Annotated in this window: 50 protein-coding genes and 1 pseudogene (1 of these 51 cut by a window edge); 36 read left to right on the top strand and 15 right to left on the bottom strand. The window is 47.1% G+C overall.

The genetic code is table 11. The annotated features are described in order from the left end of the window. From AC50YG_RS09240 to AC50YG_RS09225, 4 genes are all read right to left on the bottom strand, one after another. Positions 1–326, bottom strand: partial view of a hypothetical protein gene (locus tag AC50YG_RS09240; RefSeq protein ID WP_494826295.1) — the 5' portion only. 151 nt of this gene lie to the left of the window's left edge; only the first 326 of its 477 coding nucleotides appear in the window; it begins with the start codon at positions 324–326; the stop codon falls past the left edge of the window. A gap of 279 nt (positions 327–605) precedes the next feature. Next, on the bottom strand, positions 606–1,175 hold the full coding sequence (locus tag AC50YG_RS09235) for a nitroreductase family protein (protein WP_494826294.1): 570 nt from the start codon (positions 1,173–1,175) through the stop codon (positions 606–608). Continuing rightward, a complete protein-coding gene (locus tag AC50YG_RS09230) occupies positions 1,175–2,101 on the bottom strand; it encodes an ABC transporter substrate-binding protein (RefSeq protein ID WP_494826292.1) in 927 nt (308 codons plus the stop codon). The genes AC50YG_RS09235 and AC50YG_RS09230 overlap by 1 nt, the downstream gene beginning before the upstream one ends. Before the next feature lie 113 nt (positions 2,102–2,214). Further along, positions 2,215–3,822, bottom strand: a complete 1,608-nt coding sequence (locus tag AC50YG_RS09225; RefSeq protein ID WP_494826290.1) for a helix-turn-helix domain-containing protein — start codon at positions 3,820–3,822, stop codon at positions 2,215–2,217. A gap of 395 nt (positions 3,823–4,217) precedes the next feature. Here AC50YG_RS09225 and AC50YG_RS09220 point away from each other — a divergent pair, with 395 nt between their 5' ends. The 3 genes from AC50YG_RS09220 to AC50YG_RS09210 are packed head-to-tail and all read left to right on the top strand — an operon-like array spanning position 4,218 to position 5,552. After that, on the top strand, positions 4,218–4,619 hold the full coding sequence (locus AC50YG_RS09220) for a ribosomal-processing cysteine protease Prp (RefSeq protein WP_494826289.1): 402 nt from the start codon (positions 4,218–4,220) through the stop codon (positions 4,617–4,619). Beyond that, positions 4,616–4,996, top strand: a complete 381-nt coding sequence (locus AC50YG_RS09215; protein WP_494826288.1) for a hypothetical protein — start codon at positions 4,616–4,618, stop codon at positions 4,994–4,996. Before AC50YG_RS09220 ends, AC50YG_RS09215 begins: the two co-directional genes overlap by 4 nt. A 22-nt stretch (positions 4,997–5,018) precedes the next feature. Further along, positions 5,019–5,552 carry an isochorismatase family protein gene (locus AC50YG_RS09210; protein WP_494826286.1) on the top strand — a complete coding sequence of 178 codons (534 nt, stop codon included), beginning with the start codon at positions 5,019–5,021 and terminating at the stop codon, positions 5,550–5,552. Between the two features lie 295 nt (positions 5,553–5,847). On the opposite strand, the gene AC50YG_RS09205 is transcribed toward AC50YG_RS09210, so the two are convergent. The 7 genes from AC50YG_RS09205 to AC50YG_RS09175 form a co-directional block, all read right to left on the bottom strand. Continuing rightward, the gene (locus AC50YG_RS09205) at positions 5,848–6,246 is read right to left on the bottom strand and encodes a hypothetical protein (RefSeq protein WP_494826284.1); all 399 of its coding nucleotides are present in this window, start codon (positions 6,244–6,246) and stop codon (positions 5,848–5,850) included. A gap of 185 nt (positions 6,247–6,431) precedes the next feature. Continuing rightward, positions 6,432–6,824, bottom strand: a complete 393-nt coding sequence (locus AC50YG_RS09200) for a hypothetical protein (RefSeq protein WP_494826282.1) — start codon at positions 6,822–6,824, stop codon at positions 6,432–6,434. Between the two features lie 43 nt (positions 6,825–6,867). Then, positions 6,868–7,497, bottom strand: a complete 630-nt coding sequence (locus AC50YG_RS09195) for a hypothetical protein (protein WP_494826280.1) — start codon at positions 7,495–7,497, stop codon at positions 6,868–6,870. 115 nt (positions 7,498–7,612) lie between these two features. Then, positions 7,613–8,386 (bottom strand): MBL fold metallo-hydrolase, encoded by a 774-nt coding sequence (locus tag AC50YG_RS09190; protein ID WP_494826279.1) that lies wholly within the window; start codon positions 8,384–8,386, stop codon positions 7,613–7,615. A gap of 255 nt (positions 8,387–8,641) precedes the next feature. Next, positions 8,642–9,988, bottom strand: coding sequence for an Ig-like domain-containing protein (locus AC50YG_RS09185; protein ID WP_494826278.1), 1,347 nt, complete (start codon positions 9,986–9,988; stop codon positions 8,642–8,644). A gap of 204 nt (positions 9,989–10,192) precedes the next feature. Continuing rightward, positions 10,193–10,501, bottom strand: coding sequence for a hypothetical protein (locus AC50YG_RS09180; RefSeq protein ID WP_473761310.1), 309 nt, complete (start codon positions 10,499–10,501; stop codon positions 10,193–10,195). A 15-nt stretch (positions 10,502–10,516) separates the two neighbouring features. Continuing rightward, complete coding sequence (locus AC50YG_RS09175; RefSeq protein ID WP_494826385.1) at positions 10,517–10,660, bottom strand: hypothetical protein; 144 nt, start codon at positions 10,658–10,660, stop codon at positions 10,517–10,519. A gap of 165 nt (positions 10,661–10,825) precedes the next feature. On the opposite strand from AC50YG_RS09175, the gene AC50YG_RS09170 reads away from it, so the two are divergent. Both AC50YG_RS09170 and AC50YG_RS09165 read left to right on the top strand, forming a co-directional pair. Beyond that, positions 10,826–12,796, top strand: coding sequence for an ABC transporter substrate-binding protein (locus tag AC50YG_RS09170; protein ID WP_494826276.1), 1,971 nt, complete (start codon positions 10,826–10,828; stop codon positions 12,794–12,796). A 30-nt stretch (positions 12,797–12,826) separates the two neighbouring features. After that, a complete protein-coding gene (locus AC50YG_RS09165) occupies positions 12,827–13,396 on the top strand; it encodes a nitroreductase family protein (protein WP_494826274.1) in 570 nt (189 codons plus the stop codon). Positions 13,397–13,456: 60 nt separating this feature from the next. Here the strand turns inward: AC50YG_RS09165 and AC50YG_RS09160 are convergent, their stop codons facing one another. After that, a complete protein-coding gene (locus AC50YG_RS09160) occupies positions 13,457–14,026 on the bottom strand; it encodes a hypothetical protein (protein ID WP_494826272.1) in 570 nt (189 codons plus the stop codon). A 535-nt stretch (positions 14,027–14,561) separates the two neighbouring features. Between AC50YG_RS09160 and AC50YG_RS09155 the strand changes: the two genes are divergently transcribed. The 3 genes from AC50YG_RS09155 (at position 14,562) to AC50YG_RS09145 (ending at position 18,103) form a co-directional block, all read left to right on the top strand. Beyond that, positions 14,562–16,208 (top strand): helix-turn-helix domain-containing protein, encoded by a 1,647-nt coding sequence (locus AC50YG_RS09155; RefSeq protein ID WP_494826270.1) that lies wholly within the window; start codon positions 14,562–14,564, stop codon positions 16,206–16,208. A gap of 124 nt (positions 16,209–16,332) precedes the next feature. Next, positions 16,333–17,352 (top strand): ABC transporter substrate-binding protein, encoded by a 1,020-nt coding sequence (locus AC50YG_RS09150; RefSeq protein WP_494826268.1) that lies wholly within the window; start codon positions 16,333–16,335, stop codon positions 17,350–17,352. 4 nt (positions 17,353–17,356) lie between these two features. After that, the gene (locus AC50YG_RS09145) at positions 17,357–18,103 is read left to right on the top strand and encodes a (2Fe-2S)-binding protein (RefSeq protein WP_494826267.1); all 747 of its coding nucleotides are present in this window, start codon (positions 17,357–17,359) and stop codon (positions 18,101–18,103) included. Positions 18,104–18,247: 144 nt separating this feature from the next. Here the strand turns inward: AC50YG_RS09145 and AC50YG_RS09140 are convergent, their stop codons facing one another. After that, positions 18,248–20,236 carry an AraC family transcriptional regulator gene (locus tag AC50YG_RS09140; protein ID WP_494826265.1) on the bottom strand — a complete coding sequence of 663 codons (1,989 nt, stop codon included), beginning with the start codon at positions 20,234–20,236 and terminating at the stop codon, positions 18,248–18,250. A gap of 188 nt (positions 20,237–20,424) precedes the next feature. Between AC50YG_RS09140 and AC50YG_RS09135 the strand changes: the two are divergent. The 16 genes and pseudogenes from AC50YG_RS09135 to AC50YG_RS09060 form a co-directional block, all read left to right on the top strand. After that, a pseudogene (locus tag AC50YG_RS09135) lies at positions 20,425–21,030 on the top strand (LamG-like jellyroll fold domain-containing protein); the annotation flags it as partial. Between the two features lie 12 nt (positions 21,031–21,042). Next, positions 21,043–22,497 (top strand): pectate lyase family protein, encoded by a 1,455-nt coding sequence (locus AC50YG_RS09130; RefSeq protein WP_494826383.1) that lies wholly within the window; start codon positions 21,043–21,045, stop codon positions 22,495–22,497. Positions 22,498–22,652: 155 nt separating this feature from the next. Then, entirely contained in the window at positions 22,653–23,225 is a 573-nt protein-coding gene (locus tag AC50YG_RS09125; RefSeq protein ID WP_494826263.1) for a TetR/AcrR family transcriptional regulator, read from the top strand. Positions 23,226–23,550: 325 nt separating this feature from the next. Beyond that, on the top strand, positions 23,551–24,303 hold the full coding sequence (locus AC50YG_RS09120; protein WP_473761293.1) for an SDR family NAD(P)-dependent oxidoreductase: 753 nt from the start codon (positions 23,551–23,553) through the stop codon (positions 24,301–24,303). 48 nt (positions 24,304–24,351) lie between these two features. After that, entirely contained in the window at positions 24,352–25,437 is a 1,086-nt protein-coding gene (locus tag AC50YG_RS09115; protein WP_494826261.1) for an alkene reductase, read from the top strand. Positions 25,438–25,509: 72 nt separating this feature from the next. Beyond that, entirely contained in the window at positions 25,510–26,508 is a 999-nt protein-coding gene (locus tag AC50YG_RS09110) for an NADP-dependent oxidoreductase (protein WP_494826259.1), read from the top strand. A 53-nt stretch (positions 26,509–26,561) separates the two neighbouring features. Next, a complete protein-coding gene (locus tag AC50YG_RS09105; RefSeq protein ID WP_494826257.1) occupies positions 26,562–27,140 on the top strand; it encodes a TetR/AcrR family transcriptional regulator in 579 nt (192 codons plus the stop codon). 681 nt (positions 27,141–27,821) lie between these two features. Further along, positions 27,822–28,604 (top strand): SDR family NAD(P)-dependent oxidoreductase, encoded by a 783-nt coding sequence (locus tag AC50YG_RS09100; RefSeq protein ID WP_494826255.1) that lies wholly within the window; start codon positions 27,822–27,824, stop codon positions 28,602–28,604. Positions 28,605–28,810: 206 nt separating this feature from the next. Then, a complete protein-coding gene (locus AC50YG_RS09095; protein ID WP_494826253.1) occupies positions 28,811–29,803 on the top strand; it encodes an S-layer homology domain-containing protein in 993 nt (330 codons plus the stop codon). Positions 29,804–30,049: 246 nt separating this feature from the next. Next, complete coding sequence (locus tag AC50YG_RS09090) at positions 30,050–31,597, top strand: response regulator transcription factor (protein ID WP_494826251.1); 1,548 nt, start codon at positions 30,050–30,052, stop codon at positions 31,595–31,597. Between the two features lie 201 nt (positions 31,598–31,798). Then, positions 31,799–32,773, top strand: a complete 975-nt coding sequence (locus AC50YG_RS09085; protein ID WP_341280818.1) for an ABC transporter permease — start codon at positions 31,799–31,801, stop codon at positions 32,771–32,773. Between the two features lie 17 nt (positions 32,774–32,790). Further along, positions 32,791–33,660, top strand: a complete 870-nt coding sequence (locus AC50YG_RS09080; RefSeq protein WP_473761283.1) for a carbohydrate ABC transporter permease — start codon at positions 32,791–32,793, stop codon at positions 33,658–33,660. 29 nt (positions 33,661–33,689) lie between these two features. Further along, complete coding sequence (locus AC50YG_RS09075; RefSeq protein WP_494826248.1) at positions 33,690–35,363, top strand: type 2 periplasmic-binding domain-containing protein; 1,674 nt, start codon at positions 33,690–33,692, stop codon at positions 35,361–35,363. Between the two features lie 170 nt (positions 35,364–35,533). Further along, positions 35,534–37,306: a sensor histidine kinase gene (locus AC50YG_RS09070; RefSeq protein WP_494826247.1), complete on the top strand. Its 1,773-nt coding sequence runs from the start codon at positions 35,534–35,536 to the stop codon at positions 37,304–37,306. Continuing rightward, positions 37,272–38,576: an ABC transporter substrate-binding protein gene (locus AC50YG_RS09065; protein WP_494826246.1), complete on the top strand. Its 1,305-nt coding sequence runs from the start codon at positions 37,272–37,274 to the stop codon at positions 38,574–38,576. Before AC50YG_RS09070 ends, AC50YG_RS09065 begins: the two co-directional genes overlap by 35 nt. Positions 38,577–38,631: 55 nt before the next feature. After that, the gene (locus AC50YG_RS09060; protein WP_494826245.1) at positions 38,632–40,203 is read left to right on the top strand and encodes an ABC-F family ATP-binding cassette domain-containing protein; all 1,572 of its coding nucleotides are present in this window, start codon (positions 38,632–38,634) and stop codon (positions 40,201–40,203) included. Positions 40,204–40,348: 145 nt separating this feature from the next. Here AC50YG_RS09060 and AC50YG_RS09055 read toward each other — a convergent pair whose 3' ends face one another. After that, on the bottom strand, positions 40,349–41,002 hold the full coding sequence (locus AC50YG_RS09055) for a YfbR-like 5'-deoxynucleotidase (protein WP_494826244.1): 654 nt from the start codon (positions 41,000–41,002) through the stop codon (positions 40,349–40,351). A 201-nt stretch (positions 41,003–41,203) separates the two neighbouring features. Here AC50YG_RS09055 and AC50YG_RS09050 point away from each other — a divergent pair, with 201 nt between their 5' ends. The 11 genes from AC50YG_RS09050 to AC50YG_RS09000 all read left to right on the top strand — a co-directional run bounded on the left by AC50YG_RS09050 (position 41,204) and on the right by AC50YG_RS09000 (position 54,658). Then, positions 41,204–42,379: a helix-turn-helix domain-containing protein gene (locus AC50YG_RS09050; protein ID WP_494826243.1), complete on the top strand. Its 1,176-nt coding sequence runs from the start codon at positions 41,204–41,206 to the stop codon at positions 42,377–42,379. A gap of 41 nt (positions 42,380–42,420) precedes the next feature. After that, a complete protein-coding gene (locus AC50YG_RS09045) occupies positions 42,421–43,461 on the top strand; it encodes an ABC transporter substrate-binding protein (RefSeq protein ID WP_494826241.1) in 1,041 nt (346 codons plus the stop codon). Between the two features lie 47 nt (positions 43,462–43,508). After that, positions 43,509–44,267 (top strand): alpha/beta hydrolase, encoded by a 759-nt coding sequence (locus AC50YG_RS09040; RefSeq protein ID WP_494826239.1) that lies wholly within the window; start codon positions 43,509–43,511, stop codon positions 44,265–44,267. Positions 44,268–44,968: 701 nt separating this feature from the next. Then, the gene (locus AC50YG_RS09035; protein WP_494826381.1) at positions 44,969–45,934 is read left to right on the top strand and encodes an ABC transporter permease; all 966 of its coding nucleotides are present in this window, start codon (positions 44,969–44,971) and stop codon (positions 45,932–45,934) included. A gap of 80 nt (positions 45,935–46,014) precedes the next feature. After that, on the top strand, positions 46,015–46,839 hold the full coding sequence (locus tag AC50YG_RS09030; RefSeq protein WP_473757313.1) for a carbohydrate ABC transporter permease: 825 nt from the start codon (positions 46,015–46,017) through the stop codon (positions 46,837–46,839). A 37-nt stretch (positions 46,840–46,876) separates the two neighbouring features. Further along, the gene (locus AC50YG_RS09025) at positions 46,877–48,547 is read left to right on the top strand and encodes an extracellular solute-binding protein (protein WP_494826238.1); all 1,671 of its coding nucleotides are present in this window, start codon (positions 46,877–46,879) and stop codon (positions 48,545–48,547) included. 51 nt (positions 48,548–48,598) lie between these two features. Next, positions 48,599–50,569, top strand: a complete 1,971-nt coding sequence (locus AC50YG_RS09020) for a sensor histidine kinase (RefSeq protein WP_494826237.1) — start codon at positions 48,599–48,601, stop codon at positions 50,567–50,569. Next, positions 50,559–52,151, top strand: a complete 1,593-nt coding sequence (locus tag AC50YG_RS09015) for a response regulator (RefSeq protein WP_494826235.1) — start codon at positions 50,559–50,561, stop codon at positions 52,149–52,151. The genes AC50YG_RS09020 and AC50YG_RS09015 overlap by 11 nt, the downstream gene beginning before the upstream one ends. A 122-nt stretch (positions 52,152–52,273) precedes the next feature. Then, positions 52,274–52,561 carry a HesB/YadR/YfhF family protein gene (locus tag AC50YG_RS09010; protein ID WP_473757303.1) on the top strand — a complete coding sequence of 96 codons (288 nt, stop codon included), beginning with the start codon at positions 52,274–52,276 and terminating at the stop codon, positions 52,559–52,561. A 147-nt stretch (positions 52,562–52,708) separates the two neighbouring features. Further along, entirely contained in the window at positions 52,709–53,710 is a 1,002-nt protein-coding gene (locus AC50YG_RS09005) for an ABC transporter substrate-binding protein (RefSeq protein WP_494826234.1), read from the top strand. Positions 53,711–53,767: 57 nt separating this feature from the next. After that, positions 53,768–54,658, top strand: coding sequence for a YwqG family protein (locus AC50YG_RS09000; protein ID WP_494826232.1), 891 nt, complete (start codon positions 53,768–53,770; stop codon positions 54,656–54,658). A gap of 131 nt (positions 54,659–54,789) precedes the next feature. Here AC50YG_RS09000 and AC50YG_RS08995 read toward each other — a convergent pair whose 3' ends face one another. Further along, on the bottom strand, positions 54,790–56,775 hold the full coding sequence (locus AC50YG_RS08995) for an AraC family transcriptional regulator (protein ID WP_494826231.1): 1,986 nt from the start codon (positions 56,773–56,775) through the stop codon (positions 54,790–54,792). A gap of 173 nt (positions 56,776–56,948) precedes the next feature. Here AC50YG_RS08995 and AC50YG_RS08990 point away from each other — a divergent pair, with 173 nt between their 5' ends. Beyond that, positions 56,949–57,305, top strand: coding sequence for a nucleotide excision repair endonuclease (locus AC50YG_RS08990; protein ID WP_473757297.1), 357 nt, complete (start codon positions 56,949–56,951; stop codon positions 57,303–57,305). Positions 57,306–57,671: the final 366 nt, after the last annotated feature.

Genomic DNA, 57,671 nt, shown 5'->3' with positions numbered 1-57,671 from the left:
TTCACCTCATCGTAGGTCATGCCAATCTCAATCTGCTGATACTGATCAAAGGTAATTCGAACATCATCCCCTTTGTCAGCGGGGCCATTATCGCTTGGCGCAGAGGCATCGACGCTGCTGCCAGATTGATTAAGAGCTACAACCGTAACTTGCAGCTCTTTAAGCTCTTGTTCCTTAGCTTCGAGCTGCCGCTCCAGTCCCGCAACCCGCTCCTGCAGGCTGTCAAAATCCGTCTGAGTCGGTCCCGAAGAGCCACACGCTGATAGAGTGAACAGGGACAATATAAGGGCCACTCCGCCTAACCATCGTCTATCGATCTTTTTCATAGAGACATCCCCCTTTTTTTAGATGAACTTGTTTTTATACAGCAACCAACGGTTTCTGGAAAGAAAAAACAATACCGCCATCCAGTTTACCATAGCAAACACCTGCTGTAACTGAGGCTTTGGCTCTGGTCCTAATTTCTTAGTAGGGTACGAGCTGCTGTTAACAAAGGCGGACCAAGCTGCAGCCTATAAAAAATGCCGCGAGCTGCAGAGAGGATCTAGCGATCCTTTCTGCAGCTCGCGGCTGCTGGCGAATTACAAATCGGTGTATAGATTTCTCTAATCTGAACCTTCATGCCAGGTGATGAGGTCCTCTGCCGATTTTCTTCTTCTTGCTTTAGGGATTTTATCCTCGTTGATATAGCCCATATGCAGGGTGCCAACAAGCTTCTCATCCGTCTGAATGCCAACGCTGCGGTGAAAATCGACTTCCCGATTGTATTCATTCGTCTTCCACACAAAGCCAATTCGCTGCTCCCAGGCAAGCAGCTGCAAATTTTGAATCAAGGTGGCGGCTGCAAGCAGCGCCTCTTCCCGTCTGACCTCGGATTTATCCTGTTTAATAACGACGAGCAGATGGACAGGGGTTTCCAAGCAATATTCCTTCATCACGCCTTCGCCAAAACGCGCCAGCTCATCCTCTGTGTAAGTAGCTAGGACAGCATCGGCAAACTGGCGACGATCCTCATTCATAAAAATAATAAACCGCCAAGGCTCCACACTTGAATGGTAGGGCGCCCATACTGCTGCATTTAGCAATCCCAACAATGTCTGTTTCGACAAGGGCTGATCCGTAAACGACTTAATCGTTCGACGTTCCCGAATGACACGATCGATAGAATGGCTCATTATTCATTTCCATTATGCTGTTTAATCGTCTCGTCAATTTCATTCACGGCGTTCAATGTAGCTACGGGGGAGAAGCTGAAGTTCATCCAGTCTTTATCTCCGACAAGATAGACATGGTTTTCCTTCACAGCTTTAAGGCCCATCCATACCGCATTGGTTTTCATATCTTCATATATTTTTTGTGCGCTCGCCGCATCATCTCCAGCTTCTACCTGAAGGATAATATGATCAGGATTAAACTCTGGCAGCATTTCGAGCGAAATGGCGATGCTCTCCTCGTCCTTAGGGAAAGTGGCTACTGCATTCAGTCCCAATTCGCCATGTATCACTTTGCCGCGGCTCGCTAGAGGTCCCATGACATAGCTGTCTTTGCCAATAATTCGCATATACATGAACGTTTCTGATCCGACTAGGGGCTTTAGGCTTTCATTTGCTTTTTTGATTTGATCCTCATAATCCGCAATAACCTGCTCAGCCTGCTCCTTCTTATCAAGTGCATCGCCCATATCGCGCAATTCGTCACGCCAATTGTCACGATCAGGGAGTAAAATCGTTTTTGCGATTTTATTCAATTGATCCACATTTTTCGCGTCCCGCCAATTTGCTCCGATAATTAGATCAGGCTCTGCCGCCAAAATACCCTCCAGGTTAAGAACGCCGCCCAGCTTTGGCACAGCATCGAATGCCCCGTTTAAATAGCTTGGAAATTCGGCATTTGCATTTTCAGCAGCTACTGGAATGACACCTAGCGAATATAAAAAATCTGGATATGTTACCGTAGTCGCCACTACCCGAAGCGTTTTCTCGGCTGCATCGGTCTGTGTAACTGGACTATTTAATGTATTATTCTCCTTACCTCCACAAGCAGCTACAAACAGCAGTGATAACGCGATAGCTGCAAAACCCCATTTTCGTGCGCGATTCATTTCTCCATCCCTCTCAAACGTAATAATAATTCTCATTCTCATTATAGGATGTGTCAGCCAAATGGGAATGGAGAAAAGGGAAGCGGACGTGGACTTTCGCGCATTTCCCTATGTCAGCGAACTACGCCGCGCTCGAACATTTGCAGCATATGCTGCATGGCAAATCCAGTAGACAGGGGAGAGAAGGAGAAGTTATACCATTCTCGATGCCCCACGGTATATATCCGACTTGTAGGGGATTTCATTAATTTTCTCCATCCTGGCTGCTGCAATAAAGCTTCCCGGCTGCTGTCAGCATGCTCACCTATTTGCAAAATGATGTGATCAGCTCCTAGCCCAGCTAACTGTTCGACCGACAGAATTTTTCCATCGATATGCAGCATCGACTTTTCAGGTGGAATCAAACCAAGCTCGTTATACAGTATTTTTCCTCTCGATGACTGATTGCCAAACACGATGAGGCCCTCTTGGGTCATACGCGCATAAGCAACCGTTTCATTAGCTGTCAGCAGCTTAAGCTGTTCACGAACCTCATCGCGCTTGTCATCATACCAGCGAATAAAACGATGGGCCTGCTTCTTTTTATCCAAAATCTCGCCCACATCTGTCAGCTCATCCCGCCAATCATTATGGCTTGGCAGCAGGAAGGTGGGGGCAATTCGGCTTAGGGCATCATAGTTTTCATAATCCTTCCACTCCGCAGCCAATATGACATCGGGCTTGAACGGTTTGAAATATTCAGGATCGAAGTGATGGCTGTTATTCAGCTTTGGTACTTGCTTGAATGCCTCTAGCAAATAACTGGGGAATTCCTGATCCGGAGAAAAGGCAGCAATCGGTATGGTTCCCAGCAGGTACATCAATTCGGGATGAGTGACCGTCGTCCCCAGAATACGCCGATTATGCAAATAAAAACGGGGAGATACACCAACCTTTTGCTTAAACCTTCTACTAAAATAATGCTCATCCTCAAAGCCGACTTTACGGGCGATGGCGTACAAGCTTTCTTTGGACATTGTGAGCAATTCCTTGGCTTTATCGATACGCAGTCTGATTAAATAATCGCTCGGATTTTCACCGGTTATTTCCTTAAACAACGTTGTATACCAACGTCTGCTGAGCTGCGCGATGCCCGCCAAATCTTCAATTGTAATGGCTTCATCGTAATGAAGCTTTAAATATTCAATCGTGCTCTCGACGGCATGGCGAGGGTCAGCATCGGTTAGCGAAGCATAGGATTCCATCAACAGATAGATAAGCTTCTGAAATAGAAACTGATTTTCAAGCTGGTGCTGCATATCTATGAAAGTGGAAGGCTCTTGAAGCTTCTGCACCATAGCCCGGAGTGAACGAGGAGTATGCGACACGGTCTCATATTGAAAATAAGCAAATGTTTTGACGGAAGCCGCTGACAGTTTATGATCCGCTCGGCTGAGCTGAACAACTTCACATGCAATGATGCTGATGTCCAATAAATGACTGCCTTGATTCGTTATCTGCAACGACTGCCCCGGCTTTATTATGAAATGAGTATCGGCTGCCAAAATAGGCTGACTGTGCTTATGATCTACTTGGACCTTCGCTGTGCCGCCTAGCACAAATAACAGCTGATGCTCGTTTTTCGGTGGAATAAGGACTAGCCCCTCTATAGGGACGGCATGCTTTGCTACTTTTGTCATCGTCACGAACAGATCCTGGAACGGAACATTTTTGCCGGACATGCAGGCGCCTCCTTGCTAGTAATAAAAGCTTAATATTCATAAGCTCCTCCATAGGTACGGGTATGCCCATTGTATATTTCGGCTGCTGCGTTGTAAATATAATTGCACAATAGGTTAGTAGATGCGCATGTTGTGTAATTGAATGTCCCTGCCCTTCTAAATTATGCTGAATATATCAAATTCAACGTTCAGCGTGACGTGGCAAAGAGAGGGATAATGATGAAAATCAATATAACAAATCAATGTGGAAATGGGCTTAACGTCTGTCTTAGCTTCAAATCAGCTATACGTAGGTTGAATAGCATGCTATAGTCAAATTAAAGCAGCAGCAGGGGGATTATCCCATTTTCAATAGCGGACTTAGCATTTTTGAACCGACCGAGGAGATGGATTTCATGGAGCATGATGATATTAACATAAGAATGGATAGACAAAGGGACATGTTAGCAGAGGAACATAGAGATCCTTTCGTAATAACCTTTTTCACCTTCGCCAATCAGGATATTTATGGTTTTATAGCTAAGGGCAGCACGGGATTTTCCAAATATGGCTTAGATATTATTGCCGCAGCCGTGTCCACGCTTACCATTAATGCCGTTAATTCTATCAATGAGTTTACAGATGACAGTCCTGAGGTAGACATGGGCAGGAACTATATGAAGTGTATCATTCATGAAAAAGTCAGCCGAGATTCGCAAATTTTATTGCGATCACTCCGGCTTGGCATGGAAGACATTCAGCGTTCATATGGCGAGCAGTATTTAGTAATTGAGGAAATAAGGGTGGGGAAGAGTTGAGTTATGATCTTCATATTACAAAGGCAGACCATTGGGTAAACAGCGACAGTAACCCGATAACAGAGGAGGATCTAGCCCAAATTGCTCATTTTCTTGATGCTAACGAGCAAATTCCTTTCTTATTTCAAAGGGGGAGGCTTACCCTGTGTGGTGCAAATGGCAATATAATCAACTTAATGATCGCAATGGCTTCCCCAATAAACGCTGTTGTCCAAGGAGACGATGGTGAAATTTATACAGCATCAGATTCAAATTTGAATTCATCAGCATACAGAGATATACCACAACATAAACTACCTTCTCTAAAAATAGATACGCTAGAAGCTCTGGATCTAGGTGATCAAATCTGGCATCGTAAATTTATTCGTGAGTACTAAATTATAAAATGGAGGAAACCAGATGAAACAAGCATTAATCGTTATTGATATGCAGGAGGTTTTTTTTAACTTGCCAGAAAATTACCTATATCAAAAAGAGGACTTGGTGCTCCGCATTAACAAATGGATTGCGGCTGCTCGCAGTGCAGAGGTTCCAGTGATTTTTATCCAGCATACGGTATATGACAACGTAAATAGCGCACTTTACGTAGATTCACCGGATTGGAAGCTCTACCACGAGCTGGATATTAAGCCAGGGGATGCCGTCATCCGAAAAACAACATGGGATTCGTTCCACAACACCGAATTGCCCGTTTTATTAGAGGGTAAATCAATTGAACAGCTTATTTTTGCTGGAGCACAAACCGAATTTTGTTTGGATACAACGATTCGAGCTGCATACAGCCGTGGCTATAAGTCTAATATTTTGGCGAAAAATAGCCACAGCACCCTTGCGAATGCGGTTCTTACTGCACCTCAAATCATTGAGCATCACGAGCATATATGGAATGGAAGGTTTGTCACGATTCGTGGATTGGATGAGCATGTATTTTAACCCTACACCTAGTCCTAGACCTGTCTTGAACTAGTCCTGAACTATTCCCGAACTAGACCTGAATTAGTCCTGAACTAGTCCCAGCAGTTTTGGAAGCTCGATCCTTTTTTGGAGGACTGAGCTTCCGCTATTGGGGATTTTTCTGCGATTTCAGGCCGTAAGCGGACAGGAGAGCCGTTATCGCCCTCATTATCCCTTCAAAATGTCCATTTCTAGGGCATTAGCGGCTCCTGTGTCCGCAGGTAGTGCCTTAACTCGTGATTCTATTAAATAGCGGCTTCTGTGTCCGCCAGCTCTAACTTTGTGTAGAAGCACTAAATTGTATTCGCTCTATTTCATATCCCATTTCCTCCATAGCGGCAAGTCCGTCCTCGATAACAACCGTCTTTGATCCGTCCCACCAGCCCCTGCTTAAACTATATAAGATCCACTCCCGAACCCGCCTTGGATGATTGAGATTGTAAACCTCATCAGGCATGTTGTTACGATTATTAGCTAATATGAAACCCGAATTCAGTAGACACCCGGCGATAGGGTCATCCCATGTGCGGATGCGAATATGCAAAGGGTTGATTTTTGATTCCTTCAGAAAAACTTTCAGTTCATGAACACAGGTCTGACCTTCCATGCGCATCAACAGCGTATATTTATAGTCTACCCCTTCAATTGCTATACCGCGCAGCTTATTCGACAATTTGATCACCTGCTGATGAGAATTTGATGAACTACTATATCCATATTCAAACAGGCCTCGCAGCCAAAATTTCTGATAGTCGCCATTTGGCAGTCAGCTTCAAGCAGAAGGAACAGAGACTGTGCGACGAATCTGCCTCGGCTAATTGAGGTCAATTCGAATGAATGGCCCTCCATGTAGGCAGTTTACAAATTGCCGTAAATCACAATTTCGTCAGCCTGCTCCAGCACCTCGCGAACCCAGGTGGTGAACGAATGGATGAAGGCAAGCTGGCCAGAGTCTACTACAGACAGGGCATCGAGCTCTTGCACAACCTGCTCCCAGACCGCTTTCGGAATGGGGTTATCCCAGCAAGGATCGAAAGCGGCATAAATCTCGCCTGTGCGTATATCGGCAAACGGGTATTTTTGCTGAATAAATGGCAGCATATCGCTGAAATCTTCATCATAAATAAAAATTCGATTATTTGCTGCTGCTTCGTCATAACGAACGGGGCTAAAGGAATAGCCGATGCCATTTTTAGGTCCGCTGTAACGATATTTCATGGTGCGGATCGCTTCCGCCTTCTTTTTGTTCATGGCTTCTTCGGCCCCCATATCCTAGATTTTATAGATTTCTCGCTTAGTTGCCGCTCACTTCATTTAAAGCATTCGGATATATAATCGTGTCAAAAATAGTTCCCGTACCCTCATCCTGAATGTTAATAGTAACCTTGAGTTCTTCGGTAGAAACGCCAGCAATTGCTTGATATGACATTGCCGCTATTCCAATACTTAAATTTTCCGCAGCATTGAATCCGCTTTCGTAAGCTTTTTGATCCACAATGAACGTGAACTCTGAGAAAGCTTTGTTATGATTGACATCCTTTATAAATGCCGAATAGTTCCTGCTTTTTAGATCCTCTATCCCTTGCAGCATGCCTTTTCCTGCTTTTTTCATTAATTTCTTATGAGCATCTTTCGGCATTCTAAAAGTAACGGAACCATCCGTATTTGCGGTAATTTCGTCAATCCCACTCTTTTTCGCATCAGCCGTTATACTGTCCATATCCTGGTCTTTGAGTATGTAAGCTGGCATCGTAAATTCGGTCTGTAGCAGCCTGTTATCGGCTTCAATGGATTTAGTTTGCTGTTTGGTGTCCTCGACTCGCACAGCTTCAGCTTGTTGATTAGTTGTAGATACCTGAGAACATCCGGTAAGTGATAAACATAGGATGAGTGCAACTGTTCCCCATATGTTTATTTTCTTCAAAAAAAGCACCCCTCACTTTTATTTGAATTATGTAAATTATTGGTAGTATACCATAAAGCTGAAGTGGAGAGAGGGTTTACTGAATTTATGCAGGTTGCGTAAAGCGAAAGCAGAGCTAGAAGGCAATGACCTCTCCATCCTCAGGAATGATCGCAGCATTTTCCAACCCTTGCTCCTTCAGGAAGATTCTAAGCTGCTGGCGCTTGAGTGTACAATGGCTAATCGCATCCATGTGAACAGCGACGAGCTTCGTAGCTGGCGAAACCTTGCGAATACGCAGAATATCTCCCGCCGTCATCGTAATAGTTGTTCCCAATAGCAGCTGTGCGCGAGCGGTATGTAAAATCGCAATATCGGGCTGCTTCTCTCTGAATGTCTCTTCAATCGCAGGCGTATAGACGCAATCACTGACCAAATATATAGAACCCTCTGCCGTTGTGCTTAGAATGAACCCGGATACAGGGCCAAGCAGCTTGGTGAAAACACCGTGGGCGTGCTGCCCTTTAACTCGATTCAGCTGTATACCGCCCCATTCCAACGAGCTGCCAATGACTTGTACGTTGAGGAAGCCAGCGTTCTGCAAGAAGGTCTGATCTTCAGGCTGACAAAATACGGGGAGTTGCTTGTGTAACACCGAGATTGCTTTTTTATCCATATGATCAAAATGTCGATGGGTTAACAATACAGCATCTATGTCCTCAAAAAAAGAAAGCGGAACGGGCAGAGGGGTTAGTGGGTTTCTGCGCAAAGTCCGAGTGAAAGGAACGGGCGGAAGCTCGCCAATGTCGCTTAACATCGGATCAATAAGTATTTTTTTGCCGTTTATTGTGATTAGTAATGTGGCGTGGCGAATATGTTGAATTGAAATTGCGATGAGAGGCACCTCCATTTAGTACCGATTGGTCTGTTTTTAAATTAACATATTTTTGGGGTGCTGTAATGTCCGCAAGGGCGCTATTTATAACTATTTTGAAAACAAAATGAAATTACGCTGGCAGCTTTTGATTATGGGTCTGCCCTGTGAAGGCTCAGCGCGACAAATGAATTAGGAAGCAGTTTTTAAAACAAAAGCCAACGCCGCGATAGATCGCGAGCATTGGCTTTTGTTTCGTTATGCATTTAATATGCTTTTAGCGTCTAATATTTAATGAGGTCGATAAATCTGATAAGCAAAGTGGTAAAGCGTCGTTTCACTTGAACTCAAAACAGCATTATTGGAGCTGAACTGGATCGGAATAATATCAAAGTAGTGGTAGGAAACCCAGTTATCATAGACATAAAGTCCAACACCAGGCTGTATGCCGGAGATGGAGGCAGTGAATCCTCCGCTGGAATTAGTAGTAGTAGTGGCCGTATAAAGCAGATTGTTTAGAACCGTTCTGATGCTCACGGTAATAGGGACATTAGCAGCTGCATTGCCGCTTGAATCTCTGGCTGATCCCGTCACGGTTATATAGTTTTGAATACGATATTTATTCCCATATCCATAGGTCATATAACCTGAAACGTTAGGATCGGAGGTGATGCTTGATACCGTGACAGCCGCAGCAGCATTGCTTACACTAAAGGTGTAAGGCTGTGAAGCATTGAACGAAGAAGTGCTTAATACTCTAAAATAATAGGTGCCGGCACTCATGTTATAGGTTCCACTTGAATTTTGGTTAATGGTAGCAAGCTGGTTTAAGTTCTGATTATAAATATTAACCTGATAGGTGGTGCCAGCCGCCGGATTGTTGAATGAAATCGTATATTGCTTAGCAGTGCTTACGGTAAATTTAATCCAGTCCTCGTCAAAAGCGTTGTCGATTGTCTGGCTGACGGTGAAGGCGCTTGTTTTTGCCTTGGCATAGACATAATTGTCATCAGGCTCGGCGCTGTCATAGACAGAGGATTGAACGACTGTGAAATAGAATGGATTGCTTGCATCAAAGCCTGACACCGTATTTACAGCCAAATAATAGATGCCTGCTGGAGCAATCCGGCTTACCTGCTCATCCATTTGTGGTCCATAAACCGAATAATATTCCTCTACCAATTGCAAGGTATCTAAATCTAAGCGGAATAAGTGCAAATCATAATCGACGGATGCGGATTGCACCGTTTGTAAAAAAGCAGTCAGCTTGCTAGGGGCAGTTGTTTGAAAATTAAACCACTTCTGCCCACCAGCTTGGTCAATATAATCAAAGTAGACTTGGCCCGTATTGATCGTATAGGCGTTGCCAGGGTCGGTATTGTATACCGCCTGAGTGACGGAGTCGAGGGAGCGCTGCTGTAGGCTTTGTGTCGAACTAGAGATGACTGAAGGTGCAGGCAAGGCTTCATTAAGGTCAAGCTTGCTGCTTTCAGGAATGTCGAAGGATGGCAATTGTGTGCTGCTGGTTGTCAGACTTACCTCGGGAATGGCCTGGGCATTCGCGCTAGGCGTGAAGGAAAACCCGCCAAATACCGACGTGACTAGTAGCGAAACCGCCAATAAAATACGCTTGAACATGGTAAACTCTCCTTTTTATTCTAGTAGACTACGAGAATAATCATTACATATTTATCTATTTTTTACAATTTCATTTTTGTGAACTTTTTGTCAATATTTATACAATTTAAGAAGAGAAACGCGAAAAATAGCCCCCGCATCCACGTTGTTGTGGAGGTGGGGGCTGCTTGTGCTTGAGATAATCGTTTAGATTGGTCTCGAAAACTACTCGTTCACGACATCAGCGACGAGCTCGCTTGCAACCTCAATGACTTTAGGAATGACCACATCGTTCGTACCGGAAACGTATATATCCCCTTGATAATGCCGGAAGGGAATCGCAGCATCGCCAATGCTCCACATGAAGAAATCTCCCTCAATGGACATAGTGGTAGCCCCTGTTACGGTAAATACCGATGTATACGAAAAATCGGGCTTGGACGCAAAATATTGTTTGCATTCTTCCAAAGAAATCGTCAGTGCCGACGAGTTGTTATTCTGCAAGGCTCTTGTAATGCGATAGCGTTTGCTCATTGAAAACCCTCCAATTTAAGATGTGGAATGACGACTACGAATCGTAAAAGTTAAGATAACGGCATAGCTCGGCGCAAAAACGGAAATGACATTGCCGAGAATGAATAAAATCATCAGCAGACATAGCAGTCGCTTCTGCGGGATTTGTTGCGTGAGCATGGAATATGTATCCAAGCAATTAGACCTATTTCATCATTATTTAGGTTTTCGAGTGTAATATCAAGCTATTTATAAATGGCGTTAAACAAATTTAAGTTGTAGCTGAGAATTATTCTCGATAAAATAGAGAGGCATACAGATCAGGACTTTGCGGAAGGTGAAACGATGGATGTAGATCAGCATGTTAAGCTTTGGAATCAGGCTTCTATTAAAATATTAGATATTCGGCATCTGGTTATGCGCGCTGGGGAGCAAGTGAAGGGCTACCGGCTGCTAGCCAGCGGTTTTATGTACACAACAAGAGGCGGTGCACGGGTTGCGCTGGACGGAAATTCCTATGAGGTGAACAAGCTGCAGGTGCTGCACGGCGGCAAGGGCATAGGTCTGGATATTTCTGATGTCGAGGACTGCTTCGAATATTATATGATTTATTATCGGGCCAGCCTTCCGCTGCCCAGCAGCAGAGAGCTTCAAGCGCTGCTGGAGCGGCAGCTGCCTTTTCACATTCAGTACGCCTTCGTTCCCAATTATCCGATTGCTTTATACAACTATGTTACAAGCCTTGATCCATTATGGAGACAAGCGGATGCACTCTCTAAATTTCAAGTCAAAACCTTATTTTATCAATTTGTCCACGAGCTGTTGCGGCAGCTGGATACACAGGGCATTCCAACGATTAAGCCTAATATCGTAGCGCAAGCTGTCCGTTATCTTAACGAGCGATATGCAGAGCCGATAATGGTGGATGGGCTGGCGGAGCTGCTGGATTGCAGTTCGGGGCATTTATCAAGAATGTTTAAAAAAGAGACAGGAAGCAGCCTCATTGAATATTTGACCCGCATTCGAATCAATAAAGCGAGAGAGCTTCTTCTGCATACCGACGCGTCCCTTCAGACGATTGCGGAAAGCGTAGGTATCCCAGACGCGATGTACTTCAATCGTATTTTCAAAAAATATGCAGGTATTTCGCCGGGACGCTTCAAAACGAACTACGTTCATTTGCCATTCGATCAGTATAATGCTACGGGCAAGTCAGAATCCTCCATTGTCAGGCGTACCTTTCGCCGTTATATTCATAATGGTGATAATCATTATCAATATAAACAAAAAGGGGATTCACGCATACCAATGAAACCGAAACAGTCGATTATGCTACTTCTTATGCTTAGCCTTACTCTATTACTGTCAGCATGCTCTGGCGCAACAAACACAACTGCTGCGAGTGGCAATAGTCAAAGCAGCAGTGCAGCGCAGCAAACCACTAGCGAGCAAGCCACTCAGCCGCCATCCACGCAGGAAAAAGTCATTAAGCATGCATGGGGAGAAACGGTTATTAAAGGGGAGCCAAAAAATATTATCTCCTTATTTCCCGCCGCTACCGATTATTTGCTGGCGCTTGGCATCGTGCCGCAGGCGGCATCAAGCAATGAAGAAGGCAGCGATCAATTTCCGACCTATCTTGCTGATCGCCTGCAAGGGCAGAAAAATTTAGGCTGGCAGGTGGAGCCGAATTTTGAGAGCATTTTAGCTTTGGAGCCAGACCTGATTATTGGTCAAGATTTTATGGGCGAAGCTTTCGCTAACTTAAATAAAATTGCCCCTACGTTGTTCGCGGAAAAAGTGAAGGATGAGCAGGGCATCATTCGAATGAAAACGAGTCTCCTTAAACTCGGTGACATGCTCGGAAGAACGGAGCAGGCGAATCAGGTCATTGCAGCATACGAGAAGCTGGCCGCAGAGAGCAAGGAGAAAATCAAGCAAGCCATCGGTGATGAAACCGTTATGTTTTTGCGCTTGTCCGATAAGGAAGTGCGCTACTATAGCAAGCGGAACTATGAAGTTCTTTATGACGATTTAGGCTTGCAAGCGCCAGCGTCTATACCGGACCCAGCCGAATCGATGCAGGTGATCTCGCTAGAGAAGCTGCCGTCTATTAACCCTGATCACATCTTTTTATTGTCGTCCGATCCTACAGAAACGACTGAAATGCAAAAGACTGAAGTGTGGAAAAGCTTGAAGGCCGTTCAAAATAATCATGTTCATTTGGTGGATTATGGCCTATGGTTTCAAGGTCCCGGCGGCCCCATCGGCCAAACGAAAATTATCGAAGAAACGGTTCAGTTTCTTACCCAATAAGGGAAGGCGAGAAGAGGAGGTTGGTGCGAAATGGCCATATCGGCAATTGAGCAGCTAATTCGCGAAAGAAGAACGATACGTCAATTTAACGGGCAGACATTGGCGAAAGAAACCGTCATCAACCTGTTGGATGCGGCAGTATGGGCGCCGGTTCATTCGCGCAAGGAGCCTTGGCGATTCATTTTGTTCATGGGCGCAGGAAGGCAGCAGTTTTCAGATGCGGTGCTGCATACGTTTTCGGAGGACGAGCGGGAAAAATGGGGACAGAAGCTGCAGCTTGATTATTGCGAACGCATGCAGGCCCATTTGCTCATCGTCATAGAGGCCGACGCTAGGCAGCGCGTGTGGGAGGATGCTGTTGGGGCAGGCTCTGCGCTGATTCAAAATATCCAACTGCTGGCGTGGGAGCAGGGAATCGGCGTCGTATGGAAGACGAATGAATACAATTTTGACCCGGATTTTTGCAGGCTTACGGGCGTGAAGCCAGGCGAACGCATTATTGGCACGCTGCATCTTGGTTATTTTGATCCCGATAAGACACCTAAGCCTAGACCTCGTACACCGGTGGGGGAACTGCTAACCTGTGTTACGGGGGAATAAAAGATCATTTCATTCCGTTTATGAAAAAATAAGGGATCCCGAATTCTTCCGGGATCCCTTTTATGCCGTGCGGAACGAGCTTGCCGCGGCTATGCTGTTCTGACAGCCCACATAGGAATTCAGATATCCATGATACACCAATTCCAGCTTTGGCGTATGCTGCAGATCGCCAGGCGTTACGAGCAGTGGCGACTTGTCGATCAGGATCATTCCGCTTCGCTGGAACATCGTCGCTACGAATTGCGAGCAGAAGTACGAATGCTTGCGCTCCCATTCAATATTGAATACAACGCCTAACATCCCGACCAAATTATAGCTGTACAGATCTTGATTTTGCTCAAAATGCTGTACTTGATTTCTTAGATTGTCATAAACGACGGGGCTTACCGTGCAGCGATAAAGGGCGCACATCGACTCACCGAAAAAGGTGCTCGTTACATCCTCGCGCACGAATCCTCCGAAGAATGGATTGTTCGGATTTTTCCTGCCGAAGCTGTATACTTCGCGCAGGTCCGAATCGAAAGCGAGCGAAGCGTGATTCAGCGGATCCTTCGTGAACGATCGGATAATCTTGGTGAAGACGGTTCCCGTGTCCGTTAGAAGCACGTAAATTTCTTTTTCTATACTCATTCCATATGACCTCCACATTCAAGAACGTACGTCTACTCTTAACTTTAATACAGGACTGAATGCTGTGGAACCTTCTAAGGTAATAGATGTTCCCCGACCATGGTCTAGTTTCATGGGTGACATCATTCCACACTTCATTGTATTCAGGCAAAGGAATATGGAAAAAGGCGACTGACGGCAGTGGAAGCCCATTATTTGCCCAGTTAGTCGCTCGGATTGTTGTTGATACCAACTAATTTGAAATGCTTCATGTTTTGTTAAAGGTTATATCTTCGCGATATCCCTTGATTTTCCTGCTATAACCGATAAAGAGAATAGACTTTAGGGAGAACTTATGCGCAAAACGACAATAGCGGCTTGGTCAGAGAATTGGAATGAGGCATACGCTGCGGATAGGCTGCTCAGTGGGATAGTGGGACAACGCTCAATCGTTAGCTCTCGAATAGCTGACGCAGAGAATCGTTGTATTTCTTATCGTGGCTTATTCCTATAAAATGATAAGCATAAAGCGGATGAGAAGAAGGTGGCGAGCAAAATGTCTGATCATGAATACGGCTTGCAAGCGGGCGAATATGAGCTGCTGGACAACATGTGGTTCAAGCTTAGAGGAGTCGAGAAAAATAATAGCGACTCTGGGAGCTGGTCGTTTCGGCTGCAATTCATTGAATCGCATATGCTGCTGCTAATAGCATCCGGCAAGGGCTGGATTACCGTGGACGGCCGGTATTTGGAGCTAAGGGCAGGCAGTGCCTTTGTTTGTACGCCTGGCCAATTAATCGAGGCCTTTCTTGAGGTTCCGGGCGAGCACGGACTATACGTTGTGCGCTTTGATGTATTTGCACAGCCTGAAACGTCGGAGCGGCAGACACAGAACGAGCCACAACTCCGAAATCTGCGCTTTCCCATCGAAGGAGAAATCGTGGCATCCTCCATGCTTGAATGGAGTGCACTTTGCGAGGCAATAGGCAATTCTATGAAAAGCGAGGATCGTTTACAGCGAATGCACGGCCAAATTCAGTTTTATGAGCTGCTGTACAGTCTGCTGCGAGATGGCCAGCGCGTATGGGACACAGATTCCGAGGCTGCCATGGAACGTGCCAAGCTATATATGGAGCAGCATTACCGCGAGGAGCTGACCATTGAGCTATTGGCGCGGGAGGCTGGCATTAGCTCGCGGCATTTTATCCGGCTGTTTAAACAAACCTATGGCTGGAGTGCCATTGAATATTTGGCGAGATATCGCATTAGGCAAGCCCAGGAGCTGATGAAGCCCGATTCGGAATACCAGCTTAAGGATATCGCGAGCTACGTCGGTTATCCGGATGAGCTGTATTTTCGGCGCAAATTTAAAAAAATAACAGGCACGCCGCCGGCTGCCTATATGAAAAATGCTAAAAAAAGGATCGTGGCTTATCATGCCAACATGATCGGGCATTTGCTGGCGCTGCATATTACGCCTTATGCGGCTCCAGCCGACCATCCATGGACCGAATATTATCGCCGAAAATACGACATCGATTCGGTTCTTCCCCTAGCGCAGGAGGATGATGTGAGAATCGAGCAGATTCGCAAGTCAAACCCGGACTACATCGTCGGGCTTAAAGAATTCACGAGCGCGGAAGCACAGAAGAAGCTGGAAGAGCTGGCGTCCACTTATTTGATACCGTGGCTGGAGCATGATTGGCGAATGCAGCTAAGATTGCTTGCGGAGTGGCTGGACAAATCCTCAGAAGCGGAAGCTTGGCTTGATCAGTACGACAGAAAAACACGTGCTGTGCGGGAGCAGGTGAAAAAGATATGGGGTAAGGATCGTTTGCTCATTGCCCGAATATCAGGGCAGGCGATTCACATTTTGGGCAGCAGAAGCTTGGGCGAGGTGTTTTATGACGATCTCAAAATTACGCCAGCGGTGGGCATTGTTCCAGATCAGCCCGAGCAGCAATGGACACGGGATGAGCTGCTGCATACGGATGCAGATAGGCTGCTGCTCATTGTAGATGACGATGCATGGGCACAAGCGGCCTGGCAGGAGCTGCGGCAGGCAGAGGCATGGGGACTGCTGAAGGCGGTTAGAAACAGGCGAGTCGACTATCTGCCTTCTTACCCATGGACCGAATATACAGCGTTCACGCAAGATTTGGTTTTGGACGAGGTGTTAAAGCTTTGGCGTAATCGTGCATAAAATGTTGGCGAGATCGTCGATAGGCGAGGAGGAAAGTATCCGTTATACTCCTAACAGTGATATTGATTCTCATTTTTAAAAGAGAAATTAGACCTATCGACGGCTCAGGAGGGTTCAGAAAAAAATGAAACAATCGAAGACAGGATTACTGCTAGTCATGATCGCGCTGCTGGCGCTAGTGATGGCCGCTTGCTCAGGCAGCAATGGACAAGGAAATACGACCGCAACAGCATCGCCATCCGCATCGCCAGAGGCGGCCCAATCATCGAGCCAGCCAAGTGCGGCGGCAGAGGACGGCGTTCGTACTGTAGCAAGCGAGAAAGGCGAAATCACGATTCCGGCAAATCCTAGCAAAGTGATTGGGCTTTCCGTTGTGTATCCGGAATTTCTGCAAGCTTTGGGCGTTACGCCAATTGCCGTGCAAAATTTTCATCCGGAGTTCCCGGTTTATTTGGAGGAGCCATTCAAAAATACAACTAAAATGGGCATCGCCACGACGCCTGATTTTGAAAAAATATTAGCCGCTGAGCCTGATCTGATTATTGCTCCGACATGGTGGTCAGACAAAGATTACGATCAGCTTACGAAGATTGCACCAACTGTATTGCTGCCGCAGCGCGATGACTGGCGTGATGAGCTGAAGGATATTGCCGGCGTATTAGGCAAGCCAGAGGCTGCGGATAAGGTCATTCAAGATTTAGTTGATCAGGAACTGGCAGCCAAAGAGAAGCTCGATACGATCGTTGGCGACGAAACGGTCATGTATATGATGATTATGCCGGATGGCATTGTTCTTTATGGCGAAAATATTGATCGCGGCAGCTTTGTTCATAAGACGCTGGGGCTAAAAGCGGTTGAGAATTTCCCGCAGAGTGAGCTTTCCATTACGATATCGCTCGAGAAACTGCCGGAATACAACCCGGATCATATTATTTTGCAGATGAATGATGATAGCAATGAAACCATCCAGCAATATTACAAGGAAATCCAAAGCAGCTCCTTATGGAAAAACATGACGGCCGTGAAGAAAAATCAGGTTTACCTGGTAGGCGGAGAGGAATGGTTTAATCTGGGCATGTCCCCTCTGGCGAACAGCTATGCGATAGATGCCATTCTTCAGATTTTTGAAAATAAAGGCCAATAGCGGAATGTCTTTATCGGAGAAATTTTTTGTTACTTCGGTGGCAGCAGAAAACACGGTATTGAGCTTTACGCTGGTGGAGCTGAGCGAGCCGAAAAATGCTGAGCTGCTGCTCCGAGCATACGCCCCGATGCTTGGAACCGAGGACATGCGCGCAGCAGCAGCTTTTTTTTGCAGCTGGTATACGGGCGTTTGTGGAGCCATGCACAGCATGCTCGCCGCCTCAGATAGTAAAGCAGCAGCTTTACAGAATACGAATATGTCGGTTCAGCTCAGCCGAATGGATGGCATGCCGCTGTTTTCCTTTCGTATTCATGAGGGCTGGAGTGAGGCTATTCCCGCCGAGATTTCTGCCGAGGCGCCTGCTGGAAATGCGCAAGCCGCGCTAGCTATTTTTTACCGGGATGAAGTGAGGCCGATTATTGCTGCGCTTTCGCAGGCATCAAAAACCCCTGCTGCTTTGCTGTGGAAGCAGATTTATAATTCGCTCTATGGCTATATGGAGGATGAAGCTATGGAGGCAGTGAATGAGGAGAGTCAGGCAGCAGTCCGCGAGCGTTTCAGGCGCTGGACCTGGGACATGGAGCCGGAAGCTTTCGGGCTGCGCCGCAATCCTTTTCGCATGACGCCCAAATTTATGGCACATCCGACTGCTCCCGATCAGCTGATGTTTGTGAAGGCGACCTGCTGCCTTGCCTATCGGCTCGCAGCGTTTCGTGGCTATTGCGTCAATTGCCCAATTGTGCAGAGATAGATTGTCCGGCTATATTGCTTAAATTGCGCGGTATTCAATAGAGAAGAAGGTCTGCACCCCTGCATGAATGGGAGGGCGCAGACCTTCTTTTATTAAAATATAGGAAAGGATAGTGATCGAATTATGCTTGCAATACCTTCGAATTTATTGAGCCAATAGCTTAGGTAACTCGCCTAGCAGCATATCACTGGTCAGCATATCTTCGTAATTCCACTTTGTCTCGACAAAGGTGACTTTTCCACTTTTGACGGCAGGGAGCGATTTCCAAAGGGATGTTTCCAAGAGCTCAGCAAAGGATGCTTCTGCATCTTCATTGTGTGGATACAAGATGAAGAGGCGGTCTCCAATGAGCATGTCGTGCATGAGTTCTTTTGAAACCTCAATATAAGGGGAGCCCGCTGCCGGTTCAAGTTCCTTTACATGCTCCGACATTTGGTAGCCTGCTTGCTGATACAACAAAGAGGAAAGCCCGCCGGTTTTCATCAAATACATATCTTTACTCCAATAATAAATTAACACGACGGCTGTCTCGCCTTCAGTAAGCTTTCCTGTCTTACGCAGCTCACTCCACATGTTCTCCGCTTTAACCTTATAGTCAGCAAGCAATTGCTCAGCCTCGGCTTTTTTGCCGACGATTTCCCCAATGATGGGGAGACGCTCGGCTAATGGCAGGCTTTGATCAAAAACGACGGTTGGTGATATTTTCGATACTTCCTCGTATTGTTTGTCTAAAACATAACCAAGCATCGTCAGATCGGGAGCCAAGTCTACAAGAGCTTCGAAATTGGTTGGAAAACCAATATCCTTCGCCTTTGTCTGTTCTTGGTTCAAATAAACGGATTCCTCAATAAACCGACGATCAACACCGATGGGCTGAATGCCCAGCGCCAGCAGATCGCCAATTGAATTTCCCTGGAGTACAATGCGCTCTGGACTTTGGGGAAGCTGTACCTCATGCCCCTGACTGTCGGTATATACTCTTGAAGCAGGTTCAGCATTCGTGTGGTTTGCGGCCGGACTATTGTTCTGCGATTGAGTGGTAGCAGCAGGGCTGGTGCTGGAAGCTATCGAATTAGCAGCTCCATTCCCGCTCCCGCTGGAACAGGCGCTGAGCATGATGGCTAGACATAACAGCACGGTCGCTCCCATGGAGGTTTTGGTTCCTTTGTACATCGTGAAATCCCCTTCTTCGACATATTGATAATCATTATCACGTTCCATATCAATATAACGTCGAAACCCTCGTGCTGCATCAGACAATCTAAGCATAAGCGTAGGACGATCTGCTTCTTGCCGGCTGCTGCCAGCTTGGGCTTTGAAGCTTCCGGGTGTAACACCGGTCGTTTTTTTGAAAATGCGGATGAAATAAGAGATGTCCGGATAGCCCACGCTTAGGGCAATTTCTTGGAGCGAAGCCTCCGTATGCAGCAGCAGCTCCTTCGCCTTATCCATACGAGTTAAAATTAGAAAATCAATTAAGCTGCGGCCGGTCTTATTTTTAAACTGCTTGGAAACATAAGGGGCGCTATAATTCAGCAATTGGGCTATGGATGCGAGAGTAATCGGCTTGCTATAGCATTCGTGGATATGTCTTATAACCTGCTCCACAAGATCGGGTTTGACGGTCTGCTTGCCTTGCGTCTGCAGCTGCTGTTCCACCTCGTAGATGAACTGATAAAACAAGGCTTTGACATGAATTCGCTGTAGGGAAAGGGCACCATGCCACTGCTGCTGCATCGTCTTCACCAAATGAAGCAGCGCAACCGGATCATGGGGAGCAAATTCATATTGTCTTTGAAAAGGACTGTTATGCTCCGCAAGCTTTCGAATAAATGGAGCAGTTAAGAGCGGCAGCGAAGCTTTATAAAGAATGAGATAATATTCTAAGGGTTCCGTAATCCCATCAATGTCCAAGCAACCTCCCTTGCCGCTGTGCAGGATATGGAAACGGTCCGCCTGTAGCTCCCTTCCGTCAAGCCGAAAACGTGCAGCTCCGCGAACCATATATATAAAAGCCGGTGATGGAAGCTGGTAGGCATGCAAATGGTCTCCAGCTTCTATAAGCTTATGGCGAATATCGTTCAGCCGGATGTGCGCATGATGCCATAGTAGTAAATAGTCGTCCTCCTTCAAAACAACGGCTCGCCTCCTTCTCTTACGTTCATAAATGATAACTATTATCAATTATAACACTTCCATGAATAGAAATGGTGAATCATTCAGCTGTTTTTGGCTGCTTATATTAGGTCTTTGAGACTATTCAAATTTTACTATTAATTACTATAATTAGAATGTAAACCACTAGAATATGGAAGGGGAAAATGGAAATGGAATATTTTATAAAGAGAAATGTGATTTTTGTATTGTGTTTAGCGCTTGTCCTGTCAGCTGGGTCAGTCGGCTTTGTTTATCAGGCCAGCGCCGCTGCGCTATTGGAGGATGGTTTTGATAGCGGGGTGGGCAACTGGACGGCCACTAGCGGAAGCTGGTCTGTCGTTCAAGACAATGGCAATGCGGTGTATTCCCAGTCGGGCACAAGCGAAGGCCGCACTTCTGCTGGCAGCCCGTCTTGGACAGATTATACGGTGGAAGCTGATGTGAAGATCGTTGACTTCAATGGGTCGACTAGAACGTATGTTACGGGCAGATACTTGAATGGAAATAACTTTTATGCAGCGTCCTTATATAATAGCAGTGGAGGCACGCTTGAAATTAGGAAAAAAGTAAGCGGTTCCACAACGACCTTAGCCAGCAAAACGAATTTTGGTCTAGCAACAGGTGTATGGTATAAGGTGAAGCTCGAAATGAGTGGAACGTCGATTAAAATGTATGTGAACGGCCAACTGGAGCTTTCGGCAACCGATTCAAGCTTGACTGCGGGTGCGGCAGGCTTGGTTACGTTAAAGTCTATTGCTAAGTACGATAATGTAAGCGTTAACATTTTAAATATTGTTCCAACGACGCCAACACCAAGCGCGACTCCAACGCCGACGGTGCAGCCAACTACTACTCCATCACCTAGCCCAACTGTAACGCCTACACCGACGCCTACACCGACGGCAGGGCAGACGGGCGAGTATCATTTGACTGGCTTTGCCCAAGGGAATACAGGAGGAGGGGCCCTGCCAGAAACGGACGCCGCTTATATTAAAGTTTATAATGCGACAGATCTTGCCGTTGCGCTGAAGAAAGGCTCAGGCTACAAGGTTGTGGAAATTATGAATGACCTCGATCTGGGCTGGAATGAAATCCCGGCAGCAGCGAAAGTATCACCGTTCGCCTCTCACAACAGCGCATTAACGCACCCGGTTCTTCTCCATACAGGCGTCAGCAAAATTACAGTGGACGGCTTCACAGGCCTGACGATTTTCTCCGCCAATGGTGCGACGATCAAGCATGCTGCTTTTACCTTCAAAAGAAGCTCGAATGTCATCATTCGCAATCTTGAATTTGATGAGCTGTGGGAGTGGGATGAAGCGACCAAGGGCGATTACGACAAAAATGACTGGGACTATATCACAATCGAAGAAAGCAGCAAGTTTTGGATCGATCACTGCACATTCCACAAAGCGTATGACGGATTGGTCGATGTGAAAAAAGGAAGCAATGGCGTCACCATTTCATGGTCCTCCTTCTTAAGTGATGACCGCAGCGCAGGCAGCTGGGTTACCCAGCAAATCAATGCGATGGAAGCGAACCCGTCCGCCTATCCGATGTATGCTTTTTTAAGAAGCAGTGCAGTGGGTCTAAGCAAGGATGATATTATCGCGGTGGCTGCCAGCCAAAAGAAAGGACATCTCGTTGGATCAACGGAGCTGGCCAGCGATAATGCTGCGCTTGAAGTGACGCTTCATCACAATTATTATCAGGATCAGCAGGACCGGATGCCTCGTCTGAGAGCGGGCAATGTCCACGCCTATAACATCGTCATGGACAGCGCAGGCGCTTGGAACGCCAGATCACGGATTACTTCGGCGATGGAGACAGCCATTTCCGGCAATGGCTATCATTTTGGCGTAACGAGCAATGGAGCGATTTCCACAGAGAATGGAGCTGTGCTGGTCGAAAAATCAGTCATTATCGACGTTTATTACCCGCTTCGCAATAATCAGAAGGATGCAAGCAATGCTGTCTATACGGGGAAAATAGCAGCCACAGATACGATCTATTCGCTGAATGGCACCACGTTTAGAGGAAATAGCGATACGGCGGGGAGCCCGCTATCTCCTGTGCCAGCAGCCATTATCCCTTTCTCTTGGAACGGCTTCACAACGCTTCCTTATAGCTATGCCGCAGATGATCCAGCGACGTTAAAAGCAAGGCTTATTGCAGCAAATGGCGCAGGGTCAGGCAAGCTTTCGTGGGCTAAAGTGAATTGGCTGCAAACGAGTTAAGTGATGAGCTAAGCTTCCAAATTTTGCAGTAACCGATACAGTAGGCTTGTAGGAAAGAGCAAAGGTGATTAGAGTCGCTTTTGCTCTTTCCTCTGTTTATTTGCAGTTTGCCAATCGTTCACTTAAATGTATAATGATTATTCGAGGTGATGACGATGGCAAGATCAAAGGAATTTGAAATTAATGAAGTATTAGATAAAGCCATACAACTATTCTGGGCACAAGGGTACGAGAAAACCTCAATGAATGAATTGGTCAACTTTATGGGCATCCATCGTAGAAGTATTTATGATACGTTTGGGGATAAGCATGCCTTGTTTATAAAAGCACTTGAACGATATGAAGCTAAGCAAGCCAATAAAATGAAATTTTTGGTTGAAAAACGTATGCCGGTCAAGGAAATCATTCGGAAGCTGTTTGAAGCGACAATAAAAAATGAAGGAGTGCCGCTAGGGTGTTTTCTCGTGAATTCAGGTGTGGAATTGGGTGTGCTGGATCCAGAAGTTGCAGCCTTGGTTGATGATAGCTATTCACGAACAGAGGAATTGTTGACTACCCTTGTACTGGAGGGGCAGCAATCGGGTGAAATCAAGGCTGACTTTGAACCTAAAATGGTTTCCCATTATTTAATGAATGCGTGGTTGGGGCTGCGCACGCTGGTTAAGACAACAAAGGATCAACAAAAATTAAAAAATATTATTGATATGACACTGTCCATTTTAGACTAAAAGTGGTATTCCAGCATGGCTGGCAAAAGGAGTCCGCTAAATGGAAGCTTGTTTGTTGCTTGTGTGCAAGTTCCCTCTTGTCCCTCTAGTGCAAGAAGGAGCTTGTATCTCATGCTTGGAAGAAGCCAAGGCATGCCGCTCCAAAAGGGATCATTTTAGCCATAAGTTTTAATTATAAAAAAATTCTTTACTGTTCGTTCTAGAAATGATATGCTAACAGCAAGTTAGATCTAACTCCTTTTTTTTACCCTATTAAGAACGATCATTCTATAATTAGCTTTCAACTCATTTACACGAATCTGCAAGTTATGAAGGAGAGAATAAGATGAAATACACAGTTATTACAGGAGCGAGCTCAGGGATCGGATATGAGACGGCATTGGCGTTTGCTGCACGTGGCAAAAACTTAATTTTGGTAGCAAGAAGATTGGATAAATTAGAAGAGCTTAAATCAACCATTCAGGAAATAAATCCTAATGTAAAGGTTATTGTTCGTACCAGCGACCTGTCTATTACAGATCAGGCCTACACCCTGTATAGCGAGCTAAAGGAATACCAAATTGAGACTTGGATTAACAATGCGGGGCTCGGCGAAGCTGCTTTTGTAGCAGACCAGAATTTAGATAAAGTCCAAACGATGCTGCGTGTTAACATCGAATCCTTGACGATCCTCTCTACCCTATATGTGCGAGATTATGCAGAGGTCGAAGGAACCCAGTTAATTAATGTCTCATCCGCACTTGGATATGCCATTGCTGTTGGGAGCGTTGCTTATTCTGCATCTAAATATTACGTTAGTGCCTTCACAGAAGGGCTTGCAAAAGAATTAGAACTGAAAGGTGCAAAACTAAAGGCAAAGGTGTTAGCACCAGCAATAACGGAAACGGAATTCGTGAAGAAATCATTAGGAGCAGAAGAATTTGATTACAAAGCTAACATGCCTAAGTATCACACTGCCAACGAAATGGCGGGCTTCATGGTGAAGCTTTATGATAGCAACGAAGTGGTAGGAATTGTAGATCAGAACTATGAATTCAATCTGAGAGGCCAAATCTATCCGGTCATTTCAGAATTTTAAATTCAATTCTTATATTTATTGACTACATTGAAGAAGGAGAGTGTCCGATTGAAAAAGTTGTGGAGCAAAACGAAAATTGGAGCTTTGGAATTACCTCATCGTTTAGCAATGGCACCAATGACACGCAGTAGATCGCAAGAAGATGGTACACCAGGAGAGCTAACTTCCCTTTATTATGCTCAGCGAGCGTCAATGGGACTCCTTATTACGGAAGGCGCACAGCCTTCTGATGATGGGCAAGGTTACTTATGGTCTCCTGGGATCTATAGGGATGAACATATTGAAGGGTGGAAAAAGGTTACAGATGCCGTGCATGATGCAGGTGGATATTTGTATATCCAATTGATGCATGCCGGTCGCATGGCGCACCCTGACAATACCCCACATCATCGCCAGCCTGTTGCGCCATCTGCTATCGCACCGGGTGTGGAAATGTTCACCGCTAAAGGTATGCAGGACATTCCCGTTCCTCGTGAGTTAAGTGAAGCGGATATTCAAACGACTATTGCGGATTTTCGGAAAGCAGCAGCAGCAGCTATTCAAGCAGGTGCGGATGGCGTTGAAATTCACGGAGCCAATGGTTATCTGATTAATCAATTTATCGGAGAAAATTCGAATACACGGACCGATGGATACGGGGGATCTATAGAAAATCGTGCTCGTTTTGCGATCGAAGTAACGAAAGCCATCGTCGAAGAAATTGGAGCAGACAGAACAGGCTTCCGTATTTCCCCGGGGACTCCTCTAGGTGGAATTCAAGATGGCGAACAAGGTACTGAACTTTATCGATATCTTGTAAAGGAATTAGCCCAATTGGATTTAGCTTACCTTCATGTTATGCATCTTGGCAATGAAAAGCTGCTCCAAGACATTCGCTCAATCTGGACGAAGCCATTGTTGGTCAATCGGGCTGGAAGAGCTCTGGAGGATCTCAGTGTGGATATAGATAGTGGTCTCGCTGATTTGGTTCCTGTAGGTGTATGGTCATTAGCCAATCCGGATTTAGTGGAACGACTGCAAAAAGGTGCGCCGCTAAATGAAGCCGATCCGACAACCTTTTTTGGTCTGGGCAGTAAAGGGTACACGGATTATCCTACGTTGGAAGAATTAGAAACGCAAGCGGGGTTACAATAGCATAAAGAGTGAAATATGGCGTACAACTGAACATTGTGCGCCATATTTTAATCTAAAGGAAGAGGATGAAAGATGAAGGCAGCACAAATACAGAACTATTCAAAAAAAATCCGAGTTGAATGGAATGAGATTAACATTCCACAAATCAATAGCCATGAGGTGCTTGTCAAAGTAAAAGCTGCAGGCGTAAATCCGCTGGACATTCTTAATCTGAATGGCAGCGTTCGGATGATTGCCGACTATAAGCTGCCATTAACATTAGGGAATGAACTATCGGGCGTTATTGAAGCCGTTGGTGATGCTGTGTTGAATTTTAAGGTTGGGGACTCTGTTTATACGAGGCTGCCGCTTCATAAAATCGGTGCTTTTGCTGAATATGCGGCCGTGCATGAAGATGCTTTATCCATAATGCCTGGCAATTTATCTTTTATGGAAGCTGCTGCGGTACCTCTTACTGCCTTGACCGCTTATCAAGCCTTGCACGATGTGCTCCTCGCCCAGCCGAATAAAAAGCTATTCATTCCTGGAGGAACCGGAGGCTTTGGCGCCATGGCAATCCCCATTGCCAAATCAATGGGATTATATGTGATTACAAGTGGCAGTGAAAGAGGGAAATCACGCACATTGTCGCTCGGGGCCGATGAATTCATCAATTATAAGTCGGAAAATTATGCTGACATCCTGTCCGATATCGATTATGTGATCGACACCTTGGGCAGCAAAGAGATCAAGGCTGAGCTGGGCATTTTAAAGCCGCAAGGGAAATTGGTATCCTTAAAAGCCGGACCTAATTATCGCTTTGCGGTTGATCATCATTTTCCGACGTGGAAAAAAGCATTGTTTGCTCTAGCGGGTGCCCGCTTTGATTTTTTAGCACGCAAGAACCAAAACGAATATCGTTTTTTATTTGTGCAAGCTAACGGCAGTCAATTGCAAGAAATCACTAAGCTTATTGAAAAAGAAAATATTAAGCCCTCTATAGATGCAGCTTATACGTTTAATGACCTTAATAAGGCGTTGTTAAAAGTGTCGACGGGTCACTCCCAGGGCAAAGTGATTGTGACCTTCTAAATACTAAACAATTTCAGTGAAGCTGCTCGCGTTTCTTGACAGGGGGAATCCAAATGGCCAGAAGCAAAGAGTTCGAAGAGTCCGTTGTATTAGATAAAGCGATGAGACTTTTTTGGGAACAGGGCTACGAGAAGACTTCCATGGCCGATCTGGTCAATCAGATGGGAATCCATCGTAGAAGCTTATATGACACATTTGTTGACAAACATACGCTTTTTCTAAAGGCTGTAGAGCTATATGATCATAAAATCAGTGACGCACTTGCAGCAAGGGTGAAGCGCTCCAAAACGGCAACGGAAGCCCTTCAGTCTATTGTAGCCTTCTTGATCTGCGGAGAAGAGAAGCCGGCTTCTGGATGCTTAATCGTGAATTCGACGGTGGAATTGGCAGCTCGCGATGCAGATATGAATAACAGATCGATAGAGATGTTTTCTAATGCAGAGCAGCTGTGCAAGGACATTATTCGATGGGGGCAGCAAGAGGGCGAGTTTACATCAGAGTACGACGCTGGGGAATTGGCCGAATATATGCATAATGTATGGGTTGGGTTAAGAGTGATGGCCAGAACAACGATTAGAAAAGAAAAACTTCTTCGTATAGCTTATCTATCTATGCAGCTTATCGTAAAATGACAGTATTTTTTCACGTAATTAGAATGATTGTTCTAAATATATGATGCAATGCTGTGAATTCTAGCGATCTGAAAAATGGTATTAAAATCGATTTAAATCTAGGATGTGTATGCAAATGGAAGCCCTCCTTCTGCTCCTTGCTTAGTACGTATTCGAGGCTAATCTCCTCTGACCATTCCAGGCTTAAGGAACCACAGCATGCGATTGTCGCAGAAAGCACAGTTGCAGGGAACAATGCGGCTGAGAATACGCCGTTGCTCGTTTTGGAACCTCATTCCTTTTTTCGCGGACTGAGGTTCCGCTATACTGGCTCTTAATCCTATTTCAGGCCTTAAGCGGACAGGAGATTCGCTATTGCCTTCAAAATCCTCTGAAAATGACGATGAGCAGCGCATTAGCGGCTCCTGAGTCCGCAGCCGGTGCCAAAACAGTGATTCGGTTGAAATAGCGGCTGCTGTGTCCTCAAAGTCTGTCTTTGTGTCTTCGTACAGGGAGCAAAGCTCAGAAAAGAGCAGCATGAAGCTGCCTTTTGGAAAGTAGGCTCACATTTATGAGTTGTGTCATTCTCGGTAGTAGAGGGAAGACGTTTGAATGCTGGCTTCTTATGGGATCGCTTCTTTCGGGATCTAGCTCGCTTGCGTTTGCATACATGTCCTAAAATAAAAATAAGGTGGGCTCAAAATGAGAAAGACCGTTCTAATCACAGGAGTATCCGGTGGAATCGGCAAAGAGTTAGCAGATCGTTTTGCCAAGGATGGACATAACATCGTGCTGGTGGCTCGCAGCGAGGGTAAAATATTGGAGCTTGCGCAGGCGTATCAGAATAAATATGGCATTCAAGCGACGGTCATTGCCAAGGATGTTGCGGCAACTGGGGTGCCAGTGGAGATTTTCAACGAGCTTAAGGAGAAGGAAATCGTCGTTGACTATCTTGTCAACAATGCCGGCTTCGGTCTGTTTGGGACTTTTGTGGAGACGGATATGGAGCAGGAAATAAATATGATTGACGTTAATATCAAGGCTCTGACGGTTATGACGAAGCTTTTCCTGCCGGATATGATTAAACGTGGGCATGGCGGAGTGTTGAATGTGGCTTCATTGGTGGGCTTCTTCCCTGGACCGATGATGTCGGTTTATTACGCAACGAAGGCATACGTGCTCTCGTTCACCGAGGCTTTGGAGAACGAAGTAAGCGGCACAGGAGTTACGGTGACGGCATTTTGCCCAGGGCTGACATCAACCGGTTTTGTTGACCGTTCAGGCATGGGGGCCTCAAAGATGGTGAAAGGAGCGATCATGGAAGCCAGGCAGGTGGCTGAGGAAGGATATCGAGGCTTTTTGCGCGGCAAGACGTTAATTATGCCAGGTGCTCGAAACCGACTCATCGCTTTTATGCCGCGGTTGTTGCCTCGTAAGTGGATGACCCGCATCATTAGATTTTCACAGGATAGAACGGCGCATTAACCCGAAAGAGAAGCAATATACACTGAACTAGTGAAGCGATCTTGGCTCTTCGTTATAACAAACAACTAAGATGGCTGAATCTGAAAATTAGTGATTGAAAAAATAAATACGATCACGGTAAATAACGCTTCAAAAAGCCCTCAACTTTGCCGATACATCACTTGATAGCTGAAATAAAGAGATACTCGAAGGGAGAGCGGTTATTCATGAAATTAGTAAAGCTAAGTGTAATGATTTGCTTGCTTTTAAGTCTAGCGAGCACGACTTTGTTCGCCGCGACGACGAAATCAACAGCTGATTTCACTGATTTGAAGGATTTGGATGCAGCAACGAAAGCTAAGTTCGATGCCCTAATTAGTGCGGGGGTTTTCGATGGTGTTTCGGAAGGCACATTTGGGCTGAAGGAAGAGATGAATCGCGCTCAATTTGCGAAGGTAGCCGCTTTGATTTTCGGTCTTAAAGTAGATTCAGAGCTTAAAACATCAAGCTTCAAAGACGTGGGTGCTGATAGTGCATCCTACGGCTACGCCTTGCCTTACATCGAAGCTATTAAAAAGGCAGGAATCACAGACGGATACGGGGAAGGCGTCTACGACCCAGCGGGTAAAGTTACGAAAGAGCAGCTGGCAACCTTCCTGATCAAAGGATTAGGAAAACAAGAAGATGCGAAGCAAACAGAAGGTGTAAACGACAATTCCGTATCCGAGTGGGCTAAGAGTTATGTTGCCTTTGCAATTAACAATAAGCTTGTAAGCAATGGCGCTGACGGAACGTTTGGCGGAAAAAGCAATGCAACAAGAGAAATGCTTGTTGTCGGTTCATATGAAGCAGCCGTACAGACAGGCGTTGTGAATGACGTTGTTTCGACGCCAACGCCAACACCTACTCCAACGCCAACACCAACATCAACATCAGTATCATCATCAACATACAGCCCTGCGGCAACGCCAACACCAGAGCCGACGGCAACACCAACGCCGGAGCAATCGGCAACACCAACACCGGAGCCAACGGTAACGCCAACACCGGAGCCAACACCTTCGCCAACACCGGAACCAACACCTTCGCCAACACCGGAACCGACGGCAACGACGACTCTTCCGCCGTTCCCGACGCCATACAACCCGATGCCAACACCATACAACCCGTTCCCAACACCATACAACCCGATGCCACCAATCCCAACGGAAATACCGTAACGGGAGTCAGGGAAGGTATTAATATCGACAACATTCATGATATTAATATTTAAGAACAATAAAGAGAAAGGGCAAGGGCAGTTAAAGCTGCCTTTGCTTTTTTTGCTATTACTGTTAATTGTATTTCTCTAATGGTGCTTCCCATTGCACAAATCCCTTTCATTGCTTGGTTTGTCATAGCAAGGTAAAATCTAGTATAGTGGGAGTTGCTTTTATCAGGCTGGCAACAGGGCAGGGGGAGTAGCGGTGTACAAGGTTCTCTTGGTTGATGATGAATGGCTCATTCTTGAAGGTATTTCTTCCGTGATGGATTGGGCGCGGCTAGGTACACAATTAACAGGAACAGCGCAAAATGGTTTGGAAGCGCTAACAATAGTGAGGGAAAGTCCACCCGATATCGTCATTACCGACATTCGCATGCCGGGAATGGATGGCTTGAAGCTCGTAGCAGCTGTTGCGGCGCAGTATCCCTGGATTTCTTTTATTATGCTGACGGGTTTCTCGGAATTCGATTATGCTAAAACCGCTATGCAGCATGGGGTGAAGCACTATTTACTGAAGCCGTGCAGCGAGGAAAGCTTGGTGGAGGCCATCACGGAGATCGTGCAGGAGAAGCAGGAACGGGCCAGCCAGGAGAGCTTCATACAATCGATTAAGTATGATTTAGAGCGCGTGCTGCCGCATGCCAAGGAGCATTTTCTAAAGGAGTTTGTAACGAATAAAACCTATGGGGTAAGAGAATGGCAGTATTTTGGCGACCTGTTCGGGCTGCATTTCCAAACGCAAAGCGTACGCCTGCTGCTGGTGGAAGTCGAGGGCGAGCATGAGTATGAGCATCTGTTTGCCGTCAAAAATATTGCCGAGGACATCTTTCCCAATCCTATACTCAGCTCTACCGTAGGCCAGCATGTCCTGCTGCTCATGGAGGACGAGCTGTCAGAGGCACAATTTTTCGAGAAAATCGACAGCATCCGCGCCACCTTCATGAAATATTATCATTTCGACCTGACCGCCGCCCTCAGCGAGCCGGGAGAGCTGGCACAGGCGCGGCGTTTATACACGCAGACGCTCGTCTGCTTGAACCATCGCTTCTATCTCGGTGAAGGCAGCCTTATTATGGAGCGCGACATTTCCTTATCTGGCGAAAGGGACAGCTCTGAATGGGAGTATGACCAAGGGCGTTTAGTGACAGCGATTAAAGCAGGGCATTGGGAGGAGGCGGAAAAAGAGCTGCGGCAAATGTTTCAGCTGCTATCTGATCTGCCCTATGACATATCCAAAACGAAATCATATCTGATTCAGATGTTTATGGAATTAATTCGGCTTTGTGGGCCTTCCGAAATGAAAACGTATATGGATAAGCTCCCAGGTTTAATCGAAACGAGCACCTTGCAGTCCTTTCAGCAATATGTAATGGGCATCGCCCAAGAGATTGCTCTCCACAACTATGAGCGGAATCGGTGCAGACAGTCGCAGATGGTGCTTCACATGAAAAATATTGTCCAAAGCCGCTTCAAGGATGAATCGCTGACTTTGCAATCCATTGCCGGGGAGATTTATATGAATCCGGATTATATAAGCAAAATGTTCAAGAAGGAGACAGGGGAAAAGTTTACGAACTACATGATGAGCTTTCGGATTCAAAAGGCGCTGGAGATTATTAGCCAAAGCGGGGAATTTACGATAGCGGCGCTGGCCGAGGAAACGGGCTTCGGCAGCAATTCGTCTTATTTTAGCAAAATGTTTAAGAAGTATACGGGATTTTCTCCTTCGGAATATAAAAAAACGCCATAGTCTTGTCATTTATATCATTGATATCAATTTACACCCTGAAGTCGTCGAAATACGACCGCAGGGTGTTTTTTGCAAATATAAGCAATGATAACGGTTTTGAACATAAAACCATCGGAAATGAACATGTGAAAACCGGGGCCTTACTTGTATATTTATAAACAACAATATTAACCGATTAACATTTAGGGCGGAGGCAGAAGGATGGAGTTGAAGCTGGAGGAAGAGCAGCAACAGCTGCTCAAGGGCAGCGGAGCTGAAAAAAGCAAACTCGTTTTCCTCAAAAAAGAATGGATGCGGAATAAATATGTATACCTCATGTTGATTCCGGTCCTAGCGTATTATTTCATTTTTCACTATGGACCGATGTACGGCCTGCTGATGGCTTTTCAAAAATCCTATAGTCCGATCAAAGGCATTTTGGAAGGGAAATGGATCGGCTTTGACAATTTCACGATGTTTTTTAACAGCTACTATTTTTGGCGAATTATTAAAAATACGTTGATCCTCAGCTTTTATAGCATTTTGTTTGGCTTTCCGGCACCGATTGTTTTGGCGCTGCTGCTTAATGAGGTCCGCAAAAAGTGGTTCAAGAGCACGGTACAGACGATCAGCTACATGCCCCACTTCATATCGGTCGTCGTTGTTGTCGGGATGCTGAAAACCTTCTCCTCGCTGGATGGCGGCCTGTTTAATGTGATTCGCAGCTTTTTTGACCTGCAGCCGATTATGTTTCTAGCGGAAAAGGATATGTTTCGGCCGATGTACATTCTTTCGAATATTTGGCAGGGGGCGGGCTGGGCATCGATTATTTTTCTGGCGGCGCTCAGCAATATTGATCCCCAGCTCTATGAAGCGGCCAAGATGGATGGTGCAGGCAGATGGAAGCAGCTGCTGCATATTACGCTCCCGGGCATTATGCCGACGGTTGTCATTATGCTGATTTTGCGTTTGGGCGCTGTTATGAATGCCGACTTTCAGAAAATTTTGCTTATGCAGACGGCACCGACCTATGAAACGTCAGACGTTATTTCCACCTTCATCTACCGTTCCGGTATTTTAGAAGGGAACTATACGTATTCGACCGCAATCGGATTAATTAACGGCATTATTAATTTCTCGCTGCTGTTAATGGCCAATGCGATTAGTAAAAAAGTGAATTCAACCAGTCTTTGGTAAACAGGAGGTGACCTACTATGAAACGCTCGTCAGGGGAACATGTTTTTGACTTTTTCAACGTGATCATGCTGTGCTGCATCATAGCCGTATCCTTTTATCCCATGCTGTATGTATTGAATTCTTCGATTAGCGATCCGGATCAATTGCTGCGGTCGAGGTCGCTTATGCTGCTGCCCGAAGGCTTCCAGCTTGAGGCTTATAAATATGTGTTTCAAAATCCAAAGATTTATAACGGTTACTTGAACACGCTATTTTATGTCGTAGCTGGAACGCTGGTCAATTTGCTGATGACGGCTTTAGCTGCCTATGCGCTGTCCAGAATGGATTTATTCGGCCGAAAAACGTTTATGCAGCTCATAACCTTTACAATGTTTTTTGGCGGCGGCATGATTCCAAGCTTCCTGCTTATTCAGAATTTGGGGCTGGTGGATACTCGTCTGGCGATGATCATCCCGGGTGCCATCAGCACCTTCTACTTCCTGATTATGAAAACGAGCTTTGAGAGCATTCCAATCAGCTTGATCGAGTCCGCCAAGCTGGATGGAGCGAATGATTTTCTAATCTTGTTTCGCATCGTTCTGCCATTATCCAAATCCATTCTGGCGGTCATGTCGCTGTACTATGCTGTAGACCATTGGAATGATTATGTGGGCCCGATGCTTTATTTGCGAAGCCAGGAGCTGTATCCGATTCAGATTGTCATGCGGGATATTTTGATTAGCAGCAGTACGGAGTCGATGGGGGCAGGCGTGGACACGGGTTTTGCAATTGGAGAAAACATTAAATACGCCACGATTATTATTTCTACACTTCCGATTATGCTGGTGTATCCGTTTATTCAAAGGTTTTTTGTTCAAGGCGCTTTAATTGGTGCCGTGAAACAATAAAAATCAATTACTTTGTGGAGGCGATTTTGGTGAAAAGAAAAATGGGGTTGGTCCTTTTATCCTCGGCGCTGCTAGTCGGCCTGATGTCGGCATGCTCGCAAAACAATACAGCCAATGAAGGAGCCACAGCAGGCAGTCCGGCTAATACACAGTCGTCAGAATCGCCAGCCGGCGGAGAGAAGCTGACGGAAATTCCGCTGCCGATTACGAATGAAGCGTTCACGATTAATTATTGGCGTGCGAATGATGCGAAGCTGACCGCCTCGATGGATAACTTTAGCGAAATGGCTTCCTATAAGAAAAAGGAAGAGCTGACGGGCATCAAGGTGAAATTTACCCACCCGCCGCTGGGACAGCAAAAGGATCAGTTCAATTTGCTCATTGCTACGAAGGAGCTTCCGGACGTCATCTATTACAACTGGGCGGATGCAGTAGGCGGCCCTGAGAAAATGATTGAGGACGGCCGAATTATCCGCTTGAACGAGCTGATCGACCAATACGCGCCAAATCTGAAGAACATCATTGAATCCGACCCGGATGTGAAGAAGCAAATTGCGCTTGATGACGGCACGATCTATATGTTCCCGCTTCTGAAGCTGGATGCGCTCAAGCTGAATGCGACATCGGGCCCCATTGTGCGCAAGGACTGGCTTGATAAGCTTGGGTTGAAAGCGCCTACAACGATTGATGAGTGGCATACGGTGCTTAAGGCATTCAAGGAACAGGACCCGAACGGCAATGGCAAGGCGGATGAGCTCCCGTTTACCGGCAATTGGGGACCGGGCAATTTGACGAAGCTGCATGATTTTTCTCCAGCGTTCGGAGTGATTGGCGGCTTTGAAATGAAGGGTGGAAAGGTGGCTTTCGGGCCAATCGAGCCCGAATATAAGAATTTCCTGGAAACGATGGCCGTGTGGTATAAAGAAGGGCTGATTGATCCGGAAATTATGACGAACGACGGCAAAGCTTTTGACTATAAAATAACGAATAATTTAGCCGGTTCCTACTTGGGCGGTGTGTTCAGCGGCATGGGCAAATATTTTAACTTGATGAGAGATACCGATCCAAGCTTTAATTTGACAGGTGTTCCATGGCCAGTATCGCCGGATGGTAATGCCTATGCGACCTTCAACATGAACAATAAAGTGCTGACCTATGGTGAAGCGATCACATCAAGCGCCGATGAAGACCAGCTGAAATATTTGGTGCAATGGATGGATTTTAATTACAGCCCGCAAGGCAGCGACTTGTTCAACTTCGGCATCGAGGGCGAGAGCTACGAGAAAGACGGCGACGCCATTACGTTTACGGATATCATCACGGATAATCCGAGCGGCTTGACCTATGATCAGGCGCTGGCTTCCTATGCGCTTTCGATTATGGATGGCCCAATCAATCAGGACAGCAAATATTTGGACGCCCTCCTGTTCGATCAAGGCCAGCGGGATGCCAACACCGAGTGGATGAAAGCGAGCTCAGAGCTGACGCTTCCTCCTATCCGCCTGACGATGGACGAAGCGAGCACGGTTACTTCCATTATGAGCCAAGTCAATACGTACTTGAATGAGACGATGACAGCGATCATTAACGGGCAGAAGCCAATTTCCGAGTTTGACAAAATGGTAGAGACGATTAAGAGCATGGGCATTGAACAAGCTGTCGAAATGCACCAAGCGGCATACGAGAGATACCAGACGAAATAAGCGGCAGCGTAAAAAATGCATAGACGGATGAAGGCTGCTGACGGGGCGCAAAACGCCCCAAAGTAGTCTTTTCTTTGTGAAAATAGAGCTCCGGGTTCCCCTAGTGTATCTGGTTGTTACCGATTGTGTTATATCTAGTGTATGACCTGTGCAAAGGAGCGCTCTGTTTAATGGCGATATATCGGAATCTGAGCATCAAGCGAAAAATGTTTCTCATGGTCTTTCTGATCATGACCCTTATCATTACGATTGCATACAGCTCCTTATATTATGCCTATTCGATTTATGACAGACAGCTCTATGACAAATCCTATCGGCTGTTGAATTTATCGTCTACAACGGTAGATATGGAGCTGAAGAAGCTGGAGTCGATGTCGCTTACCATTATTGCAGATTCTCAAATTCAGCAGGGATTAAAGGATTTGCTTCAGGACGATGCGGAATATACGGGTTATATGACCCGCAAGAAGATAACCGATCAATTGTGGACGCATATTAGCACCGCTGAACGTTACGTGCAATCTGTTCATCTTATCGATTCCAGGCAGATGGTCAGCAAGTATGGGGAATCCCCCGCTTTCTCGGAGGAGAAATATGCCCGCATGAAGAAAGAAGCTGTAGCAGGAAAAGGAGAAGTCCGCTGGCTTTACCCGGATGATTCCGACCCTATGCTAATTATGGTCAGGGAAGTGCGGGCGTATGAGCCCTTGACGCTTGCGCCCATTGGCATTTTATTTTTGCGGATTAATATGGAGAGACTGGTGGAGGACTATGCGGGCACTGCAAGTCACAGTAGTGATATTCTGCTTAAAGCAGGGGAGGAGGTCGTCTATCCGTACGGGCAAATGCCCGAAGGTGTTGCTGAAGCACTTCAGCCGCTACAGACGGGAGACGGCTACGAGATTAAGAAGGTGAACAGCGAGACGACCTTCCTGTCGCAGAAAAAATCCTCCTATACGGGCTGGATGTATTACAATATCGTCCCTTACAATCATATTTTCGAAACGGTCGTGTGGCTGAAAAATTTGTTGGTTATCGTCTATGGCTTGACCTTTGTTGTCGTTGTTGCGATTGGGATGGCCTTCGCCCGCAGCTTGACGAGACCCATTCGCCAGTTAATCGGACAGATGAAAGAGGTACAGTATGGCGATTTGGACAGCATGGATGCAAGCATGAACGCGCCATCGTTTCAGCAAATGGATGAAGTGGGGCTACTGCAGCGAACGTATCGAATGATGATTACTCGCATCAATACGCTGATTAAAGAAAATTACGCCAGCCAGCTGATCATTAAAGAAACGGAGTTCAAGGCGCTGCAGGCGCAAATTAATCCTCATTTTTTGTATAATGCGCTTGATTCCATCCATTGGCTGGCCAAGAAAAATGCACAGCAGCAAATATCCAGCATGGTCGTCTCGCTTGGTTATTTGCTGCGCTCCTCGATCAGCCTAAAGCAAAATGTCATTACGGTTGCGGAGGAGCTTGAAACGGTGAAGCATTATATTACGATTCAAAAATACCGATTTCAAAATCGGTTGGATTTTCATATGGATGTGCCTGCCTCCTGCCATGCAGCTGCAATCCCTAAGCTTACTTTGCAGCCTCTATTGGAAAATGCCGTTCAATACGGTTTGGAGCCTATGATTGAGCCCTGCACGATCCGGCTTTATGCGGAATGGGCCGAAGGAAAGCTTGCGCTCATTGTCGAGGACTGCGGACCGGGCATGGAGGAAGCGTACGCGCAGCGTGTACTGAGTGGAGAGGCGGAAGCGCGAGGGAACGGGATAGGCATTTTGAATATCAAAAATCGAATCAAGCTCGCTTTCGGCGAAAGCTATGGGCTGCGAATTGACAGTCGGGCGGGGGGCGGAACGAAGGTCAGCGTCCTTATTCCGCTTTTGCAGGGGGATGAAGCAGAAGATGCGAACGACGATCCGAATTAGCGTAATGCTGTGCTTGCTAGCCGCTCTCTGGGGCTGTATCCCTGGGCAGTCCGACCCGCTGAACAAGCTGAAGGAGGAGCCGATTACGCTTCGCATCGCTTGGTGGGGCAATGAATTTCGCAACAATGCAACCATTGAGGTTATCCATATGTATGAAGAGCTGAATCCCCATATTAACATTGAGTTTGAATACAGCGCTTTCAATGAGTATTGGAGGAAGCTTGCGCCATACGCGGCGGGCAATGCGCTGCCGGATATCATTCAGATGGATATTTCGTATTTGTCCCAGTACAGCTCGCTTGATTTGCTGGAGGATTTGGAGCCGTACATTCAAAGCGGCTTGCTGGACGCCTCCAGCATCAACGAAAGCAATCTTTCCAACGGGAAATGGGGAGGGAAATTATATGGCATGAATTTGGGCGTTAACGCTCTTTTTGCCGTATATGACCCAGAGGTATTCAAGGCTAACGGCATAGTGCCGCCAACGGCCTCGTGGACTTGGGAGGATTTTGACCAAATGGGGGAGCAGTTGAAGGGCAAAGGCATTTATTTAGGAACGGTGCTAACGCCGGAGCAATTTTTTGCCTATTTTCTTAGACAGCATGGCTTCACCTTGTTTGCAGAAGATGGCACTAGTCTAGGTTACGAGGATGACAAGCTATTTATCGACTATTTTGGACGAATGCAGAGGCTGGCGTTGGATAAGCTGATCTTTTTGCCAGATATTTGGACGACCGAAACTAATAAATCCGACGCGGACCCCTTTTATAGAGGAGAGGCTTTATTAGGCTGGGGCTACTCCAATCAGTACATCAACATTGTTGAGCGTTACAGCAAACAGCTGGCTATTGTGCCGCTGCCTGGGCCAAACAGCAAGCAAGGGCTATTTTTGAAGCCGGGCATGTTTTTCTCGATTACAAAAAATTCGAAAAATAAAGAGGAGGCGGCTAAATTTATTAGCTTCTTCGTCAACGATCTGGAGGCAAACAAGCTATTGAAGGGAGAGAGAGGCGTGCCCGTATCCTCCAGATTAAAGGAGGAGCTGAAGCCGTTTGTTGAGCCTGAGCTTGCACAGATTTTTGAATATCTCGATTGGGTGGAGAAAAATAGCAGTCCCATGGACCCGCCAGACCCGGTCGGAACGGCAGAAGTGACCGTAGTGCTGCGTGATCTTCATGATCTGCTGCTATTTGGCAAAATAACGCCTGAGGAAGCGGCCGCCGAGTTTCGGACGAAGGCAAGCGAAATTTTGGCGCGCAACAAAAAATAAAGAACGTCTAATGTTATAATGGCTAGTAGACTGACGGAGCTAGAAGGGTGATGGCATGAGTGTAATTCGGTTGGAAAATGTGACAAAGAAATATGAAGAGGCTATGATTTTTCGCGATATTTATTTTCGCGTGAGCCAGGGGGAAAGAATTGGTCTCATTGGGCGAAATGGGGCTGGCAAGTCGACGGTGTTCAAGCTCATTATGGGGAAAGAAGAGCCGACAAGCGGCAAAGTGGAAATAGATCCGAAGGTGAAAATCGGGTATTTCTCGCAATTTTCAGAAATGCGCGGAAGCCTGTCTGTCCAGCAGGAGCTGGAAATGTGCTTCGAGCAGGTTGCTCTGATTGAACGGGAGCTGCAAGCGGTTGGGGAAAAGCTGGGCATCGTTTCGGATGATGGCGAAATGAATGACCTGCTGGCGAGGCAGGCGGAGCTTTTCGAGCAAATGGACCATTTGGATGGCTGGAACGTTTCCGTCGAGATCAACACGGTTCTGACGAAGCTGGGCTTCAACGATCGTTCACGCCATCAGCCCATCGATGAATTGTCTGGCGGTTGGAGAAACCGTGCGGCTTTAGCGAAAATGCTAATTGAGCTGCCCGATGTTGTATTGCTTGACGAGCCGACAAACTACTTGGATATGGAAGGCATCGCGTGGCTGGAGCAGTGGCTTTACCGGTTTAATGGCGCCATGATCTTGATCTCTCATGATCGGCAGTTTATCGACAAGGTCGTCACGCAAATCATCGAGATTGAAAATTATCATTTTCAGCCATACGATGGCAATTATACGGACTATATTCGTAAGAAGAAGCTGCGCAAGAAGGAGCTTGACCGCCAGTTCGAGTGGGAGGAAGAGCTGCTGCTGATGGAGTCGGAAGCCATCGACAGCCGCGCCAGCAAAAAATCGTCCAAAGACCGGTTATCCCGCAAATTGGCGGATAATAAGAAGCGGGTTGAGCCAAATCCGGTGAACGTGCTAATTACGGATATTTACGAGAAGCTGCGTTTCCCGGACAAGCTGTGCGAGGTCAAGCAAATCGGACAAACCTATGAGGAGCGCTCTATTTTTCAGAACGTCAGCTTTGACATTCAGAAGGAGGATCGCCTCGTCATCGTTGGCCCGAACGGGAGCGGAAAGTCCACGCTGATCAAGGTGCTGACGGGGCAGGAGAACCCTGAATCCGGCGAGGTTACTTGGGAAAAAGGAGTCAGCTACGCGTATTTCAACCGGATGTGGGAGGAGCTTGATCCTAAGGATACGGTGAGCCATGCCGTCAATACGTACGGTCTAGGACTCGATGCTCCGCGGAAAAAGGTAAATAAATTTTTGTCGATGCTGCAATTTTCCGAGATGGATTTAAGCAAAGTCATTGGCAGCCTGTCGGGTGGCCAGATGGCCCGGGTCGCCTTGGCTAAATGCTTGCTCTCTGGTGCAGCCGTCATCATATTGGATGAGCCGACGAATCATCTGGATTTAACGAGTATTCAGGTGATGGAGCAGGCGCTGATTCATTTTCCCGGCGCTGTCGTTACCGTAAGCCATGACCGGTTTTTCATTGATAAAATTGGCACAAAGATGCTGGTGTTCGATCCAGAAGCGGGCGTTACTCAGCAAAATCTATAGCAGGGAATGGGCCGAAAAAGCTCAAAAAAAACGGTACTTCATCATAAGATGGAGTTCCGTTTTTTATTGAAATATTGAAATATAGGAAAGGATATTCTAATGCGATCTTTTCTCTATATTTCTCGGAATGAAACGCGCCGCGCTGCTAAAGGACAGCGACGGCCGTTTCACCTTGCGCCAGCGCTTCTTCTGTTATTTTGCGAATATCGATGGGGGAGAGGGTGCCTTCATGAATAATATCTGGCAGAATATGCTCGAGGAAATACTTCACGCAGTGGAGATTAATGTTTTTGATTTTAATGATGGCGTAGCGGTACATGACGATAAATTCTTTCTCGGTATTGCCGCGCTGGAGCTCAGCGAAAGCCTCGTATACCTGATCCATTTTATCGGCGACTTCCAAAATCAGGCCCTCTACCGAATGGTCTTTGCCTTCGCGCAGCTGCCTGCGGAAAATAGCCTGAAATTCCTCGGGAATATTGTCCTGAATAAAATGCTCGACCATGCCATCCTCAACCTGCTGCAGCATCGAACGCAGTTCAAGGGAATAATGCTTGACGGGCGTCTTAATGTCTCCGATAAAAATTTCCCCGTAATCATGACTGCTTGTAATTTCATAAAGCTTCTTCCAATCAATCGCGACGCCGTGCTGCTCCTCGATATCGGCTAGCGTTTTGGCATACTGAACGACTTTCCAGGAGTGAGCCGACACGCTGTGCTCTTCGAACTTGAATTTGCCGGGAGTACGGATAATGCGTTCTAAATCGTTAAGAGATCTAAAGTACGTATGAATGCCCATAAGTGCCATCATCCTTTATTTAGTTGAGTATGATTCGACTATACGCCAGGTATGTCAACTCAGGATTAACGCCATGTGTCGCTCAGGTCAATTTTCAAATTCATTGATAGCGATTCTCAATGTTGCTATACTGAAAGGATAAGCTGGACATGGCTTGAAAACAGGAATGGCATAGATCCAAGCAAGGGACAGGGAGGCGTCATGTATCGTAATCAGCACCCAAAGACGGATTTATTAAGTATTCGCCGCTTTATGGAGCAGCATTTTGATGAGCCGATATCTGTGGGACAACTGGCAGAGATGGCTAATATAAGCCCTAAATATTTTGTAGACTTGTTTAGAAAAACATTTGGGCAAAGCGCAATCGATTATTTGACCGACCTGCGCATCAACCGGGCAAAAAGATATTTAATGGAGACGGATTACCGTCTGCGGGAAATTGCCCATAAGGTGGGCTACAGTGACGAATTTTACTTCAGCCGCAAGTTTAAAAAAGAGGTTGGCGTATCCCCATCCGCATTTATGAGCCGTCCGAGACAACGGATTGCCGCATGTTCCCCTTCGCTTATAGGGCAGCTGCTTGCGCTGGGTATGATTCCGGTTGCCGCACCGCTGGATTCGAAGTGGACACCTTATTATTATAATGTGTATCAGATAAGCATTCAGGTGCATATGCGCTATGGGAATTTGCAGCGGCATGAGGAATGGGACAAGCTGACGAAGGTCCGCCCCGACGCCATCATAGGCTTCGATCATTTGCAAGATGAAGAAAAGCAGAAGCTGGGCAGCATTGCGCCTGCTTTATTCGTTGGTACGGGGCAGAACGATTGGCGAGAGCAGCTTCGTCAAATTGCGTTATTTTTAAGCTGCGAGCAGCAGGCGGAGGAATGGATTGATGGATATGCGCGGAGGCTGGAATGGGCCCGGACGAGCATCAAACAGGCCGTGCAGGAGGATACCTTTGCTGTATTGCGTATATATGGGAATAAGGTGCATGTCTACTGCAACCAAGCTATTTTGGAGCTGCTGTATCAGGAGCTGCAATTGTCTCCGGCCTATGAGCAGGACTCGCTGTACAATGTGGAGCTGACGCTGGAGCAGCTTAGCGAACTTGACCCGGGCCGCATGCTGATAGTAGTATGCCCTGAGGCAGAGTCGCGCTCGTATTGGCTAGCACTTCAGCATAACAAGGTATGGAGGTCGCTTAAAGCGGTTCGCAATCATTTTGTCTATCTGGTTCCCTCTGATCCATGGTTTGAATACTCAGCCATAGCGATGAACCGGATGCTGGATGAAATGCTGCTGCTCCTAACCGGATATTGTCCAAAGGCAGGAACGGATAAAGTCCATGGAGCCTGCATAGGGCATCCTTTATAATACTCCTTAGTGAGAATTGTTATCATAGGAGGGTATTTCGAATGTTTCAGAAGCAAGGTTTTTTTCGGAAAAAGGTTAGAGCCAGCGGGCTTTCGCTGCTCCTTATAGGGCTGGCGCTGAGCCTGCTGAGTGCTTGTGGCTCCACTAATGCCGAAGATTCGGCTGAGCCAGCCCAGACAGCAGCTGCCGCACAAGAAAGTCAGGCTCCTGAGGTTAGCGAAGCCCCTGAGGCTTCAGAGGAAGCGTCAGCGACGAAGACGGTAACGGATGAGCAAGGGCATGAACTGGTCATACCAGCCAAGCCATTAAAGGTGTTTGCCCCCTATATGGAGGATTCCCTGCTGAGCTTGGGTGTAACGCCTATAGCACAATGGGGGAATGGCGGAAAAGGCCAAGCTTATTTGCAGGATCGGCTTAAGGGTGTGCCGACTGTCGAGTTTTCAGGAGGGCGCCCGCCTTCCCCAGAGCAAATTATGGACTTTGAGCCTGATCTGATTATTTTGCATACGGCCCACTATGCCGACGACGGCATCTATGAGCAGTATTCCAAAATTGCGCCTACCTACGTTTTTGTCAATGCGGCGGGCGATCTAAACAGCTCGATTACGAAGCTGGGCGAGCTGCTTGGCAAACCCGACGAGGCGAAGCAGGCGCTGAGCGACTATGAACAGAAGAAGGAAGAGGCCAAGGCCAAGCTCGCTCCAGTTGCCGACGGGAAAAAGGCGGTTTTGATCAATTTTAATGCCAAAGGGATGTACCTGATTGGCGGCAACTATTTTGGAGGTTATGTCCTTTCACATGAGCTTGGCATAGGAAAGAGCAGGCTGGTTGAAGAGAAAAACAGCGTGGATGCCTCGCTGGAAATTCTTCCAGAGCTGGATGCCGATTTTATTTTTACAATCGACTACGCAGGCTCAGGCGCAGCCAACATTAAGGAGCTGACCGATAATGCGATTTGGAGAAGCATGTCTGCGGTCAAAGCGGGCCATGTTTATGCGGTTAGCGATGAATATTGGACAGGCGGCGGTCTAATTGCATATAGCCAAATTATCGATGATATTGTTCGGTTTCTAGCGCCATAATGAAAAGCGAAGCTGCGGGACATGATAGGGCTGGAAGCAGCGAGAGAGTGGTGCATGCAAGCCACAGGCAGCTGGAATACCGCATAAGGATAGCTGTGCCGAAGGAGCCGCCTCCGGAGAAGGGCTACCCGATCATTTATGCGACGGATGGGGATGCGGTGTTCGGCACGTTTGCCGAGGCTGCCCGCTTGCAAACACGCAAGCCGCATGGCTATGACCCCGTCATTATCGTAGGCATCGGCTATCCATCTGGTGAGCCGTTCGATATGACCCGGCGTTGTTATGATTTTACAACACCTGCAAAGCTTGAAAATCTGCCAACCCGGCCTAATGGAGAGCCATGGACGGAGCATGGCGGAGCGGATTGCTTTTTGGATTTTTTGGAGAACGAGCTGAAGCCGGCGCTGGAGAAGGAATTTCCCATAGACAAGGAGCGGCAGACGATTTTCGGACATTCGCTGGGGGGACTGCTCGTCCTCCATGCCTTATTCAGCCGCCCTCAGTCGTTTCAGCGGTTTGCTGCGGGAAGCCCGTCTATATGGTGGAACAAGCATGCCGTTCTGGAGGAGCAAGCCGCATTTGCAGCATGGCTTCGTCAGGGAGATCCTCCGCCGAAGCTGTTGATTACCATCGGCGCGGAGGAACTACTGGATATGGTGAAGGACTCCGAGCAGCTGGCGGACGGTCTGAAGCTGCTCCAAGCCAGCGGCTTTCATGCGGCAATCGCCAAATTTCCCGAGGAGAGCCACGTTAGCGTGCTGCCGGCAGCGATCAGCCGGGTCATTAAATTTGCCTTATCCGGCTAGCGCTTGAGTGGCCAGTGCAGATGCAGATGCACATGCTCGATGTTCGTAATGAAGCTCGATGTTCGTAAAGCTGCTTGATATTCGTAATGAAATTTGATATTCGTAATGAAAGTTGATATTCGTAATGAAATTAGGGTGTGCATGCAAATCGGAGCCTGCGATTGTTACTGACACCCCACAGCTCGGGAAGCTCACTCCTTTTTGAAGGACTGAGGTTCCGCTATTCTAGCTTTTGCTGCGATTTCAGGCCGTAAGCGGACAGGAAATCCGCTATGGCTCTCATCATCCCGTCATAATGGCCATTTGCAGCGTCTTAGCTGCTCCTGAGTCCGCTGCTTGTGCCATAAGACGTAATTCTGTTGAAATAGCGGCTGCTGTGTCCACCAAGTCTAGCTTTGAGCAGAGATCACCCCTGAAACGAAGAGCATGAAGCTGCCTTTTGGTACGTATTTCACATTCATGAGGTGTGATCTTCCATTTGCATACACGTCATAGTTAATTGAAAATAGATCATTGCATTTAGGCAGGTCCATGCACATAAGCATGGGCCTGTTTATTTTGCAGCGAATCCGAAAAATGAGCCCCAAATACGAAATTTGAAGCCTTACCGGAACGGAGGCTGCCGTCTACAATGGATAAAGAAGGGATTTCAGTCTGTAGAGCAAGATTCCAACGTAGTATGGGGGATTTAGACGGTGAAAATACGGCACGAGGCACAATCGGCGGCAGCGTTTGCGGCAAGCACGAGAGCGGCGAAGCGCAGCAGATGGTTCAGGAAGCTGTACGGCCAGAGGCATGTGCAGGTGATGGCGCTGCTTGGCATTTTATGGATGATTGTTTTTAATTATGTCCCGATGTACGGCATTATCATAGCGTTCAAAGAATTTAATATCGTTAAGCCCATTAGCGCGGCGCCTTGGGTAGGCTGGTCGCATTTTCAAGAATTTTTCCAAGACGAGAGCTTCGTCAATGTGATGCGCAATACGCTGGGCATCAGCTTGATCAAGCTGGCAATCGGCTTTCCGCTGCCGATTATATTCGCTTTATTTTTGAATGAGGTAAGGTCGGTGCTGTTCAAAAGGTCGGTGCAGACGATATCCTATTTGCCGCATTTTCTATCGTGGGTTATCCTTGGCGGCATCCTGACGACTTGGCTGTCGGATGTCGGTATCGTTAACCATGTGCTGTTAGCGCTTAACGTCATTAAGGAACCGATCTCGTACCTGGCAGAGCCCGATTATTTCTGGGGCATTATTATTACCTCGGATATATGGAAGGAGCTCGGCTGGTCCGCCATTATTTATTTGGCCGCGATTTCAAGTGTATCACCCGAAATGTATGAGGCCGCTACGATTGACGGGGCGGGCCGCTTTCAAAAAATGTGGTACGTTACACTGCCGAGCATCAAAGCAACGATTTCGATTTTGTTCATTCTGGCAGTCAGTGGCGTCTTGAACTCCAACTTTGATCAAATTTTGGTGCTGAGAAACGCTTTAAATGAAAGCGCAAGCAATGTGATTGATATGTTCGTCTACCAGACGGGCATGCAGCAGGGACGGTATTCCTATGCAACCGCAGTCGGCTTATTCAAATCCGTTATCGCCCTTATTTTGCTGCTCATCGCCAATCGTGTAACGAAAAAAATCAATAACACATCGTTGTTTTAGGAAGGAGGCGACTGACTTTGCTCAGCTTGAAACGAAAAACAAAGGGAGAAGCGGCATTCGATTTCTTTAACAGCTTTGGCATGCTGCTCGTGTGCTTTGCGACCCTGTACCCCATCTGGTACGTTCTCGTGAATGCATTCAATGAAGGGCAGGACGGCATGCGCGGCGGCATTTACTGGTGGCCGCGGGTGTTCAGCATAGAAAGCTTCGAGGCGGTATTCCAAAGCGCGGGCATTATGACGGCAATGGGCATTACGGTAGCCAAAACGCTGCTTGGCGTGCTGCTACATGTTTTTTTTACCGCGATGGTAGCCTATGCGTTTTCCCGCAGAGGGCTTATTGGCGGCAAGATTTACATTTTAATTGGCACGGTTACGTTGTTTTTCGGCGGCGGTCTGATTCCTACCTATTTGCTAATTAGAGATTTGCATTTGCTGGACAATTTTCTCGTGTACATTATTCCGGCGATGTTCAGCTTCTTCGATCTTATTATTTTCATGACCTTCTTCCGGGAAATTCCGGATGGGCTGGAGGAAGCGGCGAAAATCGACGGAGCGAATGACTGGGGCATTTTTCTCAAGGTGGTGCTGCCCGTATCGCTGCCGGTCATTGCGACGATTGCGCTGTTCCATGGGGTCTATCAGTGGAATGACTATTTTGCCGGCGTCATCTATATGAACAACATGGATTTGCAGCCGATCCAAACGTATTTGTACCGGGTAGTGGCACAGTCCAGCTCGAATCAGATGGTTGCCGCCATTCCGGGAGGCGTCGGCAAAACGGTTACGTCGCAGTCGATCAAGCTGGCAACGATGGTCGTCACGACGCTACCGATTGTGCTGGTCTATCCTTTCTTGCAAAAGTATTTTGTCAAAGGCATGATGATTGGCTCTATTAAGGGCTAGTCTACAGTCTACTCAAATAGAAAAGGGGAAAATAAACATGGTTAAACAACCCGCATTAATGCGTCTGCTGGTGCTGCCGCTTGCCGCTGCTCTCGTATTTTCGGCAGCCTGCTCATCAAACAGCAATACGAACGAGGGCACAACGAATGGGGGCACACCTTCTGCATCTGCTGAGGTGAAGCTGACGCAGGAGGATAAAGGCTGGGAAGTGGATAAAAGCCCGATTACGTTCGATTGGTATATTAATTTCTCGTGGTTTCCTAATAAGTGGGGCGTAGATGACACATCCAAGTATATTACGGAGAAAACAGGCGTAGACATTAACTTCATCGTCCCTGCCGGCAATGAGGCGGAGAAGATGAATACGATGATTGCCTCCGGCAGCCTGCCTGATTTCATTACGCTCGGCTGGTACGAGGATGCCGTCAAGAAGATGATAGAAGGCGACATGGTGCTTCCGCTTAATGAGCTGGCTGACCAGTATGATCCTTATTTCTACAAGGTGACCGACCCGGCGAAGCTTGCCTGGTACAAGCAAGAGGACGGCCATATCTATGGGTATCCGAACGCCTCCTCCTCGCCGAAGGATTACGAGAGGTTTGGCGACAGCATCACCTCTACACAGACGTTCCTCGTACGCAAGGACATGTATGAGGCCATCGGCAGCCCGGATATGCGGACAACGGAAGGTTTCCTTCAAGCATTGGCTGCTGCAAAAGCAAAATTTCCCGACATTAACGGTCAGCCGTTAATTCCGCTGGGGATGTATGATTTTAATGAAAAGGGCAACAGCTCGCTGCAAGCTTACATTCAAAACTTCTTAGCTATTCCATATGAAAAGGATGGACAGCTGTATGATCGCGACACAGACGCTGAATATGTAAAATGGCTCAAGACGATGCGCCAAGCGAATGAAAACGGCCTGCTCTCGAAAGACATATTTATCGATAAGCGCCCGCAAATGGAGGAGAAAATCGCCCAAGGCCGTTACTTTGCGATGCTGTATTCGAGGTCTGATCTGGCTAACCAGCAAAATGCGCTATTTGCAAACGATCCTAACTCCATTTATATTGCGGTGGATGGGCCAGCTAATGCTGCTCAGGCTCAAGCAACGCTTGCAGGGCCATCCATTTCCGGCTGGACCGTTACCCTCATCTCCAAAAATGTGAAGGATAAAGCGCGGGCGATCCGCTTCCTGGACTACCTCATTTCCGAAGAGGGCCAGCGGGATATGTTTTTCGGCAAGCAGGGCGTAACCTGGGATACAATAGACGGGAAATACCAATTTCTTCCTGATGTATTAGCGCTGCTTAATTCCGACCGTGGGGCCTTTGATAAAAAATATGGCGCCTCCCATACCTTCTGGATGCTGATGGATACGAATTTGACGCCGGAATGGTCGCCGCCAGCCGTTGAGCCATTCAAGCAGATGGAAGACTGGACGCGCGGGAAGGCGCTCAGCCTATCGCAATTTGATCAGCTTGATCCGACGGGGGCTTCGGAGGAAGGCATTATGAAGACAAAGCTGGATCATGAATTTGGCAAGGCGCTTCCGAGGCTGCTGCTTGCAAAGTCAGATGCCGAGTTCGACAGCTTATGGCAGGAGTATTTAAGCAAGCGCGATGCTCTTGGCTTTGGCACCGTTCAGGCCTATAAGCAGAAAAAATATGAAGAGAACGTAGCGAAGCTGGCAGCATTCATTAACTAATACAGGCCAGACCCGGGCATAGATCCCGGCATCAGGTGCGCCAAATCCATTATGGACTGGCGCGCTTTTTGCCGCCTGCAAGCAATTCAGGGGCTGGGCCGCGAAGATGGAAGTGAGCCTAACATGGGAAGGCAAATTCGGAGCTATTTTCAAACGACGGCTTATTGGCTGGGCAGAAGATCGATGCAAAGCCGTCTGGTCGCCGCCTATATTTTTATATTGCTGTTTCCTAGCATTGTGGTGTCGAATTATTTATTTGGCGAAATTAGAGACAGCCATATTAATGACACGCTTAGGCAGGGACAGTATTTGGTGGAGCTTGAGAAGGTAAATATACTTAACCAAATCGAAGCGATGGAGCTGGCAGCCCAGCTTACGCTTCTAAGCGCGGATATTACCGGCTATGTGTCTGCACATAAGGAGTTTACGACGGAGGAACTGCTCGATTTGTACCGGGGGCCGTTAACCGATGTCATCAATATTCAAACGAACAATCCGAACATCGCCCATTTGCGCCTGTTTGCAGACAATGACTATATATCGGAAATGTGGCCGATTGTGTTTCATGAGCGGCGTATTCAGAAGGAGCCTTGGTATTCAGAGCTAGCGGAGCTCGGCGGCAAGGAGCTGTGGGTGTTTAAGGAGGAGGATGCCGATATTTTGCACCGCAATGTAACGGATGTCCATAACCAGCTACCGAAGGTTTCCCTGATGCGAGTCGTCCGGGCAGGCAGCGAGCGGATTGGCGTCATTCAGGTGGAAATGCTGCTGAAGCATTTTGCGCCAAAGGCATTTGCCAGCTTGCAGGATGAGGGCTCGCAGATGATACTGGCCGACAGCAAGGGAAGCATTGTGCTTGATGAGCTCCAAGCTTTCGCGGGTACAGGCAGCAATCCGAAGCTGCGAACAGCCATTAAGGAGAATTTCGCTGCAATGAAGGAGCTTGGGCAGCAGGAAATACGTTTTGCGGTGGATGATCATCCTTATTTGCTCATTCGTACGCCCGTGGAGCAGGCGGAAGCAGATTTGCTCAATATCATTTCCCTGGAGCTTGTGTATGAACGTGTATCCAATGCGCAATTTCGAATTATGGCGGTTAATGTGGGGCTTATTGGCTTGCTGTCAATTATTACGTATATGATGAATGCCATTATTCTCAAAAATTTGCGGCGCTTGACCGAAGCGATGAAGAAGGTTCGGCGGGGCGAGACGCCGGCGGGGCTGCCCCTCAGCGGGGGCGGGGAAATCGGCGAGCTGGCGTTCCATTTTAACAAAATGATGCAAACGATTAATGAACTAATTGCCCAAGGCGTAAGAAAGAAGGCACTGACGAAGGAAGCGGAGCTGCGTACGCTGCACAGCCAGATCGACTCCCACTTCTTGTACAATACGCTGGAAAATATTAAAATGCTGGCCGAAATTGAAAACCAGCGCACCATCTCTGACTTGCTTACATCGCTGGGCGGCATGATGCGCTACAACTTCAAGTGGTCAGGCGAATATGTTCGCTTGCAGGATGAAATTCGCCATATTCAAAACTATATTGCTGTCATGAATATTCGCTTTGACGAGCCAATCGTTCTTGAGCAGAGCATCGAGCCGGACTTGCTGGAGGTGGAGATGCTTAAAATGTCCTTGCAGCCGATCGTTGAAAATGCCCTTAAGTATGCTTGGCCAGAGCTGCGGGAGCAGCAGCGCCTTATCCAGATTGCTGCTTTCGAGCATGAGGAGGGCGGAATCGTCATTACGCTTCGCGATAACGGTGCAGGAATCGCTCTTGAGCCGCTTGCGCTCCTCAATGAACGCATCCAGCTGGAACGGGCGGGAGAGCGCCTTGTGGATGAATATGAACGAAGCGCAAAGCCGTTGTACGGCATAGGGCTGCGCAATGTGCATCAGCGCATTCGCATCTATTACGGCAAGCCCTATGGCTTGCAGGTGCGCAGCGAGGAAGGCCATTTTACTGAAGTCATCTTAACGCTGCCCAAGGTGTTGATTGCAGGAGGAGGGAATGATGATTAAAAAGCTGCTGATCGTAGACGACGAGAAAAATATAAGAATCGGCCTGAAAACGATGATTGATCGGGAGTTTCCAGATCACTACCATATTCGGCTAGCCATTCATGGAGAGGATGCGCTGGCGCAATATGAGAGCGAGCAGGCCGATATCGTCATTACGGACATTCGGATGCCGGTGATGGATGGCATTGAGCTGATCAAGCAAGTGATGAAGCAGCCGGAGGAGAAGCGAAAGCCCATTTTTATTATTTTGAGCGGCTATGATGAATTCACTTATGCGAAGGCAGCGATTGAGTATCAAGTCAGAGATTATATTTTGAAGCCGATTCGCCGGGATGAGCTGTTTGAATCGCTGCGCAAGAGCGAAAATATTTTGCAGGCTCAGGCTGAGCTTGCCCGAAAAACAGCAGAGGGCGACAAGTACCGCGAGCAGGTTCGAATGAGCCGCCTGAAGGAATGGCTCAGTCAAGGCGAGCTAATCCAGGGGCAGGTGGAGGAACTGGGCCGTGATGCAGTTATACAATTCGAAGCGATCACCTTGCCATGCCATGTAGCTGTTCTCAGCTATAAATCCGAGAACGGGGAAGCGTTGAACCGCGATGAGCTGGGGCCGCTCGCCCAGAGTCTGCTTGGGCAGCTGGGCGGAACGGTCGCTGCATCCTTTGTGGACAGCGCGGGCAGGCTCGTGCTGATAGGGGACCGGGCAGCGCAGTTTCACGAGCTGCTGAGGCTGACCGGGGGCAAGGAGCTGGAAGGGCTGCGTTTGGGACTAAGCACAGAGGCAGCTAGGTTTGAGGATTTGCGCAGCTGTTATAAGCAGGCAGAGGAAGCGCTGCACTATTCCTTTCTATATCCGGGCAGCCGCCTGCTCCAGTATCAGGATATTGGCGCGTCGCAGCGCCGCATGCATCCGATGCCGGATGAAGACATTCGCAAGCTTGGCAATATGCTGGGCACCGAGCGGGAGAAGGATATTCAAGCGCTGCTTAAAGCTATTTTTCGGATCGAAGATTTGGCTGATGTAGATATCGGTTATTTGCGCCAGGTGGGCAAGCGGATGAATGAGCAGGTGCTCGATGAGGTGTTTCACCTATACGGAGAAGCTTCTATTGACGTGCTGAAGCTGTACCGCAGAGTCGGCAGCATGGACAATTTTCGCAGCTTTCATGACTATTACCGCAGCCTGGAGCATTTGCTATACAGTGTAAATGAGTATGTGAGAGGCATTCGTTCTGCCTATAACGAGCACGCGGAAATCAATGCGGCTATCGCTTATATGGAGACGAACTATGCCCGTCCGCTTAATATGGCGGTTGTCAGCAATTATGTCGGCCTCAATTACTCCTATTTCAGCGAGGTATTTAAGGCGCATACAGGAGAGAGCTTCGTCTTGTATTTGAAAAAGCTTCGTATCCGCAGAGGCAAGGGACTGCTGGAAAGCACGAATGATAAAATGCAGGATATCGGAAGCACGTTAGGCTTCGAGAGCAGCAAGCAATTTACACGTGTATTCAAGGAGCTGGAAGGGATTTCTCCGCAGGAATACCGGCTTAAGGTTAGAGCTGCTGCCGGCTTGCGGGAATGAACGATCAAAGCAAATACATGCTGCTGCATTGACATCAGCCCGTCAATTGGCGATGATGAAGGTATTCGTTCTTGGATTATTTTGCTCAAGAGGCGAATAGGGAATGGAAGGGGCTGACACATATGCAATTAATCGTTGAGCAGCCAGCGGCGAGCTGGTATAAGCAGCAGTTGGAGCTGAAAAATGGAGAGTCGGTCAGAATATTTGTAAAGCTTGGCGGCTGCAGCACTGTCGTACCCGGCTTGTCTCTAGGCGTTAATAAGGAACTGCCAATAAATCCGGGGCTCAGCACTACCGTTGAAGGGATCACCTTCTTTATAGAGGAAGCCAATTTGTGGTATCTCGACAATAAAGGGCTGCGTATTACGTTCGATGAGCGGCATGAGGAAATTGACATGATCGTGGAATAAATAAAGAAAGAGGCAGGGGCCGTTCAAGGCTCCTGTCTCTTTTTTACTCTAACCTTTCTCCATTAACGCCTGTTTTGTCCATTGTGCTAGATGGCAACATCCAGTATATTGATAATGATTATCATCAAATAAAAGAGGGGTTTTCACATGTCTACGAAACAAGTCAGAATGTTCATTGCTGCAATACTATTATTAACCTTCGGTTTATTAGCAGCCTGCGGCTCCAATGGTGGTACAGCAGCAACAGAGTCAGCACCAGCTGCAACAGCAACCGAGTCTGAGACGGTTAAGCCAGCTGCGACAACTGCAACAGAGGCAGCAACACGCAGCTACAAGGATTTTAGCGGGCATGAAGTTACGATTCCAACCCATCCGCAGAAAATCGTATTGCTCGGCGACATTCCAGGGGATTTGCTGGCACTGGGCATTACACCTGCGGGGAACGATTGGGTGAACGAGCCCTACATTTATAAAGACGATTTAGTCGGGGTTGTCGATATTGGCTACCCGCATAATATGGAGAAGGTGCTGGAGCTTGCGCCGGATCTGATTTTGCAGGCTGGATATGGCGGGCCGGATGACACCGGAATTTTCGAGAAAATGTCCAAAATCGCGCCGACGGTCATTTTCAATAGAGATGCGGCAACGTTTGATCGCTTGCGAGAGGTTGCTGACATCGTCAATAAGAAGCAGGAGGCAGAGGCTTGGATTGCCAGCTATGAGATTAAGGCGAAGGCGATGTGGGATAAAATCGGCTTGAAGCCAGGCGAGTCGGCAACGGTCTACCTAAGCCTAGCCGGTGACTTCTATGTTATGGGCAATTTTAGCTTAACGATGTCTCTGTACCAGCCGGGCGGCTTCAGCCCAAGCGCCAAGGTGCAGGAGCTCATCGACAAGAAGGAGGTGTTCTCGCTCATTTCAATGGAGGTGCTGCCTGATTATGCGGGGGACCACGTGTTTTTACTCAGCTCGCCCGGTACAGATGATGAAGTGGAAGCGAAAAAGCTGATGGAAGGTCCGCTTTGGAAATCGATCCCTGCTGTTAAAAATAAGCATGCTTATACGGCTGATATTAGCTGGAACGCAAGTGATCCCATTACAATGGAACGTTTCTTGGACGAACTCCCGAAAATTATGGGCATAGAGTAGGCAATCGTTTACAATAAACGAAGGGTCTACTATATTTTTTAAGAGGAGTTTGATTTCATGCCATTAACGAAACCCAATCAGGAGAAATTGGAACACTTGCTGCAAGAGCAGGAGTATACCCATGCCTTGGACTACTTAATGACACATGCCCGTGAAGGTGTGCGTTTAGCCAAGCGGAACCCAGCGGATTATTCTAAATCCTGCGTATCGCGAATTGGCGGAGATCCCGATCTTCCGGATGACATAGAATGGCCGCTTGATCAAGACGGCACACCGATGACTTTTTTGGCGCAGCTGCGTTTGGAGGATTTGGCACCGCAGGATGCGGCTTCGCGGTTATCGCATGGCGGCATGCTTTATTTTTTCCTCGGAGTGGATGAGCCTGCGTATCATATTGACCATTTCGTCCTGCATTTGAAGGATGAGCAGCTTGCAGGTGCCAAGCGCCGTTTTGCTCCTGAGGAAACGTCGTTGGAGGATGCAGATTTCACAGGCTATGAGGTGGTAGGCCGAGCTTCGATAGAGCTTCCAGGCTATGGCTATGTTGATGAAGAGCAAGTTGAAGATGATGAGCATGATTATGAGGAATACTATGATTTAACGCATGATTTGAGCGGCAGCGAGGATGGTGATCTGGCTGTCATGTTCGGCTACCCGGCAACGCAGCATGGCGACTGCGAGATTGAGGCGGCGCTGATGCTGATGACGGGCAAACGTTATGAGTATAGCCCGGACAAAGCGATGAAGCAGTTGGCGGACCACTTCGGAGGCGATGCTGGACAAGCGGAGCAGGAGGTTGCGGATACACTCGTGCTGCTAACCCTTGATTCGGATAATGACGTAGGCTTCTGCTGGTGGGATGCCGGAGAATTGCAATTTTATATTCGCAAAGAGGATTTGCTGGCAGGGAATTTCACGCGGACTTATTGTTCGCTGTATTCCAGCTAAAGGAAGCTAACGGCGATTGTGAAGCCAAATGAGAAAAAGCATGTTCACCGGCATCAAGCTGCTGGTGAACATGCTTTTTCTATATTTCTAAGCGAAACGGTAGCTTTGCCTTCAGAGGACGGCGACAGGCGTTAAGCCTTTTTGCCTAAAAAGCTCTCTACAATAAATTGCAATTGAGCCTCGAGAGAGATGGGATCATTAAAATAGGAGCCCTCAGCGTTTATAAAATAAACCTGATTTTGCTTCACAGCAGGAAGCCCTTTCCATAGGCTGCTCCCGTAAACGACGTCCGGGTTTCCATCATCCCAGCCCCAATTGCTTGTGAAAACATAGTCCCCGGCATATTCCGGCAGCTGTTCAAGAGACAGGCTCGAGCCGAACTCGGCGCCATCAATAAGAGCCTTTTGAATAATTGCAGGAGCCTTCAGGCCTAGATCACCGTAGATGATCTCTCCGCCTCTGCCGCCTTTATTGCCCCAAGCATAAATACCTTTCGCATAAGGCTGTAAAATCGAGACGGTTTTATCTCCGACGATCTCGGCGATTTTAGGCTTAACCTTGGCAATTTTTGCATGCCATTCTTTGATCCAGGCCTCAGCGATTTGTTCCTTGCCTGTTATTTTCCCGAACTCGGTTAACAGCTCTGCAGGAGTGCCTGCTCCGTATTTAAGCCGTACTACCGGAGCGATTTGACCCAGCTTCTCATATTCGCTTTCTTCCAAAAAATCATAGACAATAATCAAATCCGGGTCGATATTCAGTATGGCCTCCATATTAGTGCCATCGCCGATATCTGCAATTCCATCCAATTTGCCTTCATGATAAGGGTTAACCAATGCTTCGGACAGAGCCGCGACCGGTTTCAAATCCAGCTTGAGCAAATTTCCGATTGCGCTCCCCGTTAAATCAACGATCCTTTCCGGGTTTGCGGGTATGGTGACCGTTCCTGTGCTGTCCGTATAGGTTTTGGTCGCTGCTGCAGAGCTGCTCGTTGGTGATGCTTCCTCCGAAGGCTGGCTTGAGCTTTGCACGGCAGGACTGCTGCTTGTCCCAGACTGACTTGCCCCTGTGTTAGCTGCACCAGAGCAGGCGCTTAACAGTAAGGTCATACATAGCAGCAGGGTTGCCGCCATGGTATAGGGCTTGTTTATTTTTGACACAGAAAATCCTCCACTTCTCGTTGAATGATAATGATACTCGTAATCATTCACACTATAGCACTGCGTATAGGGAGGGACAATGGCAAATTTAGTACGAAATGCGGGCGATTTTGGTATAAGGCTGTTTTGACGGTATTTTGTTCTAAATTCGGATGGCGGCAGTCCATAATATTTTTTGAAGCTGCGGCCAAGTGTATGGGCATCGGGATACCCGACAAGCTCCGCTGTTTCTTGCAGGGAGGTTTCGGTTTGCGCCAGCAAGTCAGCAGCTCTTCTCACACGAATTTGAGTTAGCAGGCGGATGGGGCTCTCATTCATTTGCTTTTTGAACAGCTTGGTCAAGTAGCTTACACTGCAATCGAACAGCTCCGACATCGTTTCCAGCGTAATGGGGTCCCTGTAGCATTCCTGCATATATCGCAGCATTTGTGCCAATAAATCGGGGCGAGTTGGTTCAATTCCTTGTCGCTGCATTTGCCAAAGAAGCTCATGCACAAATTGAAAAAATAAAGTCCGTGCGTGCAATAGATGAAGGGGGTCAGGCTTCATCCAAGCCGTATACATTTTTCCCATCGTCTCGAGCAAAGGCAAAGGATATAAGGGGACAAAGCGATATTCATATTGGAAAGGGCGGTTAAAATCATTAGGCTGCACCAGCTTTTGCGAAGGGGCGAGCATAAGAACGGCCTTGTATAGAATAAGGTAATAGGCAAAGGGCTGCTCTGCCGTAATCGAGAGCTGCGCATTGCGCCCGCCGTGCAGGACATGGAATTGCTCCATAGGATGCTGCGAATGATCCAGCTGTACTTGCGCGCTGCCTTCAATGACATAGAGAAAGGCATTAGCCGGCAGACGATAGGGGGACAGCCTTTCTCCGGTTTCCAGCCGTGCATAGCGAAAATCCATTATTTTCACAGAAGCATGATTCCAGAGCATGATATGATCATCTAGTTTCATTACAGTCTTTTAATCCTCCTAAATGGGGCCACTTTCTTCTTCCTTCATTATATGGTTACACCATTTAAGCGTAAATACGCAGGGGGTGAAAATAAGGGGGAAATTTGAAATGGTGTTGCGGCCGGTTTTGTGGTAGTATTTACTCTTATATTGAATGAGGACGTGAGCAGCGCGTGATTAATATTACGATACCAACACCGGATGTAACAATCGAGAAGCAAATTTCTCCAGAGCTTAGCAATATTTATGGCTTTACTGATTTTCACTTGATCCCTCGCGACAAGGGCGGCATCTTCATGTTCTACAATAAGAGCAAGGAGCTGCTGTTTGTTGGCAAAGCAAGAAAGCTCAGACCAAGAATTAAGAAGCACTTTGAAGATTCGGTATCCCCAATGAAACCGCATCGCGACGAAGTGACGACGATCGAGGTTTGCATCATTGAAGAGCCGGTGGATAGAGAAATCTACGAAACGTATGTCGTGAATAAGCTAAGAGCGAAATACAATGTGGACAAGGTGTTTTTTAAGTAAATTGTAAGTTTCAGAGTTAGGATTGCAAGGAGGCTATGTATACTGTCAATTGAGACGGTGTTCATGGCCTCTTTTTTGTATGTTTTTCGGGATTTTGAGGGGTAAAACGCTTCTTTGATACAGCCATTAATGTATAATAAAAGGATAGCGATTACAGCTAATGATTCCATTTTGGAGGTTATATGAAAACAATTCTGCTTACTTTAGCATTTTCTTGGCTTGCACTCGTAATTATTCTATTACTTTACAGATTGATTAAGAAAGAAATTTTTGCCCGATCAAGAGAAAATATTGGCATGTGCATCAATGGCATCTTGCTAACCTTCATGTTCAGTATTACGAGAGACGAGTCTTATATTCCTTTTA

The sequence above is a fragment of the Paenibacillus sp. J31R34 genome, from assembly GCF_059383715.1.
The sequence above is the reverse complement of the archived record's forward strand: the minus strand, read 5'-3'. Positions and strand labels throughout refer to the sequence as shown.

Bases quoted from the DNA above. Each gene is read 5' to 3' on its own strand.
- AC50YG_RS09235 (WP_494826294.1), bottom strand. From the start codon at position 1,175: ATGAGCCATTCTATCGATCGTGTCATTCGGGAACGTCGAACGATTAAG.
- AC50YG_RS09230 (WP_494826292.1), bottom strand. From the start codon at position 2,101: ATGAATCGCGCACGAAAATGGGGTTTTGCAGCTATCGCGTTATCACTG.
- AC50YG_RS09225 (WP_494826290.1), bottom strand. From the start codon at position 3,822: ATGTCCGGCAAAAATGTTCCGTTCCAGGATCTGTTCGTGACGATGACA.
- AC50YG_RS09220 (WP_494826289.1), top strand. From the start codon at position 4,218: ATGGAGCATGATGATATTAACATAAGAATGGATAGACAAAGGGACATG.
- AC50YG_RS09210 (WP_494826286.1), top strand. From the start codon at position 5,019: ATGAAACAAGCATTAATCGTTATTGATATGCAGGAGGTTTTTTTTAAC.
- AC50YG_RS09200 (WP_494826282.1), bottom strand. From the start codon at position 6,824: ATGAACAAAAAGAAGGCGGAAGCGATCCGCACCATGAAATATCGTTAC.
- AC50YG_RS09190 (WP_494826279.1), bottom strand. From the start codon at position 8,386: ATGGAGGTGCCTCTCATCGCAATTTCAATTCAACATATTCGCCACGCC.
- AC50YG_RS09185 (WP_494826278.1), bottom strand. From the start codon at position 9,988: ATGTTCAAGCGTATTTTATTGGCGGTTTCGCTACTAGTCACGTCGGTA.
- AC50YG_RS09180 (WP_473761310.1), bottom strand. From the start codon at position 10,501: ATGAGCAAACGCTATCGCATTACAAGAGCCTTGCAGAATAACAACTCG.
- AC50YG_RS09175 (WP_494826385.1), bottom strand. From the start codon at position 10,660: ATGCTCACGCAACAAATCCCGCAGAAGCGACTGCTATGTCTGCTGATG.
- AC50YG_RS09170 (WP_494826276.1), top strand. From the start codon at position 10,826: ATGGATGTAGATCAGCATGTTAAGCTTTGGAATCAGGCTTCTATTAAA.
- AC50YG_RS09165 (WP_494826274.1), top strand. From the start codon at position 12,827: ATGGCCATATCGGCAATTGAGCAGCTAATTCGCGAAAGAAGAACGATA.
- AC50YG_RS09160 (WP_494826272.1), bottom strand. From the start codon at position 14,026: ATGAGTATAGAAAAAGAAATTTACGTGCTTCTAACGGACACGGGAACC.
- AC50YG_RS09155 (WP_494826270.1), top strand. From the start codon at position 14,562: ATGTCTGATCATGAATACGGCTTGCAAGCGGGCGAATATGAGCTGCTG.
- AC50YG_RS09150 (WP_494826268.1), top strand. From the start codon at position 16,333: ATGAAACAATCGAAGACAGGATTACTGCTAGTCATGATCGCGCTGCTG.
- AC50YG_RS09145 (WP_494826267.1), top strand. From the start codon at position 17,357: ATGTCTTTATCGGAGAAATTTTTTGTTACTTCGGTGGCAGCAGAAAAC.
- AC50YG_RS09125 (WP_494826263.1), top strand. From the start codon at position 22,653: ATGGCAAGATCAAAGGAATTTGAAATTAATGAAGTATTAGATAAAGCC.
- AC50YG_RS09120 (WP_473761293.1), top strand. From the start codon at position 23,551: ATGAAATACACAGTTATTACAGGAGCGAGCTCAGGGATCGGATATGAG.
- AC50YG_RS09110 (WP_494826259.1), top strand. From the start codon at position 25,510: ATGAAGGCAGCACAAATACAGAACTATTCAAAAAAAATCCGAGTTGAA.
- AC50YG_RS09105 (WP_494826257.1), top strand. From the start codon at position 26,562: ATGGCCAGAAGCAAAGAGTTCGAAGAGTCCGTTGTATTAGATAAAGCG.
- AC50YG_RS09100 (WP_494826255.1), top strand. From the start codon at position 27,822: ATGAGAAAGACCGTTCTAATCACAGGAGTATCCGGTGGAATCGGCAAA.
- AC50YG_RS09095 (WP_494826253.1), top strand. From the start codon at position 28,811: ATGAAATTAGTAAAGCTAAGTGTAATGATTTGCTTGCTTTTAAGTCTA.
- AC50YG_RS09085 (WP_341280818.1), top strand. From the start codon at position 31,799: ATGGAGTTGAAGCTGGAGGAAGAGCAGCAACAGCTGCTCAAGGGCAGC.
- AC50YG_RS09080 (WP_473761283.1), top strand. From the start codon at position 32,791: ATGAAACGCTCGTCAGGGGAACATGTTTTTGACTTTTTCAACGTGATC.
- AC50YG_RS09070 (WP_494826247.1), top strand. From the start codon at position 35,534: ATGGCGATATATCGGAATCTGAGCATCAAGCGAAAAATGTTTCTCATG.
- AC50YG_RS09065 (WP_494826246.1), top strand. From the start codon at position 37,272: ATGAAGCAGAAGATGCGAACGACGATCCGAATTAGCGTAATGCTGTGC.
- AC50YG_RS09060 (WP_494826245.1), top strand. From the start codon at position 38,632: ATGAGTGTAATTCGGTTGGAAAATGTGACAAAGAAATATGAAGAGGCT.
- AC50YG_RS09055 (WP_494826244.1), bottom strand. From the start codon at position 41,002: ATGGGCATTCATACGTACTTTAGATCTCTTAACGATTTAGAACGCATT.
- AC50YG_RS09050 (WP_494826243.1), top strand. From the start codon at position 41,204: ATGTATCGTAATCAGCACCCAAAGACGGATTTATTAAGTATTCGCCGC.
- AC50YG_RS09045 (WP_494826241.1), top strand. From the start codon at position 42,421: ATGTTTCAGAAGCAAGGTTTTTTTCGGAAAAAGGTTAGAGCCAGCGGG.
- AC50YG_RS09030 (WP_473757313.1), top strand. From the start codon at position 46,015: ATGCTGCTCGTGTGCTTTGCGACCCTGTACCCCATCTGGTACGTTCTC.
- AC50YG_RS09025 (WP_494826238.1), top strand. From the start codon at position 46,877: ATGGTTAAACAACCCGCATTAATGCGTCTGCTGGTGCTGCCGCTTGCC.
- AC50YG_RS09020 (WP_494826237.1), top strand. From the start codon at position 48,599: ATGGACTGGCGCGCTTTTTGCCGCCTGCAAGCAATTCAGGGGCTGGGC.
- AC50YG_RS09015 (WP_494826235.1), top strand. From the start codon at position 50,559: ATGATGATTAAAAAGCTGCTGATCGTAGACGACGAGAAAAATATAAGA.
- AC50YG_RS09010 (WP_473757303.1), top strand. From the start codon at position 52,274: ATGCAATTAATCGTTGAGCAGCCAGCGGCGAGCTGGTATAAGCAGCAG.
- AC50YG_RS09005 (WP_494826234.1), top strand. From the start codon at position 52,709: ATGTCTACGAAACAAGTCAGAATGTTCATTGCTGCAATACTATTATTA.
- AC50YG_RS09000 (WP_494826232.1), top strand. From the start codon at position 53,768: ATGCCATTAACGAAACCCAATCAGGAGAAATTGGAACACTTGCTGCAA.
- AC50YG_RS08995 (WP_494826231.1), bottom strand. From the start codon at position 56,775: ATGAAACTAGATGATCATATCATGCTCTGGAATCATGCTTCTGTGAAA.